Here is a 56,226-nt window from a genome sequence, read left to right on the forward strand (position 1 = left end):
CGCCCGCCACCACGATCTTCGCGCTGGTGGTTGAACGGGCCGCGCCGCCGCTAGAGCTTGCGAAGTCCACTGAGCACCCTTTCGAGCAGTGTCACGTCCGGCGTGCCGCCGGTCTCTCCGTTGCCCGGCTGGTGGATCGCCACCATGCCGGCCTCCGCCAGGTCGGCTACGAGGATTCGGGCGACGCCGAGCGGCATCGACAGCAGCGCCGACACCTCGGCCACCGACTTGACCTCACGGCACAGGTGGCAGATCCGCTGGTGCTCGGGGAGCAGCGTCGCGAGGTGTGCCGGATCGGCCGTGGTGCTGACCAGCGCCTCGATGGCGAGCTGGTAGCGCGGCCGGGTCCGGCCGCCGGTCATCGCGTACGGACGCACCAGCGGCTGGTCGCCCTCGTGTCCGTACTCGTCGACTGAGGCGCCGTACGGATCGTGAGAGGCGGGGGGCGGGGTCATGAATCCTCCGGGCGTGACAGCAAACTTCTGCCGTCTGATGGGGCCGGTGGGGGGCCGGATGGGGCGGCCGGACGGTGAACGGTGCCAAAAGGCGGTACGGAGGGGCGTACCGCCCGGTCGTGCGGTCGTGCGGTCGGGCTTGGTCCGGGGACGGCCCGTCAGTGCAGCAGGCTGCCCTGGAGCTCCGCGCGGAGATCCGGGGTGAGGACGCTGCCGGCCCGGTCGACCAGCAGCGCCATCTCGTAGCCCACGAGGCCGATGTCGCACTCGGGGTGGGCGAGCACGGCCAGCGAGGATCCGTCGGAGACCGACATGAGGAAGAGGAAGCCGCGCTCCATCTCCACCACCGTCTGGGCGACGGGGCCCCCCTCGAAGATCCGGGACGCGCCCGCGGTCAGCGAGGTCAGTCCGGACGCGACGGCCGCCAGTTGGTCGGCGCGGTCGCGGGGGAATCCTTCGGACATGGCCAGCAGGAGTCCGTCGGCGGAGACCACCACCGTGTGGGACACCCCGGGGGTGTTGTCCACGAAGTTGGTGATCAACCAGTTCAGATTCTGCGCCGCCTGGCTCATCGCGTTCAACTAACGCTCCTGCTGGTGGTTCGGACCGGAGGGGTTGCCACCCGTGGTCGGGTTGCCCGCCTGTCGGCCCTGCTGGATGCCGCGGCGCAGATTGGTGAGCCGGCCGCGGACGTCGTCGGGTGCACGCGAGACCTGGGGGCCGGCGGTGTGCGCCTGCTCCTGGGCGGTCCCGGGTACGAGGTTGGCCTTCGGCACGCGCCGGGGAAGACCGGAGGTGGTGACGCCGCCGGCCGCGGGCTTGCGCACCCGCTCGGCCTGGCGCACCAGCTCGTCGTTGGGCGAGGTCCGCCAGGCGGCCCCGCCGTTCTGGCGGCCGTCGGCGGCCGGATCGCCCGGACGGCCCGCGGGGGCGGGCGGCTGCGCGGCGGCCGGGGGCTGCCCGGGGTGCGTCGCGTCCGGGGCCTGACCCTGCCGCTGGGCCTGCTCCTGCTGCTGGAACCAGTTGGTCTCCAGCGTGTCGTAGAGCGGGGTGCGGCCGTCGCCCGAGCCACCGGCCGGCGGCAGGGCCTCCGGCCGTCGCGGCTGCTGGAGCTGCGGCTGACGCGGCTCCAGCGGCTGCTCGCCGACCGGACGCGGGGCGCCGAAGTCACCGGCGGGCCGCTGCTGCGGGGCCGGGGGCTGCTGCGGGGCCCGCTGCTGCGCCTGCGGCACGTAGGGCTGCTGGCCGAACTGCTGCTGACCGCCCTGCTGGCCACCCTGCTGGTACGGCTGCGGCGCCTGCGGCTGCTGGGCCCGCTGGGGCAGTCCCTGCTGCTGGGGTGCCGGAGTGCCGAAGTCGGGGTACGGGAACTGGCCGGTGGCGGCGGGGTCCTGGGGCGCGTCCGGGCGGCCGAACTGCCCGGTGGCGGCCGGGTCCTGCGGAGCACCGAAGTCCGGACGCGGGAACTGGCCCGTGGAGCCGGGGCCCTGCGGAGCACCGAGGTCGGGGCGCGGGAACTGGCCCGTGGAGCCGGGGCCCTGCGGGGCGCCGAAGTCCGGGCGCGGGAACTGCGCGGTCTCCGCCGGATCCTGGACACCCTGGTACGGCTGCGGGACCTGCGGCTCCTGGGCCCGCTGCGGGAGCCCCTGCCGCTGGGGCGCCTGGGCACCGAAGTCGGGGTACGGGAACTGGCCGGTGGCGGCGGGGTCCTGGGGCGCGTCCGGGCGGCCGAACTGGCCGGTGGCGGCCGGGTTCTGCGGGGCGCCGAAGTCCGGGCGCGGGAACTGGCCGGTGGAGCCGGGACCCTGCGGAGCACCGAAGAGACCCGTGGTCTCGGGCTCCTCGTGGCCGCGCGGGGCGTCCAGCGGGCTCGTCTCCTGCTGCGGGCGGACCGGCTGCCGCGCCGGGTCGTCGCCCCAGCTCGCGGCCTGCGGGCGCGGCTGCTGCGGGTTGCCGCCGGGCAGCTCGGCGCGCGGGTACCCGTATCCGCCGGGCTGGTTCTCCTGCGGCTGCTGGGGGACGGCCGGTGCCTGGTGGGCACGGTTCTGGTTCCCCTGGTTGCCCCATACGTCGGTACGGGACGGGATGGCGCTCGCGGCGCCGCCGATGAGGCCGCCGCCGGGGCGCATCGTGTCGACACCCGGGGGGGGTGCCTGCGGACCCTGGGGGACCTGCGGCAGCTGACCGGTCTGGTCGAGCTGGGCGTTCTGCGGCTGCGGGGCGTGCTGCGGGCCGCCGGGGAGCGGGGAGCCGTCGCGGGCGGGCAGCGCGGGGCGGGGAGCGCCCGTACCGACCTGGCCGCGCGCCGCGGCGGCGCCCGAGGCGAGCCGGCCGGCCGCGGAGGACGCGCCGCCCTGGCCGGGCCGCGCGCCGCCGGGGCCGCCGGGACCCGCGGGGAGACGGCCGCCGGGGGCGGTGCCGGGCGGCATCGCGCCCTGGCCGCCGGGCTTCGGCATCGGCTTCTTGTTGCCCTGGGCCACGTCCACCGGGAGCATGACGAGCGCGGTGGTGCCGCCCGAGTCGGACGGGCGCAGCTGGATGCGGATGCCGTGTCGCAGGGACAGGCGGCCGACCACGAACAGACCCATGCGGCGGGAGACGGAGACGTCCACGGTGGGCGGCGAGGCGAGCCGCTCGTTGATGGCCGCCAGGTCCTCGGGCGAGAGGCCGATGCCGGTGTCGTGGATCTCGACGAGCACCCGGCCGTCGGGCAGCGCGTGACCGGTGACCCGGACCTTGGTCTGCGGGGAGGAGAACGAGGTCGCGTTCTCAAGCAGCTCGGCGAGCAGGTGCACGAGGTCGTTGACGACCCGGCCGGCGACCTCGGTCGCGGGGACCGAGGACAGCTCGATGCGCTCGTACTGCTCCACCTCGGAGGCGGCGGCGCGCAGGACGTCGACCAGCGGGACCGGGCGGGTCCAGCGGCGGCCCGGCTCCTCACCGGCGAGGACGAGGAGGTTCTCGCCGTTCCGGCGCATACGGGTGGCGAGGTGGTCGAGCTTGAAGAGCGAGGACAGCTGGTCCGGGTCGGCCTCGCGGGACTCCAGTTCGGAGATGAGCGAGAGCTGGCGCTGGATGAGGCCCTGGGAACGGCGCGAGAGGTTGGTGAACATCGCGTTGACGTTGCCCCGGAGGAGGGCCTGCTCGGCGGCGAGACGGACGGCCTCGCGGTGCACGTCGTCGAAGGCCGCGGCCACCTGGCCGATCTCGTCCCGGGAGTGCACGCCGACGGACTCGACGGAGGTGTCGACGTCCTGCGGGTCGGACTCCGAGAGCTGCTTGACCAGCTCGGGCAGACGTTCCTGGGCGACCTTGGTGGCGGTGTCCTGGAGGCGGCGCAGCGACCGGATCATGGACCGGGCCACGACGAAGGCGCCGATGAGCGAGACGCCGAGGACGAGGAGGATCAGCGCACCGTTGACGATGGCCTCGCGCTGCGACTCCTGCCGCAGCTCACGGGCCATGGTCTCCATGTCGCCGAGCAGACCGCGCTCGATGCGGTTCATGGCGGCGATCTTGGTGCCGTACTCGTCGGTGAAGTTCAGATGGCCGCGCTGGGAATTCTTCGCCTTGATGGCGTCGTCGGTCCTCAGGACGCGCTCGGCGTACTTCTCGGCGGCGAGGATCGAGGGGTTGCCGCTGTTCAGGGAGGCGGTCAGCTCGTTGGCATCGCCGCCGGTGGACTCGTAGATCGCCTGGAACGACTTGAGCTCGACGCCCTCGGAGTTGAGCGCGGCCTCGCCGTAGAGGCGGTCTCCCTGCTGGAGGTCTCCGGCGGTCTTGTCGCTCGGGGGGAGGGCACCGGCGATGATCGCCTGCTGGATGGAGGCGTACTCCTTGGCGGACGAGAAGGCGGCGAGCGCCCGGGTCCGCTTGATCATGTCGGGGTTGCTGGTCGCCTGCGCCATGTCCTGCGACAGGCTGAGCAGCGAGCGGACGAGACGGCTGTACGCCTCGACCGTCACCGAGTGCGAGACGCCCTTGGCGTAGGCGTTGCCGCGGATCGTGTTGAGCTGGATGACCTGCGAGGCGATCTGGCTGACGTTCTGGCGGATGCTGCGCAGCGCCTCGTCGCCCTCGGTGGCCGGGATGTCCTCGGTCGCCTCGAGGAACGCCTTGTACTCGCGGTCGGTCTTCCGGCGGTTGTTGGCGACCTGGTAGTCGCTGACGGGGCGGCTGTTGGCCAGCGGTCCGGCGGAGAGGTCGCGCTCGGCCTGGAGGGCCTGGGCGAGGTCGGTCGCCTCACGGGTCAGCTTGGTGAGCAGCTGCATGTGGTCGAGCTGCTCCATGTCCTTGAGCGACTCGTTGATGCGGATGCCGCCCAGGGTGGTCGCGGCGACCACGGGGAGGGTGAGCAGGGCGACCAGACGCGTGGAGATGCGCCAGTTGCGCAGGGCTATTCGCGAGCCGACCTCGTTCTCGGCGCGGGGCTTGACGGGCGCCTCGGCGGACTCGGCGGGGGCGGCACCGGCGTGGGGGCGCCTGCCCGCGTCACCGGCGTCGCCGGACGGGCCCTTGCCCTGCTTCGGGGTGCGCGGGGCCGAGGGACCGCGGTCGGTCCCGGCGCGCGGTTCCTGCTCCGCCGGAGCATCCGCGCGGCCCTGACGGGCCTGGGCAGACCCCGAGCCATCCCTCTTGAAACGTCCCTGCACTAGCGTCGCAACCTCTTGACCAGGCGTCCTTCCGGATGAACGGAGAGGACGGTGTCGGCTTCGTCGGGGCGTGTGTGACGCCCCAGGTGGTCATCGGTGACCGGCGCAGCTCCCCCTTTCCCGCCACTCGGCCGGCGCTGCGGTGCGCCCCGTGCGCGCCGGCTTCGAAACCCGCGGCGGTGCGTGGAATTGCAGCACAGTGCAGGATCTCCAACAAGGGCCGAGTGCCGTGCCGGGAGGGGAATGACAACCCGTGCCCGGTGGGTCACCCCATGTAGACGATGATCGCGGAGGATTCGGACTTTTCCACTCCAATGAGTGGGCATACCCCTGTGTCCCAGTCGCCATGATCAGGAGCGGAATGGAGTATTCAGTGGCGGAATGTACCTTTCAGAGGTGACAAACTGCTGCCCGTAATGCCTGAAATGCTCACCCATGGGTGAGCAAACTCACACTCTTCCCGACGTCTTGGCCATGCTCTTCCGGGGAATCCCGTGCTTAGCCTGACGCTTTACACCCCTTCGCGCCCTTCCGCGGCGCCCGTACCGGAACAGGGTCAGACCACCCCGATGAAGACGACGAAGACGACGACGCCCGGCTCCACGGCCAACCCCCGCCGCTCCACCCTCGTCCACCTCGTGGACGCCGCGGAGCTCGGCCGGGGCGCCCGGCCGGAGTACACGGCCGCGCTGCCCGCCCGTACGGCCAACCCGCGCCGCACCGTCCTCATGCAGGCCCCCGCGCCGTTCGAGCCGCAGCCCTACGCCACGCTGGCCCGCTGACCCCGTAGCGCGTCCCCGCCTCCTGTGACGCGCGTCATGGGAGGCGCTGATATCGCAGGTCGAGCGCCCCCGCGCCGCGTTAGCCTGGAGCGTCAGACTCCAGCAAGCACCAAGTGAGGGGCGACAGCACTCGTGCGCATCGCCAGATTCTCCATCGACGGCAATGTGGCCTTCGGCGCCGTCGAGGGCGAGGGAACCGTCGAGTCCGGCGGCCTGGTCCTCGACATCATCAAGGGCATCCCGTACACCGACTTCGAGCTCAGCGGCACCAAGGTCCCGCTCAGCAAGGTCCGGCTCCTGCCGCCCGTGCTCCCCAACAAGGTCGTGGGCATCGGCCGCAACTACGCGGCGCACGCCGCCGAGCTCGGCAACGAGGTCCCCGACGTCCCCGTCGCCTTCTTCAAGCCCACCACCTCGGTGATCGGCCCCGGCGACGCCATCGAGTACCCCTCCTTCTCGCGGGAGCTGCACTACGAGGCCGAGCTGGCCGTGGTGATCGGCCGCATGTGCCGCGAGGTGCCCCGCGAGCGCGTCCAGGACGTGATCTTCGGCTACACCTGCGCCAACGACGTCACCGCCCGTGACGTCCAGAAGCGCGAGAACCAGTGGGCCCGCGCCAAGGGCTTCGACACCTCCTGCCCCCTCGGCCCCTGGGTCGAGACCGGTCTGAGCGTGGCCGCCGCGGGCGACCTGACCCTCCAGGCCACGGTCAACGGGGAGCAGCGCCAGCTGGGTCGGACGAGCGACATGATCCGCTCCATCGAGGACCTGGTCGTCCACATCACCGAGGCCATGACGCTGCTCCCCGGCGACGTCATCCTCACCGGCACCCCCGCCGGGGTCGGCCCCCTCGCCCCCGGCGACGAGGTCGCCGTCACCATCGAAGGCATCGGCACTCTCACCAATAAGGTGATCAAGCGTGGCTAACGCGATCCGCGTCCGTTTCTGTCCCTCGCCGACCGGCAACCCCCACGTGGGTCTGGTCCGCACCGCTCTCTTCAACTGGGCCTTCGCCCGGCACAACGAGGGCACCATGGTCTTCCGCATCGAGGACACCGACGCGGCGCGCGACTCGGAGGAGTCGTACGAGCAGCTGCTCGACTCGCTGCGCTGGCTCGGCCTCGACTGGGACGAGGGCCCGGAGGTCGGCGGCCCGCACGCGCCCTACCGGCAGTCGCAGCGGACGGACATCTACAAGGACGTCGCCGACCGGCTGCTCGCCGGCGGGTACGCGTACCCCTGCTACTGCACCACCGAGGAGCTCGACGAGCGCCGCGCCGCCGCCCGCGCCGCCGGCCGCCCCTCCGGCTACGACGGCCACTGCCGCGACCTCACCGCCGAGCAGAAGGCCGCCTACGAGGCCGAGGGCCGCGCCGCGATCGTCCGCTTCCGGATGCCCGACGAGCCGATCACCTTCACCGACCTGGTCCGCGGCGAGCTGACCTTCACCCCGGAGAACGTGCCGGACTACGGCATCCTCCGGGCCAACGGCGCCCCGCTGTACACCCTGGTCAACCCGGTCGACGACGCCCTGATGGAGATCACCCACGTCCTGCGCGGCGAGGACCTGCTCTCCTCCACCCCCCGCCAGGTCGCCCTCTACAAGGCGCTGATCGAGCTCGGCGTCGCCAAGGAGATCCCCTCCTTCGGCCACCTGCCGTACGTGATGGGCGAGGGCAACAAGAAGCTCTCCAAGCGCGACCCTGAGGCCTCCCTCAACCTCTACCGGGAGCGCGGTTTCCTCCCCGAGGGCCTGCTGAACTACCTCTCGCTCCTCGGCTGGTCCTTCTCGGCCGACCGGGACATCTTCACGGTCCCCGAGATGGTGGCGAAGTTCGACATCGCCGACGTCAACGCCAACCCGGCGCGCTTCGACCTCAAGAAGGCCGAGTCGATCAACGCCGACCACATCCGGATGCTGGACCCGAAGGCCTTCGCCGAGGCCTGCGAGCCCTGGCTGGTGGCCCCGCGCGCCCCCTGGGCGCCCGAGGACTTCGACCGGGCCGCCTGGGACGCCATCGCGCCGCACGCCCAGACCCGGGTGACCGTCCTCTCGGACATCACGGCCAACGTGGACTTCCTCTTCCTGCCCGAGCCGGTCCTGGACCAGCCCTCGTGGGACAAGGCGATGAAGGGCGAGCCCGTGGCCCTGCTCACCACCGCCCGGGAGAAGCTCGCCGCCGCCGACTGGAGCGACCCGGAGTCCCTGAAGAACGCGGTCCTGGCCGCGGGCGAGGCCCACGGCCTCAAGCTCGGCAAGGCCCAGGCCCCGGTCCGTGTCGCCGTCACCGGCCGCACGGTCGGCCTGCCGCTCTTCGAGTCCCTGGAGATCCTCGGCGAGGAGAAGACCCTGGCCCGCATCGACGCGGCCCTGGCGAAGCTCACCGCCTGACCCCCACCGCGCGGTACGGTCGGCGCATGACCATCCGCGCGGTGCTGTGGGACGTCGACGACACGATCTTCGACTACGCGCGCGCCGACCACGCCGGCATGGACGCGCACCTGACGGCCGAGGGCCTGGTGGACGGATTCGACTCCGTCGACCGGGCCCTCGGCCGTTGGCGGGAGCTGACCACGCTCCACTGGCGCCGCTTCGAGGCGGGCGGGATCGACTTCGAGGACCAGCGCAGGGACCGCGTCCGCGACTTCCTCGCGGCGCCGGAGCTCACCGCCGCCGAGGCCGACGACTGGTTCGGGCGCTACCTCGTCCACTACGAGGCGGCCTGGGAGCTCTTCCCCGACACCGTGCCCGTCCTGGACCTCCTGGCCGATGACTATCGTCACGGGATCCTGTCCAACTCCAGCCTCCGCAACCAGGACCGCAAGCTGCGGGTCCTCGGTGTGCGGGACCGCTTCGAGGCCCTGCTGTGCGCCGCCGAACTGGGGGTGGCCAAACCGGCCCCGGAGGCCTTCCACGCGGCCTGCGAGGCCCTTGACCTGTGTCCGGGGGAGGTGGCGTACGTGGGGGACCAGCCCGACATCGACGCCAGGGGCGCGGTGGAGGCGGGGCTGGTGGGCATCTGGCTGGACCGGGCCGACACCGGCGGACGACCCGAGCTGAACCGGATCACCAGCCTCCGTCAGCTCCCTGACCTGCTCCGCGGGGATACCCGTTTTGGAGCACCGTCCACCTTCGGGTAATGTTCTTCCTGCGCCGAGGGGAACAAGCCGAAAGGCAAGAACCCGGAAAGCGCAAGCCGAGCAAGATCCCCCTGGTGGGGAGGTTGTCCCGGTGGCCTATGGTGTAATTGGCAGCACGACGGTTTCTGGTTCCGTTAGTCTTGGTTCGAGTCCAGGTAGGCCAGCTCGCAGAGCTCATCTGCATCGTGGAAATCAGATCCACAAAGGCCCCCGTTGTGTAGCGGCCTAGCACGCCGCCCTCTCAAGGCGGTAGCGCCGGTTCGAATCCGGTCGGGGGTACAGATCCATCCTGCGGAACACTTGGGTAGCTCCCGGTGAAAACGTGGTGACATCACTCGGCTTCGGCCGAGTGGGATCGCTAGGGCCCCCGTTGTGTAGCGGCCTAGCACGCCGCCCTCTCAAGGCGGTAGCGCCGGTTCGAATCCGGTCGGGGGTACGGTTTAACCGCCATGGCCTATGGTGTAATTGGCAACACTACGGTTTCTGGTACCGTCATTCTTGGTTCGAGTCCAGGTAGGCCAGCTCGCAGAGCTCATCTGCAATCGTGGATCACATCCACAAAGGCCCCCGTTGTGTAGCGGCCTAGCACGCCGCCCTCTCAAGGCGGTAGCGCCGGTTCGAATCCGGTCGGGGGTACGAGACGAGGAAGCCCTTCCCTTCGGGGGAGGGCTTCCTCGCTGTTCCCGGCCGTACGCACGCACAAGTCCGGCCCACCGCTGCGGCGTTGGAGCGGTGGGCCGGGACCGTACGAGAAGGTGCGGGGGTGTCAGCCGGTGCGGCGGAGCGCCTCGGAGAGCCGGGCGGCGGCGTCGATGACCGCCTGGGCGTGCATACGGCCCGGGTGGCGGGTCAGGCGCTCGATCGGGCCGGAGACCGACACGGCGGCCACCACGCGGTTCGACGGACCGCGCACGGGCGCCGAGACGGACGCGACGCCCGGCTCCCGCTCGCCGATCGACTGGGCCCAGCCCCGGCGCCGTACGCCCGACAGGGCCGTCGCCGTGAAGCGGGCGCCCTGGAGACCGCGGTGCAGTCGCTCGGGCTCCTCCCAGGCCATCAGGATCTGCGCGGACGAACCCGCCTTCATCGTCAGCGTCGAGCCGACCGGGACGGTGTCCCGCAGACCCGAGAGCCGCTCGGCCGCCGCCACGCAGATCCGCATGTCACCCTGGCGACGGTAGAGCTGCGCGCTCTCGCCGGTGACGTCCCGCAGATGCGTCAGGACCGGGCCCGCCGTCGCGAGGAGGCGGTCCTCGCCCGCCGCCGCGGCCAGCTCCGAGAGGCGGGGCCCGAGAATGAACCGGCCCTGCATGTCGCGCGCCACCATGCGGTGGTGTTCCAGTGCCACGGCGAGACGATGTGCCGTGGGTCGTGCGAGTCCCGTCGCCGCGACCAGTCCTGCGAGGGTGGCCGGACCGGACTCCAGGGCGCCCAGGACAAGGGCTGCCTTGTCGAGAACGCCTACGCCGCTAGAGTTGTCCATGCAACGATATTCGCGTCTCACTCTGTGAAACGCAAGTTCAATTTTCCCGGGAACTTGTCACTCTGGTGGGGCGGCCGCACAACGGCCCGCGGAACGGGTCTCTAGTTGTGCCGACGCTGACGTCGGCCGGAGGGAAAGCGATGGGTAGGACACTCGCGGAGAAGGTCTGGGACGACCACGTCGTCCGGCGCGCCGAGGGCGAGCCCGACCTCCTCTACATCGATCTGCACCTGCTGCACGAGGTGACCAGCCCCCAGGCCTTCGACGGTCTGCGCCAGAACGGCCGGCAGGTGCGGCGCCTCGATCTCACCATCGCCACCGAGGACCACAACACCCCCACCCTCGACATCGACAAGCCGATCGCCGACCCGGTCTCCCGCGCCCAGTTGGAGACCCTGCGCAAGAACTGCGCCGAGTTCGGCGTCCGGCTGCACCCGCTGGGCGACGTTGAGCAGGGCGTCGTCCACGTCGTGGGACCGCAGCTGGGCCTGACCCAGCCCGGCACCACCGTGGTCTGCGGCGACTCGCACACCTCCACGCACGGCGCCTTCGGCGCGCTGGCGTTCGGCATCGGCACCAGCCAGGTCGAGCACGTCCTCGCCACCCAGACCCTCCCGCTGGCCCGTCCCCGGACCATGGCCATCACGGTCGACGGCGAGCTGCCCGAGGACGTCACCGCCAAGGACCTCATCCTGGCGATCATCGCCAAGATCGGCACCGGCGGCGGCCAGGGCTACATCCTGGAGTACCGGGGCTCCGCCATCGAGAAGCTCTCGATGGAGGCCCGGATGACCATCTGCAACATGTCGATCGAGGCCGGTGCCCGCGCGGGCATGATCGCCCCCGACGAGACCACCTTCGCCTATCTGAAGGGCCGCGCCCACGCCCCCGAGGGCGAGGACTGGGACGCCGCCGTCTCGTACTGGGAGACCCTGCGCTCCGACGAGGACGCCGTCTTCGACGCCGAGGTCGTCATCGACGGCCCCTCGCTGGCCCCGTTCGTCACCTGGGGCACCAACCCCGGCCAGGGCGCGCCGCTTTCGGCGAACGTCCCCGACCCGGCTTCGTACGAAGACGCTTCGGAGCGCCTCGCCGCCGAAAAGGCCCTGGAGTACATGGGGTTGACCGCCGGGCAGCCGCTGCGGGACATCAGGGTCGACACCGTCTTCGTAGGCTCCTGCACCAACGGCCGCATCGAGGACCTGCGCAACGCGGCGAACCTGCTCGAAGGCCGCAAGGTCGCCGACGGCGTCCGGATGCTGGTCGTCCCCGGCTCCGTCCGGGTCGCCCTCCAGGCCGTCGAGGAGGGCCTGGACAAGGTCTTCAAGGAGGCCGGGGCCGAATGGCGGCACGCGGGCTGCTCCATGTGCCTGGGCATGAACCCCGACCAGCTGGCACCGGGTGAGCGTTCCGCGTCCACCTCCAACCGCAACTTCGAGGGCCGGCAGGGCAAGGGCGGTCGCACCCACCTGGTCTCCCCCCAGGTCGCCGCCGCCACCGCCGTCCTGGGCCATCTGGCCTCCCCGGCCGATCTGTCCGACGTCGCTACGCCCGCGGGGGTCTGAGGAACCATGGAAGCTTTCACCACGCACACCGGCCGGGCCGTCCCGCTGCGCCGCGGCAACGTCGACACCGACCAGATCATCCCGGCGCACTGGCTGAAGAAGGTCACCCGCGACGGCTTCGAGGACGGTCTCTTCGAGGCCTGGCGCAAGGACCCGGAGTTCGTCCTCAACCGCCCCGAGCGGCAGGGCGCCACGGTCCTGGTCGCGGGCCCCGACTTCGGCACCGGCTCCTCCCGCGAGCACGCCGTCTGGGCGCTCCAGAACTACGGCTTCCAGACCGTGGTCTCCGCCCGCTTCGCGGACATCTTCCGGGGCAACTCGCTGAAGAACGGACTGCTGACCGTGGTCCTGCCGCAGGAGACGGTGGACGCCCTCTGGGAGCTGACCGAGGCCGACCCGACGGCCGAGATCACCGTCGACCTGGAGCGCCGCAAGGTTCTGGCGACCGGGATCGACGCCGACTTCGAGCTCGACGAGAACGCCCGCTGGCGGCTCCTCAACGGGCTCGACGACATCAGCCTCACCCTTCAGAACGAAGCCGACATCGCGGCCTTCGAGGCGGTCAGGCCGTCCCACAAGCCCCGTACAATTACGGCCTGAGCAGCGCTTTTCCAAGACTGCGCCCCCCACCGTCCGGTGGGGGGCGCAGTCGCTTGTTGAGACCCTGTCGGGCGACAACTCGCCCTAGATGGCACAATCGGTGCATGGAACGCGACAGCCAACTCGAGCTCTATGGGGCAGTCGCCGCCCGATTGAAGGAAGCGCACACAAGAGTGCGCTCACTGCAAGTCCCGGAGGGCGTAAGGATGGCGCTGTCCCGGAAGCTGCTGGTCGTGACGGCCGCGGCGAAGCACGATCTCAAGGACGCGGCAACGCGTCTGGACCGGTTGATGAAGGACCTCGACGAGGGCCGATTCCCAGAGGACGACTGACACCGAGAACTCCGCAACGGGACTTCCGCGTTGCGGCACTAGGGTGATTAGACCGTTTCGTGTTTGATTTGCGGTATATACATGCCTAACGTGCGAAAAAGCTTGAACACTTTCGTTCTGGCAATGTCTCCGAAGGGGAAGACGTGAACAAGGCGCAGCTCGTAGAAGCGATTGCCGACAAGATGGGCGGTCGCCAGCAGGCCGCCGAAGCCGTCGACCACGTGCTGGACGCCATCGTGCGTGCCGTGGTCGGGGGGGACCGGGTCTCGGTCACGGGCTTCGGCTCGTTCGAGAAGGTCGACCGCCCGGCCCGCTACGCCCGCAACCCGCAGACGGGTGAGCGGGTCCGGGTCAAGAAGACCTCCGTCCCGCGCTTCCGCGCAGGTCAGGGCTTCAAGGACCTGGTCAGCGGCTCGAAGAAGCTCCCCAAGGGCGGCGAGGTCTCCGTCAAGAAGGCCCCCAAGGGCAGCCTGACCGGTGGCGCCTCCGCGACCGTGAAGAAGGCCGCCGCCAAGAAGGCCACCACCGCCAAGAAGGCCGCCGCGAAGAAGGCGACCCCGGCGAAGAAGACCACGACGGCCGCCGCGAAGAAGGCGACGCCCGCGAAGAAGGCCACGACCGCCGCCGCCAAGAAGGCGACCCCGGCGAAGAAGACCGCCACGACCGCCGCCAAGAAGGCGACGACCAAGGCCGCGGCGAAGAAGGCCACCACGGCCGCCGCGAAGAAGGTCACCAAGGCCGCGGCGAAGAAGACCGCGCCGGCCGCGAAGAAGGCCACGGCGACGAAGGCGCCCGCCAAGAAGACGACGGCGCGCAAGACGACCGCCAAGAAGGCCGCCGCCAAGAAGTAGGACCCACGGTGGACACCCGCCGGGCCGGGCTCCCTCAGGGGGAGCCCGGCCCGCGGCGCGTCCGGCGGGCCCCCGGAAGGGCGTCGGCGGGCCCCGAGACACAGGCCCGAGAAGGCCCGAGAAGGTCCGGGAAGGACCTCGGCAGGCCCCGATAAGGCCCCCGTGGGGCCTCAGAAGGTCTGCAGTGTCACCAGGGTGATCGTCGGGACGCCCCCCGAAGGCCCCGGCGCGGTCTCGATCCGCACCCGCTGCCCCGGCCGCAGCAGCCGCAGCCCGCCCGCCTCGAAGGCCGCCGCCCCGAACTCCACGGGGGTGCCGTCGTCGAGCAGCACACTGCCGCTGCGGGTCTCGGGGTCGTACGTGAACGCGGTCGCCTGCATGGGCCGCAGCCTATCCGGCCGCGGGCAGCCACCGGGCGGTCGTCCGGGGACCGAGCCCCAGCGCCTCCGCCGCCGCCAGATCCTCGCCGGTGTCCACGTCCCGGCGTACGGAATCCACTCCGGCCAGCCTGATTTCCCGCGCTCCCGAAGACAAATGCCGAAGCCTCGACGCGCCCCCGAATGCGGGTTCCAATTCCACTCCCGGACCTGCCGAGAGGAATGTCGTACCTATTTCGGCGGCATCCGCGAGAAAAGCCCGCGGAAAATCCCGGGCCGCGTCCAGGACCCGGGCCAGTTCCCCGGGGCGCAGCGCGGGCAGGTCCGCGTTGAGCGCCGCCACCCGCGCGCACGGCCGCCGGGACCGCACCGCCCGCACCCCGTGCGCGAGCGCCGCGTTGAGCCCCGCCGCCGGAAGGTCCGGCACGATCCGCGCGCCCAGCGCCGCCAGCGCGTCCGCCGCCGCCGGATCGTCCGTGACGACCGCCACATCCCGCACCCGCGAACAGGCGAGGACCGCGCCCACCGTGTCCTCCGCGAAGGCCAGCGCGAGCCGGGGGCGCAGCCGCGCCCCGGCCGCCGCGGCCAGACGGCTCTTCGCCCGTGAGAGCGGCTTCAGGGGCACGACCAGGGACCAGCCGTCGGCCGCGTCCGGGTGCGTCGGGTGCGTCGCGTTCATCGGATTCATTCTGTCCCGCCCACCCGGTCCGCCCCAGGGTCCGGGGCGTACGGTGTCACTCGACACAGCGGGAGCGGGAGGCGACACTTGACCCCCTGCCAGCCCGTCCCGGAGAAAGGTGTTCGCGTGCCCCGCCGCAGAATCGGCTTCTGGTACCGCCTCGCGGCGGTCATCGCCAAACCCCCCCTGGTGGTTCTGTTCAACCGGGACTGGCGCGGAACGGAGCACATTCCGGCCGACGGCGGATTCATCACCGCCGTCAACCACAACTCCTATCTGGACCCGCTGTCGTACGCGCACTACCAGTACAACACCGGCCGCGTCCCCCGCCTCCTCGCCAAGGCCGGCCTCTTCAAGACGCCCTTCGTCGGCATGATGCTGCGCGGCACCGGCCAGATCCCGGTCTACCGGGAGACGACCAACGCCCTCGACGCGTTCCGCGCCGCCGTCGACGCCGTCGAGCGCGGCGAGTGCGTCGCCTTCTACCCCGAGGGCACCCTGACCCGCGACCCCGACATGTGGCCCATGGCGGGCAAGACCGGTGCCGCCCGTGTCGCGCTGGTCACCCGGGCCCCCGTCATCCCGGTGGCCCAGTGGGGCGCGAACCTCGCGATGCCGCCGTACGCCGAGGAGAACAAGTTCCGGCTGTTCCCCCGCAAGACGCTGATCGTGCAGGCCGGTCCGCCCGTGGACCTCTCGCGCTTCGACGGCCTGGAGCCCACGCCCGAGGTGCTCCGCGAGGCCACCGAGACCATCATGGCCGCCATCACCGCCCTCCTGGAGGAGGTCAGGGGCGAGAAGGCGCCCGCCGAGCCGTACGACCACCGCAGGGCGCGACTCGAACAGCGGCGCAGGGCCGCGGGGGAGGGCACGAAGTGACCAAGGCAGCTGTCTTCGGCAACGGATCCTGGGGCACGGCTTTCGCCATGGTGCTCGCCGACGCGGGGTGCGAGGTGAGCCTCTGGGGCCGCCGCGCCGAACTCGCGAAGGAGATCAACGCCACCCGGACCAACCCCGACTACCTGCCGGGCGTCGAGCTCCCCCGGCGGATCACGGCCACCGCCGACGCGGCGGAGGCCGCCTCGGGCGCGGACTTCACCGTCCTCGTCGTCCCCTCCCAGACCCTCCGCGGCAACCTCGCCGCCTGGGCCCCGCTGCTGGCCCCCGACACCGTCCTGGTCTCCCTGATGAAGGGCGTCGAACTCGGCACCGCCAAGCGGATGAGCGAGGTCGTCATCGAGGTCGCGGACGTGCCCGCCGAGCGGGTCGCCGTCCTCACCGGACCCAACCTGGCCATGGAGATCGCGACCCGGCAGCCCGCCGCCGCCGTGGTGGCCTGCGTCGACGAGTCGGTCGCCCAGCGGCTCCAGGCCGCCTGCATGACCCCGTACTTCCGCCCGTACACCAACACCGACGTCGTCGGCTGCGAGCTAGGCGGCGCGGTGAAGAACGTCATCGGCCTCGCCGTCGGCATCGCCAACGGCATGGGCCTCGGCGACAACTCCAAGGCCACGCTCATCACCCGGGGCCTCGCCGAGACCACCCGGCTGGGCCTCGCCATGGGCGCCGACCCGCTGACCTTCTCCGGTCTCGCGGGTCTCGGCGACCTCGTCGCCACCTGTTCCTCGCCGCTCTCCCGGAACAACACCTTCGGCACCAACCTCGGCCGGGGGATGACCCTCCAGGAGACCATCGCGGCCACCAGGCAGACCGCCGAGGGCGTCAAGTCCTGCGAGTCGGTGCTCGATCTGGGCCGCCGCCACGGCGTCGACATGCCCATCACCGAGACCGTCGTCTCCATCGTCCACGACGGGAAGCCGCCGGTCGTCGCCCTCAAGGAACTGATGTCCCGCAGCGCCAAGCCCGAGCGCCGCTGACCGTTCCCGACCGCGCGGGACGGCGCTGCGCCGTACGCGCGCGGCGGCAGCGGGGCGCTCAGGAGTTCGGGAACCGCAAGGTACTCTCAACGCGATATGAGCGAGAACACCCAGAGCCCCCGCAAGCCGCGCGTGGCCGTCGTCTTCGGCGGTCGCAGCTCCGAGCACGCCATCTCCGTCGTCACGGCGGGCGCCGTCCTGAGCGCCATCGACCGGGACAAGTACGACGTGCTGCCCATCGGCATCACGACGGAAGGGCGCTGGGCGCTCACCGCCGACGCCCCGGAGCGCATGGCCATCGCCGACCGCGCCCTGCCGAGCGTCGCCGATCTGGCCGAGTCCGAGAAGGGCGACGTCGTCCTCTCCGCCGACCCCGCCAACCGCGAGGTCGTCCTCACCGAGCCGGGCTGCGTGCCCAAGGTTCTTGGCGAGGTGGACGTGGTCTTCCCGGTGCTGCACGGCCCCTACGGCGAGGACGGCACCCTCCAGGGCCTCCTGGAGCTCTCCGGTGTCCCCTACGTCGGCGCGGGCGTCCTCGCCTCCGCCGTCGGCCAGGACAAGGAGTACATGAAGCGGGTCTTCGTCTCCTTCGGCCTGCCCGTCGGCCCGTACGAGGTCATCCGGCCGCGCGAGTGGGAGCAGAACCCGGCCGCGGCCCGCAAGAAGATCGTCGAGTTCGCCGCCGAGCACGGCTGGCCGCTCTTCGTGAAGCCCGCCCGCGGCGGCTCCTCCATGGGCATCACCAAGGTCGACGACCTCTCCGGTCTCGACGAGGCCGTCGAGGAGGCCCGCCGCCACGACCCGAAGATCCTCGTCGAGTCGCTGCTGCGCGGCCGGGAGATCGAGTGCGGCGTCCTGGAGTTCGAGGACGGCCCGCGCGCCAGCGTGCCCGCCGAGATCCCGCCGGTCACCGACCACGACTTCTACGACTTCGAGGCGAAGTACATCGACTCGGCCTCCGGCATCGTGCCCGCCCCGCTGGGGGACGAGGCCACCGCCGAGGTCCAGCGCCTCGCCGTCGCCGCCTACGAGGCGGTGTCCTGCGAGGGCCTGGTCCGCGCCGACTTCTTCCTCACCGAGGACGGCGACTTCGTCATCAACGAGATCAACACCATGCCGGGCTTCACGCCCATCTCCATGTACCCGCGCATGTGGCAGGAGAGCGGCGTGAGCTACCCCGAGCTGGTCGACCGGCTCGTCCAGGCGGCACTGACCCGCTCCACGGGACTGCGCTGACGGGTTCTCCCCCGGAAGACCGTGCCGACGGCCCTCACAGGCTCGACGGCACGGTCTTCCGCACGGCCGGGGCCAGGTCCGCGAGCGGCGTCGCGTCGTGCGCGAAGCGCTCGGCGAAGCTCACCTCCACGTACGTCACGCGGTACGTCGAGGTGAAACGCGGCCCGCTCCCCTCGGGGTCCTCCAGCATCCAGTTCACACCGTCGGCCTCCACGGCCCGCGCCTTCGGATCGCTCATCTTTTCGGGCCGGGGGACCCCGCAGCGCAGTACGATCGCACCGTCGCCCCAACCGGCGGTCAGCTCGGAGCCCGGCTCCGGGTCACTCCGTCCGAGTCCCGCGACGGTGTCCGGCAGCTCCTTCGCCAGGGCCCGGCAGACGGCGGCCTCGGCCGCCGGAGGGCTGGGCACCACGACGGAAGCCGAGGCGTCCGACGGGGAACAGCCGGTGACGGCCGACAGCAGCACGACTGCCGTGACGGTGGCGGGCAGGCCGAAGGGCCGGTGGGAAGACATCACCGGCCAAGCGTAGACGGGGGCTACAGATGAACGACCGGGCAGGTGAGGGTGCGCGTGATGCCGTCCACTTGCTGGACCTTCGCGACCACCATGCGGCCCAGATCGTCGACCGTGTCCGCCTGCGCGCGCACGATCACGTCGTACGGCCCGGTCACGTCTTCCGCCTGGATCACCCCCGGAATCTTGGAGATGGTGTCGGCGACGGACGACGCCTTGCCCACCTCGGTCTGGATGAGGATGTACGCCTGAACCACGGAACCTCCAGGGCGACCACGAGGATCTTGTGGGAGAAAGGGACGCCACGGTACCGCGTCGCCACGGGCCACGGGGAGACCCGCGCCACCCGAGGCGCCCGCCCGGTGGCGTACGCAGGACAGAAGTTGACGCTCTACTTGACGGTACCCAGCACGGTGACGGCCCGCGACCCGCGGCGCGCACGGACGCGCCACCACCCGCAGGACGGCACGAAGACACGAGGTGAGGCGCGGTGAAGGGCACAGTCGGAGAGCTCGGCGAGTTCGGGCTCATCAAGGAGCTCACGTCCCGGCTCACGTCCACCCCGGCGGTACGGATCGGACCCGGTGACGACGCGGCGGTCGTCTCCGCCCCCGACCGGCGCGTGGTGGCCAGCACGGACATCCTCCTCGAAGGGCGCCACTTCCGCCGCGACTGGTCGACGGCGTACGACGTCGGCCGCAAGGCCGCCGCGCAGAACCTCGCCGACATCGCGGCCATGGGCGCGGTCCCCACCGCGCTCCTCCTCGGCCTCGTCGTCCCCGCGGAACTCCCCGTGACCTGGGCCACCGAACTCATGGACGGCCTGCGCGACGAATGCCAGGTCGCGGGCGCCGCCGTCGTCGGCGGCGACGTGGTGCGCGGCGACACGATCATGGTGTCCATCACCGCCCTCGGCGACCTCCGCAACCACGACCCGGTCACCCGGGGCGGCGCCCAGCCCGGCGACGTCGTCGCCTACACCGGCTGGCTCGGCTGGTCCGCCGCCGGATACGCCGTCCTCTCCCGGGGCTTCCGCTCCCCCCGCGCCTTCGTCGAGGCCCACCGCAGGCCCGAGCCCCCGTACCACGCGGGCCCCGCCGCCGCCGGACTCGGCGCCACCGCCATGTGCGACGTCAGCGACGGCCTCATCGCCGACCTCGGCCACATCGCCGAGGCCAGCAAGGTCCGCATCGACCTGCGCTCCGGCCTCATCGACATCCCCACCCAGATGAACGACATCGGCCAGGCCGTCGGCGTCGACCCCATGCAGTGGGTGCTCACCGGGGGAGAGGACCACGCCATCGTGGCCACCTTCCCGCCCGACGTGAAGCTCCCCGCCCGCTGGAAGGTCATCGGCGAGGTCCTCCACCCCTCCGCGCTGCCGCAGGTCACCGTCGACGGCGCGCCCTGGCACAGCGCGGGCGGCTGGGACCACTTCGGGGAGACGGAGTGAGCGACGCGCCGCCGCTGGTGCTGACCGTCGCGGGCTCCGACTCCGGCGGCGGCGCGGGCGTCCAGGCCGACCTCAAGACGATGCTGGCGCTCGGCGTCCACGGCATGAGCGTGGTCACCGCCGTCACCGCCCAGAACTCCCGGGGCGTCCAGGGCGTCTGGGAACTCCCCGTGGACGCCGTCCGCGCCCAGTACCGCTCCGTCGTCGACGACATCGGCGTCCAGGCCGTCAAGACCGGGATGCTGGCCTCGGCCGAACTCGTCGAGACCGTCGCCGCGCTCCTCGCGGACACCCCGGCACCGGTCGTGGTGGACCCCGTCGGCGTCTCCAAGCACGGCGACCCGCTGCTGGCCGGGAGCGCCCTCGCGTCCGTCCGCACGAAGCTGCTGCCCCGGGCCACCGTCGCCACCCCCAACCTGGACGAGGTGACACAGCTCACCGGTGTGCGCGTCGTCCACGAGGCCGATCTGCGGATCGCGGCCGAGGCGGTCCTCTCGTACGGACCGGAGTGGGCGCTGATCAAGGGCGGGCACCTGCCCACCGGCCGGGACGCCGTCGACCTGCTCACCGACGGCACCGAGGAGCACTGGCTGCGCGCCCCGCGCCTCGACAACCGGCACACCCACGGGACCGGCTGCACCCTCGCCTCGGCCATCGCCGCCGGGCTCGCCCGGGGCCTCGCCGTCCCGGAGGCCGTACGACGGGCCAAGGAGTACGTGACGGGGGCCATAGGCGCCGGGTTCGCCCTGGGGGCGGGGATCGGCCCGGTCGACCACGGCTGGCGCTTCAGGCACTGAGGAACGGACGGCCCCTCGGCACCGGGGGCGGTCCGCCCACCCGTCTCCGGTCACCCGTCCCCGGGTACGGCAAAAGGCCGGTTCACCTAGGTGAACCGGCCTTTCAAGGCAACCGCAGGGGCTGCGCTACGACAGAACGTCGCAATTAGCGCGAGACCTTGCCGGCCTTGATGCACGAGGTGCAGACGTTGAGCCGCTTCGGCGTCCGACCGACCACGGCACGCACGCGCTGGATGTTCGGGTTCCAGCGACGGGACGTACGGCGGTGCGAGTGCGAAATGTTGTTGCCGAAGCCCGGCCCCTTGCCGCAGACGTCGCAGTTGGCAGCCACGGGTCACTCCAAAGACTTCAGAATTACAGTGAAATCCGGCGCACCGGAATCAGGAGTCTGAAGTGGCTTGCCGGGGAACGGCCCGGTGTGGACCGGGCAACCGAAGCAGCATACAACGCCTGCCTCGGTGCAACGAAACTACCATGGTCTGCGAGGACCTCGCCCCGGGCCCCGGTCCCCGGAGGGACACCCCGGGTCTACCCTGCGGTGAGCTCACCGCCCAAGGAGGACCCCCGTTGCCGCGAGCCCTTCAGCCCTCCGAGGAGCTCACCGAGCTCGACGCAGCGGCGCTCAGGACCTGGTCCGCGCGGACGCTGGACGCCCTCGGCAGGGAGCGCGAGGAGATCGACGCGATCAACGTCTACCCCGTCGCGGACGGGGACACCGGCACCAACCTCTACCTCACGGCGGAAGCCGCCCACCAGGCCGTCGAAGCCGTCTTCGCGGCCTCCGTGCCCGACACCGCCGAGACCGTACGGGCCATGGCCCACGGCGCCCTGCTCGGCGCCCGGGGCAACTCCGGCACCATCCTCTCCCAGCTCCTGCGCGGCATGGCCGGGGTCCTCGCCGAGGGAGGTGACGGGGATCACCTCGCCCGCGCCCTCGCCGAGGCCGCCGCGGCGGCCCGGCAGGCCGTCGCCCGCCCGGTGGACGGCACCATCCTCACCGTCGCCGCCGCGGCGGCCGTCGCCTGCGCGGGCGGCGGCCCCCTCGCCCAGGTGGCCAGGGCCGCCCACGAGGGCGCCGGAACCGCCCTCGCCGCCACCTCCGGCCAGCTCGACGTCCTCGCCCGCGCCGGAGTCGTCGACGCGGGCGGCCGGGGACTCGTCGCCGTCCTCGGCGCCCTCGTGGAGACCGTCACGGGCGGCACCCCGCAGCCGCCCGCGACGGACACCGGCGCCGTACGGGCCGCCCAGGACACCGGAGCCGTACGGCCCTCCGGCAGCGCCCCGGCGCCCGGCGTCCTTCCCGCACCGGACGGGAAGTGCCCGCCCGAGCACGGTCCCGACGACTCCGCCGGTCCCGCCTACGAGGTCATCTACCTCCTGGAGGCCGACGACGACGCCGTCGCCCTGCTGCGCGCCCGGCTCGACGCCCTGGGCGACTCCCTCGTCGTCGTCGGCGGCGACGGCCTGTGGAACGTCCACGTCCACGTCGACGACCCCGGAGCCGCCGTCGAGGCGGGCGTCGAGGCGGGCCGCCCCCACCGCATCCGCATCAGCCACTTCGCCGCCGACGCCGCCACCGCCCCCGGCCGCACCGAACGCGCCCAGCGCGCGGTCGTCGCCGTCGTCCCCGGCGAGGGCCTCGCCGGACTCTGCGCCGAGGCGGGCGCCACCACCGTGCGGACCCGGCCCGGCGAACCTCCCGAGGCCGACGAGCTCCTCGACGCCATCCGCCGCGCCCACGCCCGCGAGGTCGTCCTCCTGCCCAACGACACCGATCTGCGCGGGACCGCCGCCGAGGCCGCCGGACGCGCCAGGACCGAAGGCATCCGCGTCGCCCTCATCCCCACCCGGGCCGCCGTCCAGGGCATCGCCGCCCTCGCCGTCCACGAACCCGACCGGCGCTTCGACGAGGACGTCGTCGCCATGACCGCCGCCGCCGGAGCCACCCGCTACGCCGAACTCGCCGTCGCCGAACACCGCTCCTTCACCTCGGCCGGCGTCTGCCAGGCGGGCGACGTCCTCGGGCTCATCGACGGCGACGTCGCCGTCATCGGCAAGGACCTCACCGAGACCGCCCGCACCGTCCTCGACCGGATGCTCTCCGCGGGCGGCGAACTCGTCACCCTCGTCGTCGCCGACGACACCCCGCCCGGCCTCGCCCCCGACCTCGAACACCACGTCAGACGCGGCTATCTGGCCGTCGACACCACCACCTACCACGCGGGCGCCGGAGCGCCCCCGCTGCTCATCGGCGTGGAGTGAGACACGCCGTGTCGGACGCGCCTGTCGGTGCCGTGGTGTGCAATGGAACGCGTGCCCGCGTTCGACGAACCACTCAAGAAGTCCCTCGGCCCCGCCACCGCCAAGGTCATGGCCGAGGCCCTCGGCCTGCACACGGTCGGTGACCTGCTCCACCACTACCCCCGCCGGTACGCCGAGCGGGGCGAGCTGACCACGCTCTCCGACCTGCCGCTCGACGAGCACGTCACCGTGGTCGCCCAGGTCGCCGACGCCCGGGTGCTCACCTTCAACGGCTCCAAGGGGCGCGGCCAGCGCCTCGAAGTGACCATCACCGACGGCAGCGGTCGCCTCCAGCTGGTCTTCTTCGGCAAGGGCGTGCACAAACCGCACCAGGACCTGCTGCCCGGCACCCGCGCGATGTTCTCCGGCAAGGTGTCGCTCTTCAACCGGCGCCTCCAGCTCGCCCACCCCGCGTACGAACTCCTGCGCGGCGACGGAGAACAGTCCGTGGACGTCTGGGCGGGTGCCCTCATCCCGATCTACCCGGCCACCACCAAACTGGAGTCCTGGAAGATCGCCAAGGCCGTCGACGCCGTCCTGCCGAGCGCCGCCGACGCCGTCGATCCGCTCCCCGCCGCCCTGCGCGAGGGCCGTGGGCTCGCCGAACTCCCCGACGCCCTGCGGCTCGTCCACCGCCCCCGTACCAAGGCCGACATCGCGGCCGCCCGCGACCGGCTCAAGTGGGACGAGGCCTTCGTCCTCCAGGTCGCCCTGGCCCGCCGCCGCCACGCCGACACCCAACTGCCCGCCGTCGCCCGCCGCCCCGCCCCCGACGGCATCCTCGACGCCTTCGACGCCAAGCTCCCCTTCACCCTCACCGACGGCCAGACGAAGGTCTCCCGCGAGATCTTCGACGACCTCGCCACCGAGCACCCCATGCACCGCCTCCTCCAGGGCGAGGTCGGCTCGGGGAAGACGATGGTCGCGCTGCGCGCCATGCTCGCCGTCGTCGACTCCGGGGGACAGGCCGCCCTGCTCGCCCCCACCGAGGTCCTCGCCCAGCAGCACCACCGCTCGATCACCGAGATGATGGGCGAGCTGGCCGAGAAGGGCATGTTCGGCGGCGCCGAGCGGGCCACCAAGGTCGTGCTGCTCACCGGCTCGATGGGCACCGCCGCCCGCCGCCAGGCCCTCCTCGACCTGGTCACCGGCGAGGCGGGCCTCGTCATCGGCACCCACGCCCTCATCGAGGACAAGGTCCTGTTCCACGACCTGGGCCTGGTCGTCGTCGACGAACAGCACCGCTTCGGCGTCGAGCAGCGCGACGCCCTCCGGGGCAAGGGCAAGCAGCCCCCGCACCTCCTGGTGATGACCGCCACCCCCATTCCCCGGACGGTCGCCATGACGGTCTTCGGCGACCTGGAGACCTCCGTCCTGGACCAGCTGCCCGCCGGACGCTCCCCGATCGCCAGCCATGTCGTCCCCGCCGCCGACAAGCCCCACTTCCTCACCCGCGCCTGGGAGCGGGTCCGCGAGGAGGTCGCCAAGGGGCACCAGGCGTACGTGGTGTGTCCCCGCATCGGCGACGAGGAGGACCAGAAGAAGAAGGCGGGGCCCGCCGGGGACGACGCCGAGAAGCGGCCCCCGCTCGCCGTCCTCGACATGGCGGAGAAGCTCGGTGCCGGTCCCCTCGCCGGGCTCCGGATCGCCGTCCTGCACGGCCGGATGCACCCCGACGACAAGGACGACGTGATGCGCCGCTTCGCCGCGGGCCGACTGGACGTCCTCGTCGCCACCACCGTCATCGAGGTCGGCGTCAACGTGCCCAACGCCACCGCCATGGTGATCATGGACGCGGACCGGTTCGGCGTCTCCCAGCTCCACCAGCTGCGCGGCCGGGTCGGCCGGGGCTCTGCCCCCGGCCTCTGCCTCCTGGTCACCGAGATGCCCGAGGCGAGCCCGGCCCGGCAGCGGCTCGGCGCCGTGGCCTCCACCCTCGACGGCTTCGAGCTGTCCCGGATCGACCTGGAGCAGCGCCGGGAGGGCGACGTCCTGGGCCAGGCCCAGTCCGGCGTCCGCTCCTCGCTGCGGGTCCTCACCGTCATCGACGACGAGGAGGTCATCGCCGCCGCCCGCGAGGAGGCCACCGCGCTGGTCCTCGCCGACCCCGACCTCGCCGCCCACCCGGCGCTGCGGACCGCGCTCGACGCCCTGCTCGACAAGGACCGGGAGGAGTACCTGGAGAAGGGCTGACCACGGCGGGCGGCCATAAGCTGGGGCACAAGCACCCGCTCGGGGAAGACCCGGGGCGCAAGCACCCGCTCATGGAAGACGAGGACACGATGACCCGCGTGATCGCCGGTACGGCCGGCGGGCGGCGCCTGGCCGTACCGCCGGGCAACGGCACCCGCCCCACCTCCGACCGGGCGCGCGAGGGACTCTTCTCCACCTGGGAGGCGTTCCTCGGGAGCCTCGCCGGAGCCAGGGTCGCCGATCTGTACGCGGGCTCCGGAGCCGTCGGCCTCGAAGCGCTCTCCCGGGGCGCCGCCCACGCCCTGCTCGTCGAGGCGGAGCCGCGCGCGGCGAAGACGATCCGGGAGAACGTGCGGTCGCTGGGGCTGCCCGGCGCCGAGGCCCGCAGCGGCAGGGCCGAGCAGATCGTGGCGGGACCGGCCCCGGCCGAGCCGTACGACCTGGTCTTCCTCGATCCGCCGTACGCGGTCTCCGACGAGGAGCTGCGGGAGATTCTCCTCACACTCCGCTCGGGGGGCTGGCTCACGGACGACGCCCTCGTCACCGTGGAGCGCAGCACCAGGGGCGGGGAATTCGGCTGGCCGGACGGCTTCGAGCCGATGCGGGCCCGTCGCTACGGCGAGGGAACGTTTTGGTACGGTCGCGCCGCCTCTACGTGCGAAGACGCACGATGACCGGACCGGAGAGCGAGGGACCCACGTTGCGCCGCGCCGTCTGTCCGGGGTCATTCGACCCCATCACCAACGGACACCTCGACATCATCGCCCGAGCCTCCAAGCTCTACGACGTCGTCCACGTCGCGGTGATGATCAATCAGTCGAAGAAGGGCCTGTTCACGGTCGACGAGCGGATCGAGCTGATCCGCGAGGTGACCGCCGACTTCGGCAACGTCGAGGTGGAGTCCTTCCACGGACTCCTCGTCGACTTCTGCAAGCAGCGGGACATCCCCGCCATCGTGAAGGGCCTGCGGGCCGTCAGCGACTTCGACTACGAGCTGCAGATGGCGCAGATGAACAACGGCCTCACGGGCGTGGAGACCCTGTTCGTCCCCACCAACCCCACGTACAGCTTCCTCTCCTCCTCGCTGGTCAAGGAGGTCGCCGCCTGGGGCGGTGACGTCTCCCACCTGGTCCCGCCGACGGTCCTGGGGCACCTCACCGAGCGCCTGACGCGGAAGTGACGCGCGGCCACCCCCGCTGACGTTCCGTCACCTGGTGTCGGGCGGGCGCCGACTGCCCTTACAGTCGTCCCGTCCGTCTCCATCCAGCTGTAGAGAGTGGCGAGCACCAGGTGGACGTGCAGAAGAAGCTCGACGAGATCGTCGCGACCGTGCAGGGCGCCCGCTCCATGCCGATGTCGGCATCCTGCGTGGTCAACCGGGCCGAGCTGCTCGCCCTGCTCGAAGAGGTCAGGGAGGCCCTGCCCGGCTCCCTCGCCCAGGCCCAGGAGCTGATCGGGGGCCGCGAGCAGCTGGTCGAGCAGGCCCGCCAGGAGGCCGACCGGATCATCGAGGCGGCCCACGCCGAGCGGGGCTCGATCGTCTCCGACACCCAGGTCGCCCGGCTGTCGCAGGGGGAGGCCGACCGCATCCTCTCCGAGGCCCGCCGCGAGGCCGAGGAGGTCCGCGCCGAGGCCGACGACTACGTCGACTCCAAGCTCGCCAACTTCGAGGTCGTCCTCAACAAGACGATCGGCTCGGTCGACCGGGGCCGCGAGAAGCTCCTCGGCCGGGGGCCGGGCCTCGACCAGGACGGTTACGCGGACGAGGACGCCCCGGAGTACAGCTCCGACCCGCAGACCCTGATCCACCGGGCCGACGCGTACGTGGACGCCAAGCTCGGCGCCTTCGAGGCGGTCCTCAGCACGACCCTGGAGGCCGTCGGCCGGGGCCGTCAGAAGCTGCACGGCCGGATCGCCAGCGACGACCTCGGCGAGCACATGGCCGCACAGGACGGACTCGGCGGCTCCGCGCCCACCAGCGACGCCGACTACCTGGCCGGACTCGCGGAGCTCGCGGACCCCGAGCCGGGCCGCGTCCCGTCCCCGGCGCAGGACCGGCAGCGGGTCCCGGAGCCCGACCCGTACGCCTACCAGCAGATGCCGCAGCAGCAGGTCCCGCAGGCCGATCCGTACGGATACCCGCAGCAGGTCCCGCAGGCCGACCCCTACGCCTACCAGCAGCCGCAGCAGGCCGACCCGTACGGCTACCCCCAGCAGGACCCCTACGCCTACCAGCCGCCCGTCCAGCAGCAGCCCCAGCAGCCCCAGCAGAACGCGGGGCTCGAGGAGACCAGCTTCTTCGACACCGGCATGATCGATCTGGAGCAGCTGCGCCGGTACGAGCAGGGGCACTGACCGGCCGGAAAGGGGCATCGGGGGGCGCAAGCCCCCGATTGGGCCCTGGGCGAAGCGTCCAGTATCCTGGCTCTTCGGTCGCGCGTATTCCGCGATCCTCGCTGCCCACGTTCGGCAGCCCCCCCTCGACGCAGCACGATCCGAAAGCAGGAAGAGCCCTGAGCACGCGCCTCGACCACCGCAACCCCCTCGTGTTCGACACGCACGAGCTGGGGCGGCGTCCTGGCGCCCTCCAGCGGCTCTCGCGTTCGATCGAGGCCCCCCGGGACCTCGGCGTCGAGGGAGTGATCGGAGTGCCCGAGGGCTCTTCGGTCGACATCGATCTCCGTCTTGAGTCGGTCATGGAAGGGGTGCTTGTCACAGGCACCGCCCGTGCATCGGCCGAGGGGGAGTGCGTAAGGTGTCTGGAGCCCGTCGAGCTCGATCTCGACGTGGACTTCCAGGAGATGTTCTCGTACCCCGACTCCGACGACCGGGGCCGCTCGAAGGCGGTCGCGGACGACGAAGCCGAGGAAGACGAGAGCATGACCCCCCTCGAGGACGGCATGTTCGACCTCGAACCCGTGCTGCGTGATGCGGTGGTGCTCGCACTGCCGATGCAGCCGGTGTGCCGGGATGACTGTGCGGGTCTGTGTTCCCAGTGCGGAGCCAGCCTGAACGAGAACCCGGACCACCACCATGACGCCGTCGACATCCGTTGGGCGGCACTGCAGGGACTCGCCGGTTCGCTCGGAACCGATGAGAAGGACAACATGAGCGGCAATGCCTCTGACGGGGACGTCCGAAGCGCCGCCGAGAAGCAGGAGAAGTAGCCGTGGCTGTTCCGAAGCGGAAGATGTCGCGCAGCAACACGCGCCACCGCCGGTCGCAGTGGAAGGCTGCGGTCCCCACCCTGGTTTCGTGTGAGCGTTGCCAGGAGCCGAAGCTCCAGCACATCGCGTGCCCGAGCTGCGGCACCTACAACAAGCGCCAGGTCCTCTCGGTCTGATTGGGCTGGTGAGAGGCGCAATGTCTGAGTCCCGCAAGACGGACGACAAGACGGACCATGCCTCGTCCCACACGCTTCTGGAAGGGCGGCTCGGCTATCGGCTCGAGTCCGCCCTTCTGGTGCGTGCGCTGACCCACCGTTCCTTCGCGTACGAGAACGGCGGTCTGCCCACCAACGAGCGGCTGGAGTTCCTCGGGGACTCCGTGCTCGGTCTGGTGGTCACGGACACGCTGTACCGCACCCACCCCGACCTGCCGGAAGGCCAGCTGGCCAAACTGCGGGCCGCGGTGGTCAACTCGCGTGCGCTGGCGGACGTGGGGCGCGAACTGGAACTCGGCTCCTTCATCCGGCTCGGCCGGGGCGAAGAGGGCACGGGTGGCCGGGACAAGGCGTCCATCCTCGCCGACACCCTCGAAGCGGTGATCGGCGCGGTCTATCTCGACCAGGGCCTCGAAGCGGCGGGTGAGCTGGTGCACCGGCTCTTCGACCCGCTGATCGAGAAGTCCTCGAACCTCGGTGCGGGCCTGGACTGGAAGACCAGTCTCCAGGAGCTCACCGCGGCCGAGGGTCTGGGTGTCCCGGAGTACCTCGTCTCCGAAGAGGGTCCGGACCACGAGAAGACCTTTACTGCTGCCGCCCGCGTCGGTGGTGTCTCGTACGGCACCGGCACCGGCCGCAGCAAGAAGGAAGCGGAACAGCAGGCGGCGGAGTCCGCGTGGCGCGAGATCCACGCGGCGGCCGACGAGCGCGCGGCGGCGGCGAAGGCCGCGGCCGAGGCGGGACCGGCGGAGGGCACCACCCCCTCTCCGGCCCCCCACCGGGCATCGGCCTGACGGCCGGTACCCCCGCTTCCCAGGAACCCCGCCCCAGGGCGGGGTTCCGGCGTTTCCACCGGGCCTTCCGGGTGATCCCCCGGCGGTACCCTGGGAGTCCGATCCGAAGACGTCCGGAGGAGTCCCGTGCCCGAGCTGCCCGAGGTCGAGGTCGTCCGGCGCGGACTGGAGCGCTGGGTCGCCGGGCGGACCGTGACCGAGGTCGAGGTCCTGCACCCCAGGGCCGTACGGCGGCACCTCGCGGGCGGTCCGGACTTCGCCGCCCGGCTGACGGGGCAGCGGTTCGAGGCGGCCCGGCGGCGCGGCAAGTACCTCTGGCTGCCGCTCGCCGACTCCGGCACCGCCGTCCTCGGCCACCTCGGCATGAGCGGTCAGCTGCTCGTCCAGCCGGAGGACTCCGCCGACGAGAGGCACCTGCGGGTCCGGGTCCGCTTCGACGACTCCGAGGGCACCGAGCTGCGCTTCGTCGACCAGCGGACCTTCGGCGGTCTGTCGCTGCACGACCAGACGCCCGACGGGCTTCCGGACGTCATCGGGCACATCGCCCGCGACCCGCTGGACCCGGAGTTCGACGACGACGCCTTCCAGGGCGCGCTGCGGCTGCGGCGCACCACCGTCAAGCGGGCGCTCCTCGACCAGTCCCTGATCAGCGGCGTCGGCAACATCTACGCCGACGAGGCGCTCTGGCGGTCCCGGCTGCACTACGACCGTCCGACGGCCACCCTGACCCGTCCGCGCTCGGCCGAACTGCTCGGACACGTCCGGGACGTGATGAACGCCGCCCTCGACGCCGGTGGCACCAGCTTCGACAGCCTCTATGTGAACGTCAACGGGGAGTCCGGCTACTTCGACCGCTCGCTCGACGCGTACGGACGCGAGGACGAGCCCTGCCACCGCTGCGGTACGCCGATGCGCCGCCGTCCCTGGATGAACCGCTCCAGCTACTTCTGCCCCCGCTGCCAGCGCCCGCCCCGCCCGACGACGGGCTGACGGGCCGGCCGGCAGACGGGCCGGCTGATGGGGCGGCCAGCTGATGGGGCGGCCGACTGATGGGCGGGGGCGCTTGATCGGCGGCCCCCGCCCTTCTCGGCTTCCGAGCCGCCTTCCGGGCGCCCGAGGCTTCATCGGGCTCGGAGCTTCATCGGCTCCGAGGCTTCCTCGGCTCCGAGCCCTCATCGACCCCGAGTCCTCGTCGGCTCCGAGGCTTCATCCGCTCCGGGCCCTCATCGGGCCGTCGAGCCTTTCTCGGCTCCTGAGGCGTGCCTGAGACCCCGGGACGCGCATCGGCCTCTCGGGCACTTCTCGCCCCCGGGGGCCTCGCGGCCCGCTGCCGGGGCTCAGACCACGGCCGTCGCGCGCTCCGTGTCGTAGCTCTCCCTGGCCGCCTCGACCTGGGGCATCCGGCCCTCCACCAGCTCGATCAGACCGATCAGGCGTTCCGCGATCTCGCGGCCGAGCGGGGTGAGCCGGTAGTCGACCCGGGGCGGGTTCGTCGGCTGCGCCTCCCGGTGGACGAGTCCGTCGCGCTCCAGGGCCTGGAGGGTCTGCGACAGCATCTTCTCGCTCACGCCGTCGACCCGGCGCCGCAGTTCGTTGAAGCGGAACGTCCCGTCGTGCAGGGCGCCCAGCGTCAGGCTTCCCCAGCGGCCCGTCACGTGTTCCAGGGCTCCGCGCGAGGGGCACGCCCGCGCGAACACGTCGTAGGCGAGGTCGTCAGTCATGCGCACCACCGTACTCCCGTGCAGCGCTCACTGCCATGACTGCGCTCTCCTTTAGCTTGCGCTTTCGAAAAGTTAGTGCTTTGCTTTCGGGCATCACCTCCACCGACCTCCGATTCCGAGGAGCACCCCTGTGACCACCCCCGTCGTCTCCGTCGCCTACCACTCCGGCTACGGGCACACCGCCGTCCTGGCCGAGGCGGTCCGTGCCGGTGCCGCCGACACGGGCGCCACCGTCCACCTGATCGACGTCGGCACCCTCACCGACGCCGAGTGGGAGCTGCTCGACGCCTCCGACGCGATCGTCTTCGGCTCCCCGACCTACATGGGCACCGCCTCCGGCGCCTTCCACCGCTTCGCGGAGGACTCCTCGAAGCGCTGGTTCACCGGCGCCTGGCAGGACAAGCTCGCCGCCGGGTTCACCAACTCCGGCTCCAAGAGCGGCGACAAGCTGCACACCCTCCAGTTCTTCCAGATCCTCGCCGGTCAGCACGGCATGACCTGGGTCAACCTGGGCCTCAAGCCCGGCTGGAACCGCAGCGACGCCTCCGAGAACGACCTCAACCGGCTCGGTTTCTTCACCGGAGCCGCCGCCCAGACCGACTCCGACCGGGGCCCGGAGGCCGTCCACAAGGCGGACATCGCCACCGCCGAACACCTCGGCCGCCGGGTCGCGGACACCGCCGCGACCTTCGCGCTGGGCCGCGCCGCCGCCTGATCCCCGCCGGGGGCCGTGCCGGGTCCCGGCGCCCGGCACGACCGGGCGGCCCGGTGTCGGAGGGCCCGGTGTCGGAGGGCCCGCCCAGCATCCGGGCACGGGCATGACCGGTGCGTACTTCCGTATGACGGCCGCCGGGCCGGGGCGCGGGCGCTGGAGGACCCGGACGGTGCCCTCGCGCACATCGAGGAGGTCCTGGAGGCCGAGGCGGACGCCGGTCGCCCGCCGTCCGGGGCCGGTACTTCTCCACGTACAAGTCCTGGCCCCCGCTGGACCCTGGGAGGACCGGGAGGCGCTCGAATGGGGCCGGTACTGGTTCGACGGCCTCGGGCTGTACTTCAGGGCCGCGGCCCGGGACGGCGAGGCCGTCGTCCTCTGGGTGCGCTGACCGAGGAGGGCCCGAGCCCGGTCCTCCGTACGCCCCTGACGGCCGCGAGTCCCCGTGGGCCGTACCGCCCCCGCACGCCCTACGGCCCCGGTCTCCGCGCGGTCGTCCGGTGGGGGTGGCTCAGTAGCCGAAGTCCTGGGTCCACCAGGGGCCGCCGTCGCCGAACTGGACGCCGACGCCCAGGGTCGTGAAGTCGCAGTTCAGGATGTTGGCGCGGTGGCCGTCGCTGTTCATCCACGACTCCATCACCGCCGCCGCGTCCACCTGGCCGCGCGCGATGTTCTCGCCGCCCATGCCCGTGACGCCCGCCCGCTCCGCGCGGGTCCACGGGGTGTCGCCGTCCGGGTCCGTGTGGTCGAAGAAGCCGCGCGCCGCCATGTCCGCGCTGAACGCCCCGGCCAGCGACGCCAGCCGGGCGTTCGCGCTCACCGGGGAGCAGCCCACCTGGGCCCGCTCGACGTTGACGAGCCGCAGGACCTCCGCCTCGGCGGCGGCGCTCCGGTCGGCGGTCGAAGGGGCCGGGGGCCGCTCCCCGGCCGGTGCCCCGGTGGTGGGGACCGGCTTCGGCGCGGGCGCCTTCGTGACCGGCGCGGCCGTGGTCCGGGGCGCGGCGGGCTCCGTCGGCGCCTGGGCCTTCGGCGGGGTCGTCGACAGGGTGGGCTTCGTGGTGGGGGTGGCGGACGGCGAGGCGGTCTTCGTGGTGCCCGCGCCCGCGTCCGTGCGGGCAGCCGCCGCGGTGGCCGTGTCGCCCGCCGGGGTCCGGGTCGCCCCGCCCTGGGTGGTCAGCTCGGGCGCCTGCCGGGACTCGGCGGGGCGCTCGCCGCCGGACGCGCCGCCGAGCGTGAAGGTCTCCCCGCCGGGCAGCAGGCCCGAGGCGACGGCGGCGGCACCGAGCGCGACGGCGGCGGAGGCGCCGAGCAGACCGGTGCGCACGGGGCGCCGCCTGCGACGGGCACCCCGGTGCCGGGGCTCCGCACCGGCCGCGTGGTCCTCCACCGCGGGTGCGGCTCCGGCACGACGGTGGCGTCCCATCTGCTCTGCCTTCCTGCTGGTCCTGTGGGCCTTTGCTTGGCTTTGCTGTCGGGTACCGCCCCGGCCCGTCGATCGAACGGCGCGCGCCCGAACGGGTGAGGCGTGTTCGGTCGGGACTGTAGTCCATGCGCCGCCGGGGCGATGTGCTCATCTGGTGATCCGCCCGCTAGCGTGCAGTCATGAGCGACGACGTACGGATGACCGCCTGGGTACGCGGCCGGGTACAGGGAGTGGGCTTCCGATGGTTCACCAGGGCAAACGCACTGGAGATCGGCGACCTCCTGGGCTTCGCCCTGAACCTCGACGACGGCCGGGTCCAAGTGGTGGCCGAGGGGCCGCGTGAGAATTGCCACCGTCTGCTCGCCTGGCTCCACTCCGACGACACGCCCGGCCGCGTGGACGGTGTCACTGAGATCTGGGCCACGCCGCGCGGTGGATACGAGGGCTTCGCCATCCGCTGACGGGTCCGCGCCGCGACTCCGTCCGGTGACCGCGAGAGACCCCGGGCGGACGGTCGGTAACAGGGGTGCGGAGGGGGAAACCTCCTGGTGGTTGCCAAGGAGCGCCCACCGTGGAAGGCTGCCGGGTAAGGATGATCGCGACGCCCCGAGGCACCGAGTCCGAGAGCCCCCGACGCCCCTCGCGTCGGCCCGCACTCCTCGGTCGCCCCTTGGAACGGGGTGTGATCGTGTTGACCGTCAAACTTTTTGGTGAGACTCTGGAAGCCCCGCGCACCTTAGCTGTTTGGCAGTGGAACCGGCACGACAAGCAGTACTGCCGAGCACCGCGGGTGCGAATCCCTCACGACCCACACCGCTTCGGTCGGTCACTCATTGTGGAGGACCATCCATCATGGCAAAGGCGCTTCTCGGTTACGTCGGCGGCTCCGACCCGCGACTCCTCGCCGAGATGCGACGGCTTCAGCAGCGCGTCCAGGACCTCGAATCCGAGCTGGTAAGGATTCAGTCCGAGAACGACTCGCTCGCAGCTGCCGCCGCTCACCACCAGGGAGAGTCGCTGCTGAACAGCATCGATCTCGACGTACCCCAGGCGGAGCCTGCGCTCACCTGACAACCCAGCCCCCAGGGGCCAGGTGGGAAACACTCACGCCCGGCACAGCCGGAATCGGCAGAGCTGGACACACAAGGGGCGCCTCGGCGTCCCTTCACTCTTTCCCCCACCTCTTCACCCGTCGTTTCCCCCGCGTCCCACCCCTTCTCACCCGAGGATCTGCCCTGCACCTTCGCGGGTGAAACGCGAAGGCCCCGGTAGAGTCGCCGGAGTGCATCTCAAGGCCCTGACCCTCCGCGGATTCAAGTCGTTCGCCTCGGCCACCACCCTGCGTTTCGAGCCGGGCATCACCTGTGTTGTGGGACCCAACGGATCGGGCAAGTCCAACGTCGTGGACGCCCTGTCCTGGGTGATGGGCCAGCAGGGCGCCAAATCGCTGCGCGGCGGCAAGATGGACGACGTCATCTTCGCCGGAACCACCGGCCGCCCCCCGCTGGGCCGCGCCGAGGTCTCCCTGACCATCGACAACTCCGACGGCGCGCTGCCCATCGACTACGCCGAGGTCACCCTCACCCGCGTCATGTTCCGCGGCGGCAGCAGCGAGTACCAGATCAACGGCGACACCTGCCGTCTGCTCGACTTCCAGGACCTGCTCTCCGACTCCGGCATCGGACGCGAGATGCACGTCATCGTCGGCCAGGGACAGCTCGACTCCGTCCTCCACGCCGACCCGATGGGCCGCCGCGCCTTCATCGAGGAGGCGGCGGGCGTCCTCAAGCACCGCAAGCGCAAGGAGAAGGCGCTGCGGAAGCTCGACGCGATGCGGGCCAACCTCGCCCGGGTGCAGGACCTCGCCGACGAACTCCGCCGCCAGCTCAAGCCGCTGGGCCGGCAGGCGGCCGTCGCCCGCCGCGCCGTCGTCATCCAGGCCGACCTCCGCGACGCCCGCCTCCGTCTCCTCGCCGACGACCTCGTCCTGCTCCGCGGCGCCCTCACCGCCGAGGTCGCCGACGAGGCCGCCCTGCTCGCCCGCAAGGAGACCACCGAAGGCGAACTGGCCGCCGCCCTCGCCCACGAGGCACGCCTGGAGGCGGAGGCCCGGGACCTCGTCCCCCGTCTGGAGAGCGCCCAGCAGAACTGGTACGCCCTCTCCCAGCTGGCCGAACGCGTCCGGGGCACCGTCTCGCTCGCCGACGCGCGCGTGAAGAGCGCCACCACCGCCCCCGCCGAGGAACGCCGTGGCCGCGACCCCGAGGACCTGGAGCGCGAGGCCGTCCGGGTCCGAGAACAGGAGGCCGGACTCGCGGCAGCCCTGGAAGCGGCGGAGAGCGCCCTGGAGGAGACCGTCGTCCACCGGGCCGGGCTCGAAGAGGCCCTGGCCGCCGAGGACCGCCGCCTCAAGGACCTCGCCCGCGCCCTCGCCGACCGGCGCGAGGGACTCGCCCGGCTGCACGGCCAGGCCGACGCGGCCCGCTCGCGCGCGGCCGCCGCGCGCGCCGAGATCGACCGGCTCGCCGCCGCCCGGGACGAGGCGGCGGAGCGGGCCGTCACCTCCCAGGAGGAGTACGAGCTGCTCAGGGCCGAGGTCGGGGAACTCGACGCGGCCCAGGCCGGACAGCAGGAGCGGTACGGGGCCGCCCGTCGCGAACTCACCGAGGCCGAGGCCGAACTGAGCGGCGCCCGGGAGGCCGCGGCCACCGCCGAACGCCGCCGCGCCGCCACCCTGGCCCGGCACGACGCCCTCTCCCTCGGACTGCGCCGCAAGGACGGCACCGGCACCCTGCTCTCCGCCGGACTCGACGGCCTCCTCGGCCCCGTCGCCGAACTCCTCACCGTCACCCCGGGGTACGAGGTCCCCGTCGCCGCCGCCCTCGGCGCCGCCGCCGACGCGGTCGCCGCCACCGGCCCCCGCGCCGCCGCCGAAGCGCTCCGCCTGCTCCGCAAGCAGGACGCCGGACGGGCCTCCCTGCTCCTGGCCGGAGCCCCCGGCCCGGAGCCCGTCCCGGTCCCCGAGGGCCGCCCGCGCGCCGCCGAGCTGGTGCGCGGCCCCGAGGAACTCCTCGGCGCCGTCCGGAGCCTGCTCGCCGGGGTGGTGGTCGTCGCCGACCTCGACGAGGCCGCCGACCTGGTCAGGACCCGGCCCGCGCTCACCGCCGTCACCGCCGAGGGCGACCTGCTCGGGGCGCACCTCGCGCAGGGCGGCTCGGCGGGCGCGCCCAGCCTCCTCGAAGTCCGGGCGGCGGTGGCCGAGGCCGCCGCCGAGCTCGACGAACTGGCCGTACGCTGCGAGGAGTCGGCCACCGCCCGGCGCGAGGCCGAGGAGCGGCGCCGTACCGCCGCCGCGCTCACCGAGGAACTCGACGCCCTGCGCCGTACCGCCGACCGGGAGAAGTCCGACGTCGCCCAGCGGCTCGGACGGCTCGCGGGACAGGCCAGGGGAGCGGCCGGGGAGGCCGAGCGGACGGCGGCGCACGCCGCCCGCGCCCAGGAGGCCCTGGAGCGGGCCACCGCCGAGGCCGAGGAACTGGCCGAGCGGCTGCTCGTCGCCGAGGAGGCGGCCGACGCCGGGGACGACGGGGCCGGGGAACCCGCCACCGGCGTCCGTGACCGGCTCGCCGCCGACGGCTCGTACGCCCGCCAGAACGAGATGGAGGCCCGGCTCCAGGTCCGTACGCACGAGGAGCGGGTCAAGGCGCTCGCCGGCCGGGCCGACTCGCTCGACCGGGCCGCGCGGGCCGAACGGGAGGCACGCGCGCGTGCCGAGCGGCGCCGGGACCGGCTGCGCCACGAGGAGCGGGTCGCGGGCGCCGTCGCGTCCGGCGCCCGGCAGCTCCTCGCCCACGCCGAGGTCTCGCTCGGCCGCGCCGAGCGGGAGCGGGTGGCGGCCCAGGCGGCGCGGGCCGAGCGCGAGGAGGGCCTCGCCGCCGCCCGCGCCCGCGCCCGGGACCTCAAGTCCGCGCTCGACGGGCTGACCGACTCCGTGCACCGGGGCGAGGTCCTGGGGGCGGAGAAGCGGCTGCGGATCGAGCAGCTGGAGGCGAAGGCCCTGGAGGAGTTCGGGGTGGAGGCGGCCGACCTGGTCGCCGAGTACGGCCCGGACCAGCTCGTCCCGCCCCCGCCGACCCCCGAGGGTGAGGAGGCGGAGGCCGCCGGGGCGAGGCCCTTCGTCCGTTCGGAGCAGGAGAGGCGGCTGAAGGCCGCGGAACGCGCGCACCACCAGCTGGGCAAGGTCAATCCGCTGGCCCTGGAGGAGTTCGCGGCCCTGGAGGAGCGGCACCGGTTCCTCTCCGAGCAGCTGGAGGACCTCAAGAAGACCCGTACCGATCTGCTCCAGGTCGTGAAGGAGGTCGACCTGCGGGTCGAGCAGGTCTTCACCGAGGCGTACCGGGACACGGCCCGGGAGTTCGAGGGCGTCTTCTCGCGGCTCTTCCCGGGCGGCGAGGGCAGGCTGGTCCTCACCGACCCCGACGACATGCTCACCACGGGCGTCGACGTGGAGGCCCGCCCGCCGGGCAAGAAGGTCAAGCGGCTCTCGCTGCTCTCCGGCGGTGAGCGGTCCCTGACGGCGGTGGCGCTGCTCGTCTCCATCTTCAAGGCGCGGCCCAGCCCGTTCTACGTGATGGACGAGGTGGAGGCGGCGCTCGACGACACCAACCTCCAGCGGCTGATCGGGATCATGCGGGAGCTCCAGGAGTCCTCGCAGCTGATCGTGATCACCCACCAGAAGCGCACGATGGAGGTCGCGGACGCGCTGTACGGGGTGTCCATGCGGGGCGACGGCGTCTCGAAGGTGATCGGTCAGCGGCTCCGCTGAAGCGGTGAACGGGCCGCGGTTGAAGTGGTGGACGGCGGGAAGGTGTGCGCCACTGGAAGCCCCGGAGACCCCGGACGTCCGGCAGAGCCACCGGAGGCCCGGGACGCCCGGGGGAAGGACCGTCGCCCCGAGGAGCCCATGTGACCAGCACCGCGCAGGCGCCCCCGCCGTCGCCGGAGGGCCGGGCGGCCCATCCGGACCACCTCGGCCACGTCATCTTCATCACGGCGTCCGCCGCGATGGGCGGCTTCCTCTTCGGCTACGACAGCTCCGTCATCAACGGCGCCGTCGAGGCGATCCGCGACCGTTACGACATCGGTTCCGCCACCCTCGCGCAGGTCATCGCGATCGCCCTGATCGGCTGTGCCGTCGGCGCCGCCACCGCCGGGCGGATCGCCGACCGCATCGGCCGCATCCGCTGTATGCAGATCTCCGCGGTCCTCTTCGCGATCAGCGCGGTCGGCTCCGCGCTGCCCTTCGCCCTGTGGGATCTGGCCCTGTGGCGGATCATCGGCGGCTTCGCCATCGGCATGGCCTCGGTGATCGGCCCCGCGTACATCGCCGAGGTCGCCCCGGCCGCCTACCGGGGCCGTCTCGGCTCCTTCCAGCAGGCGGCGATCGTCATCGGCATCGCCATCTCCCAGCTGGTCAACTACGGCATCCTCCAGCTGGCCGACGGCGACCAGCGCGGCAAGATCGGCGGTCTGGAGGCCTGGCAGTGGATGCTCGGCGTGATGGTCGTGCCCGCGCTCCTCTACGGGATGCTCTCCTTCGCCATCCCCGAGTCGCCCCGCTTCCTCATCTCCGTGGGGCGGACCGAACGGGCCAAGGAGGTCCTCGCGGAGGTCGAGGGGAAGGGCGCCGACCTCGACGCGCGCGTCGCCGAGATCGACCGGGCCATGCGCCGCGAGCACAAGTCGACGTTCCGGGACCTGTTCGCCGAGGGCTCCCGCTTCCGGCTGCTGCCCATCGTCTGGGTCGGCATCGGCCTCTCGGTCTTCCAGCAGCTCGTCGGCATCAACGTGGCGTTCTACTACTCCGCGACCCTCTGGCAGTCCGTCGGCATCGACCCGTCGAGCTCGTTCTTCTACTCGTTCACCACGTCGATCGTCAACATCGTCGGCACCGTGATCGCGATGGTCCTGGTCGACCGCGTCGGCCGCAAGCCGCTCGCCCTCGTCGGCTCCACGGGCATGGCGATCGCCCTCGCCTTCGAGGCGTGGGCCTTCTCCGCCGACCTCGTGGACGGCAAGCTCCCCCACACCGAGGGCACCGTGGCCCTGGTCGCCGCCCATGTCTTCGTGCTCTTCTTCGCCCTCTCCTGGGGCGTGGTGGTCTGGGTCTTCCTCGGCGAGATGTTCCCCAACCGCATCCGTGCCGCCGCGCTCGGCGTGGCCGCCTCCGCCCAGTGGATCGCCAACTGGGCCATCACCGCCAGCTTCCCGTCCCTCGCCGACTGGAACCTCTCCGGCACGTACGTCATCTACGCGGCCTTCGCGGTGCTCTCGATCCCCTTCGTGCTGCGGTACGTCAAGGAGACCAAGGGCAAGACGCTGGAGGAGATGGGCTGACGGGCCCGCCCCCGGCACGCCGGGCCCCCGCGCCCGTTCCCGTCCGTCTGCCCGCCCGTCCGCCCGTATCCCCGTCCTCCCGTACGTCCGTCCCCCCGGCCCTACCCCGCGAGCCGGGGCAGCGCCTCCTCGCAGAACAGGCGCAGGCTCCGCCACCCCTCCTCGACCGGCATCCCGCCGCACAGCGGGTGCAGCACCAGGCTCTCCAGGCCCAGCGCCGCGCACTCCCCGGGGGTGACCACCCGGTACACCCCCTCCGCGCGCAGCTCCGCCACCGTCGTCGCCGTCGACCGCACCGCCGAACGGATGTCCTTCGACTGCCAGGAGGCGTACGTCCGCGCCTCGTGCAGGAAGTGCTCCCCGTACTCCGCCCAGGTCCGGTCGGGGTCCTCCGCCAGATGCAGCAGCGGGGTCTCCTCGGCGGGCATCATCGTCCAGCCCTCCGTGCCGTACTCCGCGCACCGCTCCCGGTAGTACGCCTCCAGCTCCGGCAGGTGCGCGCTGGGGAAGAGCGGCAGCCCCAGCCGGGCCGCCCGGCGCGCCGCCGCCCGGGACGAGCCGCCGACCAGGAGCAGCGGGTGCGGCCGGGTGAAGGGGCGCGGAGTGATCCGTACCGTACGGCCCCGGTAGCCGAAGGGCTCCCCGGTCCAGGCCGCCAGCAGGGTCTCCAGGAGCTCGTCCTGGAGCCTGCCGCGCCGCCCCCAGTCCACCCCGCGCTCCTCGTACTCCTCCGGCCGGTAGCCGATTCCGGCCACCGTCACCAGCCGTCCCCCGCTCAGCAGGTCCAGGACCGCGATGTCCTCGGCGAGCCGCAGCGGGTCGTGCAGCGGCCCGATGATCGCCGAGACGGTCACCGCGATCCGTGTGGTCGCCCCGAAGACCGCGCCCGCGAAGGCGAAGGGGGAGGGGAGCCAGTTGTTCTCGACCCCGTGGTGCTCCTCGGTCTGCACGGTGTCGACGCCGTGCCCGTCGGCGTACGCGGCCATGGCGACGGCGGCCCGGTAGCGGGCGGAGAGGGAGTCGGGGGTCGCGCGGGGATCGACGAGGTTGAACCGTACGACGCTGAACGGCATGGGGGTCCCCCTTCGCTGGTGGGCGGAGGGCAGGACGGTAGCTGACGCTGCGTCAGATGGGAACGGTTCCGGCGCTCCGGCCGCCGCCCGGCCGCTCCGGCGGGCACCGGCCCGGGGCGCTCCGCGCGGACGCGGGGGAACCGTCCCGTCCCGGGTGCTCCGCCTCCGGCGCCCGCGTGGCCGATACTGGTCGGGTTATGGAACTCATCCTTGCTGTAGTCATCGCTCTGGTCGTCGCGGTCGCCGTGACGAGCGGGCTCGTGATCAGCGGCCGCAAGAAGAAGCAGCTGCCGCCCGCCGAGCCGCCGTCCACCACGCCGACCATCACCGCTCCGCCCGCCGAACCGCACGTCGGCGAGGAGGCGGAGACGCCGCGGGAGGAACCACGCCGGACGGTCGAGGAGGTCCCGCTCCCCGCCGAGGAGGCCGCCGAGGCCCCCGCGGCCGTCGAGGACCCCGTCGTCGCGGAACCGGCGGCCCCCGAGATCGAGGTCCCCGAGCCCACCGAGGGCCGTCTCGTACGGCTCCGGGCCCGCCTCGCCCGCTCCCAGAACTCGCTCGGCAAGGGGCTGCTGACGCTCCTGTCCCGCGAGCACCTCGACGAGGACACCTGGGAGGAGATCGAGGAGACCCTCCTCACCGCCGATGTGGGTGTCGCCCCGACCCAGGAGCTCGTCGACCGGCTGCGCGAGCGGGTCAAGGTGCTCGGCACCCGCACCCCCGAGGAACTGCGCGGACTGCTCCGCGAGGAGCTGATCACCCTCCTCGACCCCGACCTCGACCGCACGGTGCGGACCGACAGCCCGGCGGACGTGCCCGGCGTGGTCATGGTCGTCGGCGTCAACGGCACCGGCAAGACCACCACCACCGGCAAGCTGGCCCGGGTCCTCGTCGCCGACGGCAAGTCCGTCGTCCTCGGCGCGGCCGACACCTTCCGCGCCGCCGCCGCCGACCAGCTCCAGACCTGGGGCGAGCGCGTCGGCGCCCGCACCGTCCGGGGCCCCGAGGGCGGCGACCCCGCCTCGATCGCCTTCGACGCGGTCAAGGAGGGCATCGCGGAGGGCGCCGACGTCGTCCTCATCGACACCGCGGGGCGCCTCCACACCAAGACCGGCCTCATGGACGAGCTGGGCAAGGTCAAGCGGGTCGTCGAGAAGCACGGTCCGCTCGACGAGATCCTCCTCGTCCTCGACGCGACCACCGGCCAGAACGGTCTGATCCAGGCCCGTGTCTTCGCCGAGGTCGTCGACATCACCGGCATCGTCCTGACCAAGCTGGACGGCACCGCCAAGGGCGGCATCGTCGTCGCCGTCCAGCGCGAGCTGGGCGTCCCGGTGAAGCTGATCGGCCTGGGCGAGGGCCCGGACGATCTGGCCCCCTTCGAGCCGGGCGCCTTCGTCGACGCCCTGATCGGCGACTGACCGCGCCTCCCGCGCGTAGGAAGGGGCCCCCGTCACTCCGGTGACGGGGGCCCCTTCGCGTACGACGGGTCAGTCGTGGGTCCGGTGGCAGATGTACGCCAGGGTGCCGAGCAGCAGCCGTGCCTGCGGCGGCGCCCCCGCGGTGTCCAGCGTCGGCGGGCGCAGCCAGCGCACCGGACCGAGACCGCCGAGGTCCGACGGGGGAGCGGTGATGTGGCTGCCGGGCCCCAGGCACCGCAGGTCCAGATCGGCGTCGTCCCAGCCCATCCGGTACAGCAGCTGCGGCAGCTCGGCCGCCGCCCCCGGGGCGACGAAGAACCGGGCCCGGCCGGTCGGCGTCACGCACACCGGCCCCAGCGGCAGCCCCATCCGCTCCAGACGCACCAGCGCCCGGCGGCCCGCCGCCTCCGCGACCTCGATCACGTCGAAGCTGCGGCCCACCGGGAGCAGCATGGCCGCCCCCGGGTGCTCCGACCAGGCCTTGGCCGCGTCGTCGAGACCCGCGCCCGCCGGGACGGGCCGCGCGAAGGTGAGGGGGTGCGCGCCCGGAGCCGTACACGACGCCTCGCCGCAGGAACACCGGCCGGAGACGGCCCGCGCGCCGGGCACCACGTCCCAGCCCCACAGTCCCGTGTACTCCGCCACCGCGGTGCACTCCGTGGTGCGTACGCGGCGGCGTGCGCCGGACCGCATCTCACGAATGCCGATCGTGAAACCCATGTCCCCTCCAACGGGTAGAGCGCGCCGGTGGTTACGACCCGGAGCGCCGCCATCACCCTTCGTGACGGTCCGTGACCGAACCCGGCGCGTTGTCGTGTGCGGGGTGGTGCGGACCGGTGCGCGCGCCTCTCTGCGCATCCGTCCGCCGTCTCCGGTTCGTCGCATGTCAAGTGAATCGCGTTCCACGGGCGGCGAGTTCATTCGAAGGGGTGGCGAATGGTGGCGTTTCTTGAATCGCCCTCGTGGGGAGGTGATCGTGGGGTTACTTTCGGTACGCGACCCTCTGGAGCACATGCGCGCGCGGGTATGCCGGAGGCAACCCGGTTTCCAGTTCGAGGGAGTGCGAACGCCGGACGGGTGCCGTGCGACACGGCATTCTGGTAAGGGTTCGCACGACAGGCAATCAGGTGATGGGGGGCGTTCCAGTGGGCGGCAACGGCGGCGCGGACGGTTCGACTGCCGGGAAGCGCCCGAACGAGCAACTCGGTTCGTGGTTCGTCCGCAGCGGCTGGTCCAAGGGCGAACTCGCGCGGCAGGTGAACCGCAGGGCGCGCCAGATGGGCGCGCACCACATCTCCACCGACACCTCCCGCGTCCGCCGCTGGCTCGACGGCGAACAGCCCCGCGAACCCATCCCGCGCATCCTCTCCGAGCTGTTCTCCGAGCGCTTCGGCTCCGTCGTCGCCGTCGAGGACCTGGGCCTGCGCGCCGCCCACCAGTCGCCCTCCGTCTCCGGCGTCGACCTGCCCTGGGCCGGTCCCCAGACCGTCTCCCTGCTCAGCGACTTCTCCCGCAGCGACCTGATGCTCGCCCGCCGGGGCTTCCTCGGCTCCTCCCTCTCGCTCGCCGCGGGACCCGCCCTCATCGAACCGATGCAGCGCTGGCTCGTCCCCACCCCCGGCGCCGACACCGAGCGCCCCGACCCGGGCACCGACGCCCGCCGCCCCAACCGGCTCTCCGAGATCGAACTCGACCTCCTGGAGTCCACCACCGCCATGTTCCGCAAGTGGGACGCCCAGTGCGGCGGCGGACTGCGCCGCAAGGCCGTCGTCGGCCAGCTCCACGAGGTCACCGACCTCCTCCAGGAACCCCAGCCCGCCGCCACCGCCAAGCGGCTCTTCACCTGCGCCGCCGAGCTCGCCGAGCTCGCCGGCTGGATGAGCTACGACGTGGGCCTCCAGCCCACCGCCCAGAAGTACTTCGTGCTCGCCCTGCACGCCGCCAAGGAAGCGGGCGACAAGCCCCTCGGCTCGTACATCCTGTCCTCGATGAGCCGCCAGATGATCCACCTCGGCCGCCCCGACGACGCCCTCGAACTCATCCACCTCGCCCAGTACGGCAGCCGGGACTGCGCCACCCCCCGCACCCAGGCCATGCTGTATGCGATGGAGGCCCGCGCCTACGCCAACATGGGCCAGCCCTCCAAGTGCAAGCGGGCCGTCCGGATGGCCGAGGACACCTTCGCCGACGTGGGCCTCGACGGCGAGCCCGAGCCCGACTGGATCCGCTTCTTCTCCGAGGCCGAACTCAACGGCGAGAACTCCCACTCCTACCGCGACCTCGCCTATGTCGCCGGACGCTCCCCGACCTACGCCTCCCTCGCCGAACCCGTCATGGAGCGGGCCGTCGAACTCTTCGGGAAGGACACCGACCACCAGCGGTCCTACGCCCTCAACCTCATCGGCATGGCCACCGTCCACCTCCTCAAGCGGGAACCGGAACAGTCCGTCGTCCTCGCCGAGAAGGCCCTCGGCGTCGCCCGCAGCATCCGCTCCGAACGCGTCAACACCAGGCTCCGCAAGACCGTCGACCACGCCGCCCGCAACTACAGCGACATCGCCGAGGTCGTCCAGCTCACCGACCGGCTCACCCAGCTCCTCCCGGAGTCCGCCGAAGCCGTCTGAGCCCACCGGCCACCCCAGACCCCGGCCGCGCCGGACGTCCCGTACCGCCCGACCCGGCTCCCCCGCCGCGAGGTCACCCGGACGCCGACGCGGCCGGTCCGCGTCCCCGCCCGACGCTCCGGCCCCGGCCCGCCCGGCCCCCCGCCCCGGCCCGGCCGACGGCCCCACCGCGCCGGTCCGCTCGTCGTACCCCTCCGCCTGCGCCCCCCGCGCGTTCACCGCCGCGTAACACTCCCCGCCCCTTCGTCACGGCTCCGAAACACCCTGCGGCATCGACGGAAACCGCGCTGCGCCAACCTCTGGCGCATAACCGGCCACCGCGCACGGCCGGGCCGCCCCCCACCGGCCCGCGCCGCCCCGGCCGCACCGACGACGAGGAGACGCCGATGGCACCAGCCGTCACGACCCTGGCAGCAGAAGCCCCGGGGCTGTCCGCCGCCAACACCGGGTTCATGCTCATCTGCTCCGCCCTGGTCATGCTGATGACCCCGGCACTCGCCTTCTTCTACGGAGGCATGGTCCGCGTCAAATCCACCCTCAACATGCTGATGATGAGCTTCATCAGCCTGGGGATCGTCACGATCCTCTGGGTCCTCTTCGGCTTCAGCGTCGCCTTCGGCACCGACATCGGCTCCCTCGTCGGCTGGTCCTCCGACTACGTGGGGCTCAGCGGCATCGGCATCACCGAACTCTGGGACGGCTACACCATCCCGGTGTACGTCTTCGCCGTCTTCCAGCTGATGTTCGCGGTCATCACCCCCGCCCTCATCAGCGGCGCCCTCGCCGACCGCGTCAAGTTCACCGCCTGGGCCCTCTTCGTCACCCTCTGGGCCACGATCGTGTACTTCCCCGTCGCCCACTGGGTCTGGGGCGCGGGCGGCTGGCTCTTCGAGATGGGCGTCATCGACTTCGCGGGCGGCACCGCCGTCCACATCAACGCGGGCGCCGCCGCCCTCGGCGTCATCCTCGTCATCGGCAAGCGCGTCGGCTTCAAGAAGGACCCGATGCGCCCGCACAGCCTCCCCCTCGTCATGCTCGGCGCCGGTCTCCTCTGGTTCGGCTGGTTCGGCTTCAACGCGGGCTCCTGGCTCGGCAACGACGACGGCGTCGGCGCCGTCATGTTCGTCAACACCCAGGTCGCCACCGCCGCCGCCATGCTCGCCTGGCTCGCCTACGAGAAGATCCGCCACGGCGCCTTCACCACCCTCGGCGCCGCCTCCGGCGCCGTCGCGGGCCTCGTCGCCATCACCCCGGCCGGCGGCTCCGTCAGCCCCCTCGGCGCGATCGCCGTCGGCGCCGTCGCCGGACTCGCCTGCGCCCTGGCCGTCGGCCTCAAGTACCGGTTCGGCTACGACGACTCCCTCGACGTCGTCGGCGTCCACCTCGTCGGCGGTGTCATCGGCTCCCTCCTCGTCGGCCTCTTCGCCACCGGCGGCGTCCAGTCCGACGCCAAGGGCCTCTTCTACGGCGGCGGCCTCGAACAGCTCGGCAAGCAGGCCATCGGCGTCGCCGCCGTCCTCGCCTACTCCCTGGTCGCCTCCGCGCTCCTCGCCCTGGTCATCGACAGGACGATGGGGATGCGGGTCCCCGAGGACGACGAGGTCTCCGGCATCGACCAGGTCGAGCACGCCGAGACCGCGTACGACTTCAGCGGCGCGGGCGGCGGAGCCTCCTCCCGCTCCACCACCCCCTCCGCCCCGGCCGTCACGCAGAACAAGAAGGTGGACGCATGAAGCTCATCACCGCGGTCGTGAAGCCGCACCGGCTCGACGAGATCAAGGAGGCCCTCCAGGCGTTCGGCGTCCACGGCCTCACCGTCACCGAAGCCAGCGGCTACGGCCGCCAGCGCGGCCACACCGAGGTCTACCGGGGCGCCGAGTACACCGTCGACCTCGTCCCCAAGATCCGCATCGAGGTCCTCGTCGAGGACGAGGACGCCGAACAGCTCATCGACGTCGTCGTCAAGGCCGCCAGGACCGGAAAGATCGGCGACGGCAAGGTGTGGAGCGTCCCGGTCGAGACCGCCGTACGCGTCCGCACCGGCGAACGCGGCCCGGACGCCCTGTAGGCCGTACCCGGAAAGAACCGCCCGGGGCACTGCTTTCCGGGCGGCCCCCCACTCCACCCGAAGGAGCCGCCGGATGACCACCCCCCACGCCAGCGACGACAGCGAACCCACGGCACCCGACGGCTACGCGGCGGCCCGGCTGCTCCTCCTCCACGAGAAGGAGCGGTCCGGGCCGCCGCGCCGCGCCGCCCTCGCCCGCCTCACCGACGACTGGCTGGCCGGACTCCTCGCCGCCGCCGCACCGCCCCGGGGAACCGCCCTCGTCGCCGTCGGCGGCTACGGCCGCGCCGAACTCTCCCCCCGCAGCGACCTCGACCTCCTCCTGCTCCACGACGGCAGCGCCGACCGGGCCGCCCTCGCCGCCCTCGCCGACCGCCTCTGGTACCCCGTCTGGGACCTCGGCATCGCCCTCGACCACTCCGTCCGCACCCCCGCCGAGGCCCGCGCCGCCGCCGCAGCCGACCTCAAGGTCCACCTCGGCCTCCTCGACGCCCGTACCGTCGCCGGGGACCACGGACTCGTCGCCGCCCTGCGCACCACCGTCCTCGCCGACTGGCGCAACCAGGCCCCCCGCCGCCTCCCCGAACTCGACGCCCTCTGCCGCGAACGCGCCGAACGCGCCGGAGAACTCCCGCACCTCCTCGAACCCGACCTCAAGGAGGCCCGCGGCGGCCTCCGCGACGCCCAGGCCCTCCGCGCCGTCGCCGCCTCCTGGCTCGCCGACGCCCCCCGCGAGGGCCTCGACACCGCCCGCCGCCGCCTCCTCGACGCCCGCGACGCCCTCCACCTCACCACCGGCCGCGCCACCGACCGGCTCGCCCTCCAGGAACAGGACGCCGTCGCCGGGGAACTCGGCCTCCTCGACGCCGACACCCTGCTCCGCGAGGTCTACGAGGCCGCCCGGACCATCTCGTACGCCTCCGACGTCACCTGGCGCGAGGTCCACCGCGTCCTCAAGGCCCGCTCCGCCCGGCCCCGCCTCCGGGCCCTCCTCGGCGCCCGCGCCCCCGGCAGGCCCCCCGCCGCCCGCACCCCGCTCGCCGAAGGCGTCGTCGAGATGGACGGCGAGGCCGGTCTCGCCAGGACCGCCCGCCCCGAACGCGACCCCGTCCTCACCCTGCGCGCCGCCGCCGCGGCGGCCCAGTCCGCCCTGCCCCTCTCCCCGCACGCCGTCCGCCACCTCGCCGCCCACGCCGCCCCCCTCCCCGTGCCCTGGCCCGCCGAGGCCCGCGAGGAACTCGTCACCCTCCTCGGCGCGGGCGAGGCCACCGTCCCCGTCTGGGAGGCCCTCGAAGCCGAAGGGCTCGTCACCCGCCTCCTGCCCGACTGGGAACGCGTCCGCTGCCGCCCCCAGCGCAACCCCGTCCACACCTGGACCGTCGACCGCCACCTCGTCGAGACCGCCGTCCGCGCCTCCTCCCTCACCCGCCGCGTCGGCCGCCCCGACCTCCTCCTCGTCGCCGCCCTCCTCCACGACATCGGCAAGGGCTGGCCCGGCGACCACTCCGTCGCGGGCGAGACCATCACCCGCGACCTCGCCGCCCGCATCGGCTTCGACCGCGCCGACACCACCACCCTCGCCACCCTCGTCCGCCACCACCTCCTCCTGATCGAGACCGCCACCCGGCGCGACCTCGACGACCCCGCCACCGTCCACACCGTCGCCACCGCCGTCGGCACCGTCGGCACCCTGGAACTCCTGCACGCCCTCACCGAGGCCGACGCCCTCGCCACCGGCCCCGCCGCCTGGTCCGCCTGGCGCGCCCAACTCGTCGACGACCTGGTCAAACGGGTCACCGGAGTCCTCGCGGGCGAACAGCCGCCCGACCCCGAGGCCGCCGCCCCCGGCGCCGACCAGGAACGCCTCGCCGTCGAGGCCCTGCGCACCGGCGAACCCGCCCTCACCCTCCGCACCCGTGCCGAGCGGCCCCTCGACCCCGACGCCCCGGAACCCGTCGGCGTCGAACTCCTCATCGCCGTCCCCGACCGGCCCGGCGTCCTGCCCGCCGCCGCCGGGGTCCTCGCCCTCCACCGGCTCACCGTCCGCGCCGCCGACCTGCGGGCCGTCGCCCTCCCCGGGGCGCTCGGCACCGGCACCGTCCTCCTCCTCGACTGGCGGGTCGCCGCCGAGTACGGCTCCCTGCCCGAGGCCGCCCGACTCCGCGCCGACCTCGTCCGCGCCCTCGACGGCACCCTCGACATCGCCGCCCGCCTCGCCGAACGCGAGGCGGCCCACCCCCGCCGCCGGGGCCTCGCCGCCCCGCCGCCCCGGGTCACCGTCGCCGCCGCGGGCTCCCGCCTCGCCACCGTCATCGAGGTCCGCGCCCAGGACGCCCCCGGCCTCCTCCACCGCGTCGGCCGCGCCCTGGAGGGAGCGGCGGTACGGGTCCGCAGCGCCCATGTCTCGACCCTCGGCGCCAACGCCGTGGACACCCTGTACGTGACCCGCCCGGACGGCACCCCGCTCCCCGACGAGGAGGCGATCGACCTGGCCCGCGCCCTGGAGACGGCACTGCGCTGAGGGTCCCGAGGGACCGGTCCGACCGTAGCGGGCCGCCCCGCCCCCGGGGCGGATACCCTGGGGGCGACCATCCGCCCCGACCCGAGGACCGCGACCACCGTGTTCGATACGCTTTCCGACCGCCTCAGCGCGACTTTCAAGTCCCTCCGGGGCAAGGGCCGCCTCACCGAGCAGGACATCGACAGCGCGGCCCGGGAAATCCGTATCGCCCTCCTCGAAGCCGATGTCGCCCTGCCGGTCGTCCGCGCGTTCATCTCCCGGGTCAAGGAGCGGGCCCTCGGCGCCGAGGTCTCCAAGGCGCTGAACCCCAGCCAGCAGGTCATCAAGATCGTCAACGAGGAGCTCGTCGCCATCCTCGGCGGCGAGACCCGGCGGCTGCGGTTCGCCAAGACCGCGCCCACGGTGATCATGCTCGCCGGTCTCCAGGGCGCCGGTAAGACCACCCTCGCCGGAAAGCTCGGCCTCTGGCTCAAGGGCCAGGGCCACTCCCCGCTGCTCGTCGCCTGCGACCTCCAGCGCCCCAACGCCGTCACCCAGCTCTCGGTCGTCGCCGACCGCGCGGGCGTGGCCTTCTACGGCCCCCAGCCGGGCAACGGCGTCGGCGACCCGGTCCAGGTCGCGAAGGACTCCATCGAGCACGCGCGGACCAAGATGTACGACGTCGTGGTCGTCGACACCGCCGGTCGCCTCGGCATCGACCAGGAGCTGATGCGGCAGGCCGCCGACATCCGCGACGCCGTCAGCCCCGACGAGGTCCTCTTCGTCGTCGACGCCATGATCGGCCAGGACGCGGTCAACACCGCCGAGGCCTTCCGCGACGGCGTCGGCTTCGACGGCGTGGTGCTCTCCAAGCTCGACGGCGACGCCCGCGGCGGTGCCGCGCTCTCCATCGCGCACGTCACCGGCAAGCAGATCATGTTCGCCTCCAACGGCGAGAAGCTGGACGAGTTCGACGCGTTCCACCCGGACCGCATGGCGTCCCGCATCCTCGGCATGGGCGACATGCTCTCCCTCATCGAGAAGGCGCAGCAGACCTTCGACGAGGAAGAGGCCGCCAAGATGGCCTCGAAGCTCGCCTCGAAGCAGGGCCAGGAGTTCACGCTCGACGACTTCCTGGCGCAGATGGAGCAGGTCCGCAAGATGGGCTCCATCTCGAAGCTCCTCGGGATGCTGCCCGGCATGGGCCAGATGAAGGAGCAGATCGCCAACATCGACGAGCGGGACGTCGACCGCACCGCCGCCGTCATCAAGTCGATGACCCCGGCCGAGCGCCAGGACCCGACGATCATCAACGGCTCCCGCCGCGCCCGTATCGCCAAGGGCTCCGGCGTCGAGGTCAGCGCGGTCAAGAGCCTGGTCGAGCGGTTCTTCGAGGCCCGCAAGATGATGTCCCGGATGGCGCAGGGCGGCGGTCTCCCCGGTATGCCGGGGATGCCCGGCACGGGCGGCGGGCCCGGTCGGCAGAAGAAGCAGATCAAGCAGGCCAAGGGCAAGCGCAAGAGCGGCAACCCGATGAAGCGCAAGGCGGACGAGCAGGCGGCGGCCGACCGCCGCGAGCAGGCGCAGCAGGGCGGCGCGTTCGGCCTCCCGGCGGCCGGGCAGGCTCCGCAGGACTTCGAGCTGCCGGACGAGTTCAAGAAGTTCATGCAGTGACCCGTACGGCCCGGGGGACCGGGCCGCGAGGTGATGGGGCGCGATGAGGCCGTGAGGCCCTGAGCGGGAGGGGCCCGCGACGGTACGGAACCGTCGCGGGCCCCTCTCCGCTTTCCGGGACCGCTCCGGGGCCGCTTTCTCCGGGACCCGCTTTCCCCGGGACCGGCTCCCGGACCGCTCTCCGCCCGGTACGGGACCGGCCCCCCGGCCCCTCCCCGGACCGGCCCCCCCCGGCCCCTCCCCGGACCGGCCGTGACCCCTCCGCACCGCCCCGGACCCGGCCCGGAACCACCCAGGAGCGGCCCCGGAACCCCTCCGGAACCGCCCCGGGCCCGCCGTCACCCCTCGGGACCGCCCGCCGTGCCGCCCGCCGCCCGCTCTTCGATACTGGGGCCACTGCCGCCCCGAGGAGAGCCACGTGGCCAACCCCGTACCCCCGCGCGACCGGACCGACCAGCCCTGGCGCTCGGAAGGGGCACCGCCGCCCCCGCCGCCCAAGCGCCGGATGCCGGGCGGCTGGCGCAGCCTGGTGCTCACCGCGCTCGTGGTCTATCTGCTCACCAACATCGTCCTGTCGTTCTTCAACGAGGGCGGCGGGCCGACGGTCTCGTACACCGAGTTCGACAAGCAGGTGGCCGCCGGGAACGTCTCCAAGATCTACTCCAAGGGCGACGCGATCCAGGGAGAGCTGAAGAACAAGCAGCCCGTCCCCGACGGCAAGGGCGACTACACCAAGTTCCAGACCCAGCGCCCGGCCTTCGCCGACGACGACCTCTGGGCCCAGCTGACCAAACAGAAGGTCACCGTCACCGCCGAGCCCGTCGTCCAGGAACGCAGCTTCCTCGCCAACCTCCTCATCTCCCTCGCCCCGATGCTGCTGCTCGTCGTGCTGTGGGTGTTCATCGCCCGGCGGATGAGCGCGGGCATGGGCGGCGCGGGCGGAATGCTCGGCCGCAAGACCCCGCCCAAACCGGTCGAGCTCGCGGGCGAGCAGCGCACCACCTTCGCCGACGTCGCGGGCATCGACGAGGTCGAGGGCGAGCTCAACGACGTCGTCGACTTCCTCAAGAACCCGCAGGCGTACCGGGAGATGGGCGCCAGGATGCCCCGGGGCGTCCTCCTCGCGGGACCGCCCGGAACCGGCAAGACGCTGCTCGCCCGCGCGGTCGCGGGCGAGGCGGGAGTGCCGTTCTTCTCCGCCTCCGCGTCCGAGTTCATCGAGATGATCGTCGGCGTCGGCGCCTCCCGGGTGCGCGAACTGTTCGCCGAGGCCCGCAAGGTCGCCCCCGCGATCATCTTCATCGACGAGATCGACACCATCGGCCGGGCCAGGGGCGGCGGCTCCGGCATGGGCGGCCACGACGAGCGCGAGCAGACCCTCAACCAGATCCTCACTGAGATGGACGGCTTCACCGGCTCCGAGGGCGTCATCGTCCTCGCCGCCACCAACCGGGCCGACGTCCTCGACCCGGCCCTCACCCGGCCCGGCCGCTTCGACCGGGTCGTCCACGTCAACCCGCCGGACCGGGGCGGACGCGAGGCCATCCTGAGGATCCACACCCGGGAGATCCCGCTCGCCGGGGACGTCGACCTGGAGCAGGTGGCCCGCACCACCCCCGGCATGACCGGCGCCGATCTCGCCAACCTCGCCAACGAGGCCGCGCTCCTCGCCGTGAAACGACAGCAGAAGGCCGTCACCCAGTCCGACCTGTCCGACGCCCTGGAGAAGGTCCAGCTCGGCGCGGAACGACCGCTCGTCATGCCCGACGAGGAGCGGCGCAGGACCGCGTACCACGAGAGCGGGCACGCCCTCCTCGGGATGCTCCAGCCGGGCGCCGACCCCGTCCGCAAGATCACCATCGTGCCGCGCGGCCGGGCCCTGGGCGTCACCCTCTCCACCCCGGACGCCGACAAGTACGCGTACACCGAGGAGTACCTGCGCGGCCGGATCATCGGAGCCCTCGGCGGCATGGCGGCCGAGCAGGTCGTCTACGGGGTCGTCACCACCGGCGCGGAGAGCGACCTGGAGCAGGTCACCAACATCGCCCGGGGCATGGTCGGCCGCTGGGGCATGAGCGAGACCGTCGGCCGGCTGACCGCGATCCCGGCCGACGCCCAGCAGGCGTACGGACTCTCGGCCGCCCCGGCGACCCTCGACACCGTCGACGCGGAGATGCGCCGGATCGTCGACGAATGCTACGAGAGCGCCCTGCGCCAGCTCAGGGAGAACCGGGGCCGTCTGGACGCGCTGGCCGCCGCGCTCCTGGAGAACGAGACCCTGGACGAGGCCGCCGCCTACCGCGCGGCGGGCATCCCGCGCCTGCGGAAGGAGGAGGGCGAGAACTGAACGGGGGAAGCGCACGGCGGCGGGGGACCGGGGCCGGTACGGCGGACCCGTCGGGGAGACGGCGCTCGTACGGCCCACGGGCGGGCCACCGGGCGCCGGGGGCGTACGGCCGCCGCGGACCCGCCGCGGACCGGAGGCGTACGGACACGGGAAGGCGCGCCGCGCGGGGCCGCGGGCGGGCCACCAGGGCCGTACGAGCGCCGGAGCCTCCTCGGGCCCGGCGCGCACCCGTGAGCGGGCGGAGCGCGTACGGCCGCCGGGACCGGCCCGGCTACGCCACGCGCGCCACCACGTAGCGGAAGACGTTCGCCATCCACACCGTGCCGTCCGGGCGCACGTACGGGGCCAGGGCCTCCTCGATCTCCTTCTCCACCCGTGACGGGTCCGCCACCCGGACCGCCTCGTCGAACGCGCCCGTCGACAGCAGCCCCCGCACCGCGCTGGCCCCGCTCGCGTAACCGAACGGACAGGACACCCGCCCCGAACCCGCCGGCCGCAGCCCGGCCGCCGCCGCCAGCCGGTCAGGATCGGCCCCGGCCTCCGGCGCCCGGTCCGCCAGCCGCGCCGCGACCCGCAGCACCCGCTCCGCCGCACACCGCTCGGGCGGCCCCCAGCCCGCGAGGACGACGGTCGTCCCGGGCTGCGCCGTACGGGTGAGCGCCACCAGCTCGGGAAGGAGCCCGGCGGTCGCGTGGAAGGCCGTGACCACGTCGTGGGCACCGGCCTCCGGCGCCTCCGGAGTCACCACGACGTCCTTCGGGAGCCGCGCCCTGGCCAGCTCCACGCGCGCGTGGTCCCGGTCGGCGCCGGTGACCCGGGCACCCCGGGCCACCGCCATCAGGAGCGCGAGGCCGGAACCGCAGCCGAGCCCCAGGACCCGGGACCCCGCGCCCACGCCGAGGCGCTCGTACACCGCCTCGTAGAGCGGGACGAGCATCCGTTCCTGGATCTCGGCCCAGTCGCGCGCGGGGTGGTGCGGGACGAGTGCGGATGTCATGGAGAAGCGCTCCAATCCGTATGCGGACGACTGCCCCCCGTAGTCAGGGAACTGCGCTTCCGGGGCCGCGTCCAGTGCTCGCGCCGGACCGGTTCGCCCGGTGGCGCCGCCGGGACGGGGGCGGTGCGCACGCCCGCGCGGGGAACCGGTAAGGTCCCTGCCACGCTCCCCGCCCGTCCGTCGGGCCGGATACGCGGAACCGCCCCTCAGGGGCGCGCGACCCTCCGTCACACGCGGGGGCGTATGCGCCACTACGCACCGGCTTGACGCGCCCTGCGCGACTTCTCCACAGATCTGCGCACTGGCCCTCGTCCCGACGCATCAACGGCAACTGACGGGTACGTGCAAAATATTTGGGATGCCCCGGAATGGAACCCGAGGCCGCTTCGGCTCGTTGTAAGCGACGTGAGCACGACACCACCTGTTCTCGCCGCAGAGCTGGCACAGGCGTGGGCCGACATTCAGCGGCACCACCCCGAGCTGCCCGACCTTGCCGCGCCCGAGTCCCTGATCGGAGAGTCCTCGTCCGCCTGCGGCGCCGAGCTCTCCTTCGAACGACTGCTCCACGAGGCAGTCCACGGCATCGCCGCCGCCCGGGGGGTCCGCGACACCTCCCGCGCAGGCCGGTACCACAACCGCAGATTCCTCGCGATCGCCGAGGAGATGGGCCTCGACCACCCCGAGGAGCCGCACGCCAGCAGCGGCTTCTCCCTGGTCACGCTCAACCCCGAGGCCAGGCGCCGCTACCGGCCCACCATCGAGCGGCTCCAGCGCGCCCTCAAGGCGCACACGGTCGCCACGGCGGCCGACACCAAGCGCTCCTTCCGGGGCCCGGCGGCCCGGCACGGCTCCTCCGGCGGCGGGGTGCGCGTCAAGGCCGTCTGCGACTGCGGCCGGAACGTCCGGGTGGTGCCTTCGGTGCTGGCCCAGGCGCCGATCGTCTGCGGCGGTTGCGGCAAGCCCTTCCGCATCCCGGAGGCCGTGGGCGCCGCGAGCTGACCTCGCGGTGTGTGGCACAATGGCTAGCTGTACTCGACAGTCGCACAGGACCCCTCTCTCCTCCGGCTGACGCGTCCATCGGGCATCCGAGTACCGCAACCCCACGTGGCATCTCAAAGTGCCCAACCACGTCAAGACCAGGAGACACCACTCCAGTGGCAGTCAAGATCAAGCTCAAGCGCCTCGGCAAGATTCGCCAGCCGCACTACCGCATCGTCGTCGCCGACTCCCGCACCCGTCGGGACGGTCGCGCGATCGAGGAGATCGGCCTCTACCACCCGACGTACAACCCGTCGCGTATCGAGGTCGACTCCGAGCGTGCGCAGTACTGGCTGTCCGTCGGCGCCCAGCCGACCGAGCCGGTTCTCGCCATCCTCAAGCTCACGGGCGACTGGCAGAAGCACAAGGGCCTCCCGGCCCCGGAGAAGGCCCTGCTCGTCCCGGCGACCAAGGAGGCCAGGCGCGCGTCGTTCGACGAGTTCGCGAAGGCCCTCGAGGGCGGCGACGACAAGGGTGAGGCCATCACCCCGAAGGCCAAGAAGGCCGACAAGAAGGCGGACGAGGCCGAGGCCGCGTCCACCGAGTCGACCGAGGCCTGATCATGCTCGAGGAAGCTCTCGAGCACCTCGTGAAAGGCATCGTCGACAATCCCGACGATGTGCAGGTCGCCTCGCGCGACCTGCGTCGCGGTCGCGTGCTGGAGGTCCGGGTCCACCCGGACGACCTCGGCAAGGTGATCGGCCGCAACGGCCGCACCGCGCGTGCGCTGCGTACGGTCGTGGGCGCCATCGGCGGCCGCGGCATCCG

51 protein-coding genes, 5 tRNA genes and 1 pseudogene (1 of these 57 only partly in view) are annotated in these 56,226 nt (G+C 72.5%); 42 read left to right on the forward strand and 15 right to left on the reverse strand.

Features of this window, described 5'->3' with window-relative positions; all coding sequences use genetic code 11:
- The 4 genes and pseudogenes from ACFXGN_RS23995 to ACFXGN_RS24010 form a co-directional block, all read right to left on the reverse strand.
- Positions 1 to 70, reverse strand: a pseudogene (locus ACFXGN_RS23995) (ATP-binding protein); the annotation flags it as partial.
- Positions 51 to 455 (reverse strand): DUF742 domain-containing protein, encoded by a 405-nt coding sequence (locus ACFXGN_RS24000; RefSeq protein ID WP_017235980.1) that lies wholly within the window; start codon positions 453 to 455, stop codon positions 51 to 53. The pseudogene ACFXGN_RS23995 and the gene ACFXGN_RS24000, both read right to left, overlap by 20 nt.
- Before the next feature lie 158 nt (positions 456 to 613).
- Positions 614 to 1,027 carry a roadblock/LC7 domain-containing protein gene (locus ACFXGN_RS24005; protein WP_030496942.1) on the reverse strand — a complete coding sequence of 138 codons (414 nt, stop codon included), beginning with the start codon at positions 1,025 to 1,027 and terminating at the stop codon, positions 614 to 616.
- Between the two features lie 9 nt (positions 1,028 to 1,036).
- Positions 1,037 to 5,107: a nitrate- and nitrite sensing domain-containing protein gene (locus tag ACFXGN_RS24010; RefSeq protein WP_384862732.1), complete on the reverse strand. Its 4,071-nt coding sequence runs from the start codon at positions 5,105 to 5,107 to the stop codon at positions 1,037 to 1,039.
- 569 nt (positions 5,108 to 5,676) lie between these two features.
- Between ACFXGN_RS24010 and ACFXGN_RS24015 the strand changes: the two genes are divergently transcribed.
- The 9 genes from ACFXGN_RS24015 (at position 5,677) to ACFXGN_RS24055 (ending at position 9,666) form a co-directional block, all read left to right on the forward strand.
- Positions 5,677 to 5,889 carry a hypothetical protein gene (locus ACFXGN_RS24015; RefSeq protein WP_384862734.1) on the forward strand — a complete coding sequence of 71 codons (213 nt, stop codon included), beginning with the start codon at positions 5,677 to 5,679 and terminating at the stop codon, positions 5,887 to 5,889.
- Between the two features lie 132 nt (positions 5,890 to 6,021).
- Positions 6,022 to 6,816, forward strand: a complete 795-nt coding sequence (locus ACFXGN_RS24020) for a fumarylacetoacetate hydrolase family protein (RefSeq protein ID WP_384862737.1) — start codon at positions 6,022 to 6,024, stop codon at positions 6,814 to 6,816.
- Complete coding sequence (gene gltX / locus ACFXGN_RS24025) at positions 6,809 to 8,281, forward strand: glutamate--tRNA ligase (RefSeq protein WP_384862739.1); 1,473 nt, start codon at positions 6,809 to 6,811, stop codon at positions 8,279 to 8,281. The genes ACFXGN_RS24020 and gltX overlap by 8 nt, the downstream gene beginning before the upstream one ends.
- A 26-nt stretch (positions 8,282 to 8,307) precedes the next feature.
- Positions 8,308 to 9,030, forward strand: coding sequence for an HAD family hydrolase (locus ACFXGN_RS24030; protein WP_384862742.1), 723 nt, complete (start codon positions 8,308 to 8,310; stop codon positions 9,028 to 9,030).
- A gap of 92 nt (positions 9,031 to 9,122) precedes the next feature.
- A tRNA-Gln gene (locus ACFXGN_RS24035) sits at positions 9,123 to 9,194 on the forward strand.
- Between the two features lie 42 nt (positions 9,195 to 9,236).
- Positions 9,237 to 9,309: transfer RNA gene (locus ACFXGN_RS24040), tRNA-Glu, on the forward strand.
- 84 nt (positions 9,310 to 9,393) lie between these two features.
- Positions 9,394 to 9,466, forward strand: a tRNA-Glu gene (locus tag ACFXGN_RS24045).
- Positions 9,467 to 9,480: 14 nt separating this feature from the next.
- Positions 9,481 to 9,552, forward strand: a tRNA-Gln gene (locus ACFXGN_RS24050).
- 41 nt (positions 9,553 to 9,593) lie between these two features.
- Positions 9,594 to 9,666 (forward strand) — tRNA-Glu (locus tag ACFXGN_RS24055).
- Between the two features lie 130 nt (positions 9,667 to 9,796).
- Here the strand turns inward: ACFXGN_RS24055 and ndgR are convergent.
- Positions 9,797 to 10,513, reverse strand: a complete 717-nt coding sequence (gene ndgR / locus ACFXGN_RS24060; RefSeq protein WP_317875038.1) for an IclR family transcriptional regulator NdgR — start codon at positions 10,511 to 10,513, stop codon at positions 9,797 to 9,799.
- Between the two features lie 140 nt (positions 10,514 to 10,653).
- Between ndgR and leuC the strand changes: the two genes are divergently transcribed.
- The 4 genes from leuC to ACFXGN_RS24080 all read left to right on the forward strand — a co-directional run bounded on the left by leuC (position 10,654) and on the right by ACFXGN_RS24080 (position 13,861).
- Positions 10,654 to 12,078 (forward strand): 3-isopropylmalate dehydratase large subunit, encoded by a 1,425-nt coding sequence (leuC, locus tag ACFXGN_RS24065; RefSeq protein ID WP_384862744.1) that lies wholly within the window; start codon positions 10,654 to 10,656, stop codon positions 12,076 to 12,078.
- 6 nt (positions 12,079 to 12,084) lie between these two features.
- Positions 12,085 to 12,678 carry a 3-isopropylmalate dehydratase small subunit gene (gene leuD, locus ACFXGN_RS24070; RefSeq protein ID WP_384862747.1) on the forward strand — a complete coding sequence of 198 codons (594 nt, stop codon included), beginning with the start codon at positions 12,085 to 12,087 and terminating at the stop codon, positions 12,676 to 12,678.
- A 104-nt stretch (positions 12,679 to 12,782) separates the two neighbouring features.
- Positions 12,783 to 13,010, forward strand: a complete 228-nt coding sequence (locus ACFXGN_RS24075) for a hypothetical protein (protein ID WP_351787330.1) — start codon at positions 12,783 to 12,785, stop codon at positions 13,008 to 13,010.
- Between the two features lie 143 nt (positions 13,011 to 13,153).
- Positions 13,154 to 13,861: an HU family DNA-binding protein gene (locus tag ACFXGN_RS24080; RefSeq protein ID WP_351787327.1), complete on the forward strand. Its 708-nt coding sequence runs from the start codon at positions 13,154 to 13,156 to the stop codon at positions 13,859 to 13,861.
- A gap of 170 nt (positions 13,862 to 14,031) precedes the next feature.
- On the opposite strand, the gene ACFXGN_RS24085 is transcribed toward ACFXGN_RS24080, so the two are convergent.
- Entirely contained in the window at positions 14,032 to 14,241 is a 210-nt protein-coding gene (locus ACFXGN_RS24085) for a hypothetical protein (protein ID WP_384862750.1), read from the reverse strand.
- 10 nt (positions 14,242 to 14,251) lie between these two features.
- Complete coding sequence (cofC, locus tag ACFXGN_RS24090) at positions 14,252 to 14,917, reverse strand: 2-phospho-L-lactate guanylyltransferase (protein WP_384862753.1); 666 nt, start codon at positions 14,915 to 14,917, stop codon at positions 14,252 to 14,254.
- A 126-nt stretch (positions 14,918 to 15,043) separates the two neighbouring features.
- Between cofC and ACFXGN_RS24095 the strand changes: the two genes are divergently transcribed.
- From ACFXGN_RS24095 to ACFXGN_RS24105, 3 genes are all read left to right on the forward strand, one after another.
- The gene (locus ACFXGN_RS24095) at positions 15,044 to 15,796 is read left to right on the forward strand and encodes a lysophospholipid acyltransferase family protein (protein ID WP_384862755.1); all 753 of its coding nucleotides are present in this window, start codon (positions 15,044 to 15,046) and stop codon (positions 15,794 to 15,796) included.
- A complete protein-coding gene (locus ACFXGN_RS24100; protein ID WP_384862756.1) occupies positions 15,793 to 16,794 on the forward strand; it encodes an NAD(P)H-dependent glycerol-3-phosphate dehydrogenase in 1,002 nt (333 codons plus the stop codon). The genes ACFXGN_RS24095 and ACFXGN_RS24100 overlap by 4 nt, the downstream gene beginning before the upstream one ends.
- Positions 16,795 to 16,890: 96 nt before the next feature.
- Entirely contained in the window at positions 16,891 to 18,030 is a 1,140-nt protein-coding gene (locus ACFXGN_RS24105) for a D-alanine--D-alanine ligase family protein (RefSeq protein ID WP_384862759.1), read from the forward strand.
- Between the two features lie 34 nt (positions 18,031 to 18,064).
- On the opposite strand, the gene ACFXGN_RS24110 is transcribed toward ACFXGN_RS24105, so the two are convergent.
- Together ACFXGN_RS24110 and ACFXGN_RS24115 are read right to left on the reverse strand one after the other, a co-directional pair.
- The gene (locus ACFXGN_RS24110; protein WP_384863025.1) at positions 18,065 to 18,544 is read right to left on the reverse strand and encodes a DUF3515 domain-containing protein; all 480 of its coding nucleotides are present in this window, start codon (positions 18,542 to 18,544) and stop codon (positions 18,065 to 18,067) included.
- Positions 18,545 to 18,567: 23 nt separating this feature from the next.
- Positions 18,568 to 18,801, reverse strand: a complete 234-nt coding sequence (locus tag ACFXGN_RS24115; RefSeq protein WP_189949729.1) for an Lrp/AsnC family transcriptional regulator — start codon at positions 18,799 to 18,801, stop codon at positions 18,568 to 18,570.
- Between the two features lie 233 nt (positions 18,802 to 19,034).
- Here ACFXGN_RS24115 and ACFXGN_RS24120 point away from each other — a divergent pair, with 233 nt between their 5' ends.
- Positions 19,035 to 19,997 (forward strand): thiamine-phosphate kinase, encoded by a 963-nt coding sequence (locus tag ACFXGN_RS24120; RefSeq protein ID WP_384862761.1) that lies wholly within the window; start codon positions 19,035 to 19,037, stop codon positions 19,995 to 19,997.
- A complete protein-coding gene (gene thiD / locus ACFXGN_RS24125; RefSeq protein WP_384862764.1) occupies positions 19,994 to 20,794 on the forward strand; it encodes a bifunctional hydroxymethylpyrimidine kinase/phosphomethylpyrimidine kinase in 801 nt (266 codons plus the stop codon). Before ACFXGN_RS24120 ends, thiD begins: the two co-directional genes overlap by 4 nt.
- Before the next feature lie 145 nt (positions 20,795 to 20,939).
- Here thiD and rpmB read toward each other — a convergent pair whose 3' ends face one another.
- Complete coding sequence (gene rpmB, locus ACFXGN_RS24130; RefSeq protein ID WP_003957616.1) at positions 20,940 to 21,125, reverse strand: 50S ribosomal protein L28; 186 nt, start codon at positions 21,123 to 21,125, stop codon at positions 20,940 to 20,942.
- 236 nt (positions 21,126 to 21,361) lie between these two features.
- Between rpmB and ACFXGN_RS24135 the strand changes: the two genes are divergently transcribed.
- From ACFXGN_RS24135 to mutM, 9 genes are all read left to right on the forward strand, one after another.
- The gene (locus ACFXGN_RS24135; protein ID WP_384862766.1) at positions 21,362 to 23,056 is read left to right on the forward strand and encodes a DAK2 domain-containing protein; all 1,695 of its coding nucleotides are present in this window, start codon (positions 21,362 to 21,364) and stop codon (positions 23,054 to 23,056) included.
- Positions 23,057 to 23,098: 42 nt separating this feature from the next.
- Positions 23,099 to 25,288 (forward strand): ATP-dependent DNA helicase RecG, encoded by a 2,190-nt coding sequence (recG, locus tag ACFXGN_RS24140; protein ID WP_384862769.1) that lies wholly within the window; start codon positions 23,099 to 23,101, stop codon positions 25,286 to 25,288.
- An 89-nt stretch (positions 25,289 to 25,377) separates the two neighbouring features.
- Positions 25,378 to 25,962, forward strand: a complete 585-nt coding sequence (gene rsmD, locus ACFXGN_RS24145) for a 16S rRNA (guanine(966)-N(2))-methyltransferase RsmD (RefSeq protein ID WP_384863028.1) — start codon at positions 25,378 to 25,380, stop codon at positions 25,960 to 25,962.
- Positions 25,963 to 25,988: 26 nt separating this feature from the next.
- Positions 25,989 to 26,468, forward strand: coding sequence for a pantetheine-phosphate adenylyltransferase (gene coaD, locus ACFXGN_RS24150; protein WP_351787367.1), 480 nt, complete (start codon positions 25,989 to 25,991; stop codon positions 26,466 to 26,468).
- Positions 26,469 to 26,578: 110 nt separating this feature from the next.
- Complete coding sequence (locus ACFXGN_RS24155) at positions 26,579 to 27,643, forward strand: cell division initiation protein (protein WP_384862771.1); 1,065 nt, start codon at positions 26,579 to 26,581, stop codon at positions 27,641 to 27,643.
- A gap of 191 nt (positions 27,644 to 27,834) precedes the next feature.
- Positions 27,835 to 28,455, forward strand: a complete 621-nt coding sequence (locus ACFXGN_RS24160) for a YceD family protein (RefSeq protein ID WP_384862774.1) — start codon at positions 27,835 to 27,837, stop codon at positions 28,453 to 28,455.
- 2 nt (positions 28,456 to 28,457) lie between these two features.
- Positions 28,458 to 28,631, forward strand: a complete 174-nt coding sequence (gene rpmF, locus ACFXGN_RS24165) for a 50S ribosomal protein L32 (RefSeq protein ID WP_015036448.1) — start codon at positions 28,458 to 28,460, stop codon at positions 28,629 to 28,631.
- 20 nt (positions 28,632 to 28,651) lie between these two features.
- A complete protein-coding gene (rnc, locus tag ACFXGN_RS24170) occupies positions 28,652 to 29,464 on the forward strand; it encodes a ribonuclease III (protein ID WP_384862778.1) in 813 nt (270 codons plus the stop codon).
- A gap of 126 nt (positions 29,465 to 29,590) precedes the next feature.
- Positions 29,591 to 30,454, forward strand: a complete 864-nt coding sequence (gene mutM / locus ACFXGN_RS24175) for a bifunctional DNA-formamidopyrimidine glycosylase/DNA-(apurinic or apyrimidinic site) lyase (RefSeq protein WP_384862780.1) — start codon at positions 29,591 to 29,593, stop codon at positions 30,452 to 30,454.
- Between the two features lie 347 nt (positions 30,455 to 30,801).
- On the opposite strand, the gene ACFXGN_RS24180 is transcribed toward mutM, so the two are convergent.
- A complete protein-coding gene (locus ACFXGN_RS24180) occupies positions 30,802 to 31,185 on the reverse strand; it encodes a winged helix-turn-helix transcriptional regulator (RefSeq protein ID WP_384862783.1) in 384 nt (127 codons plus the stop codon).
- 130 nt (positions 31,186 to 31,315) lie between these two features.
- On the opposite strand from ACFXGN_RS24180, the gene ACFXGN_RS24185 reads away from it, so the two are divergent.
- Positions 31,316 to 31,900: a flavodoxin family protein gene (locus tag ACFXGN_RS24185; RefSeq protein ID WP_384862784.1), complete on the forward strand. Its 585-nt coding sequence runs from the start codon at positions 31,316 to 31,318 to the stop codon at positions 31,898 to 31,900.
- A 508-nt stretch (positions 31,901 to 32,408) separates the two neighbouring features.
- On the opposite strand, the gene ACFXGN_RS24190 is transcribed toward ACFXGN_RS24185, so the two are convergent.
- Entirely contained in the window at positions 32,409 to 33,320 is a 912-nt protein-coding gene (locus ACFXGN_RS24190; RefSeq protein ID WP_384862786.1) for a CAP domain-containing protein, read from the reverse strand.
- A gap of 179 nt (positions 33,321 to 33,499) precedes the next feature.
- Here ACFXGN_RS24190 and ACFXGN_RS24195 point away from each other — a divergent pair, with 179 nt between their 5' ends.
- The 4 genes from ACFXGN_RS24195 (at position 33,500) to ACFXGN_RS24210 (ending at position 39,716) form a co-directional block, all read left to right on the forward strand.
- On the forward strand, positions 33,500 to 33,781 hold the full coding sequence (locus ACFXGN_RS24195; protein ID WP_384862789.1) for an acylphosphatase: 282 nt from the start codon (positions 33,500 to 33,502) through the stop codon (positions 33,779 to 33,781).
- Between the two features lie 391 nt (positions 33,782 to 34,172).
- A complete protein-coding gene (locus ACFXGN_RS24200; RefSeq protein ID WP_030206333.1) occupies positions 34,173 to 34,391 on the forward strand; it encodes a hypothetical protein in 219 nt (72 codons plus the stop codon).
- A gap of 211 nt (positions 34,392 to 34,602) precedes the next feature.
- The gene (smc, locus tag ACFXGN_RS24205) at positions 34,603 to 38,145 is read left to right on the forward strand and encodes a chromosome segregation protein SMC (RefSeq protein WP_384862792.1); all 3,543 of its coding nucleotides are present in this window, start codon (positions 34,603 to 34,605) and stop codon (positions 38,143 to 38,145) included.
- A 140-nt stretch (positions 38,146 to 38,285) separates the two neighbouring features.
- Positions 38,286 to 39,716, forward strand: coding sequence for a sugar porter family MFS transporter (locus tag ACFXGN_RS24210; RefSeq protein WP_384862794.1), 1,431 nt, complete (start codon positions 38,286 to 38,288; stop codon positions 39,714 to 39,716).
- Positions 39,717 to 39,817: 101 nt separating this feature from the next.
- On the opposite strand, the gene ACFXGN_RS24215 is transcribed toward ACFXGN_RS24210, so the two are convergent.
- Positions 39,818 to 40,789 (reverse strand): LLM class flavin-dependent oxidoreductase, encoded by a 972-nt coding sequence (locus ACFXGN_RS24215; protein WP_384862797.1) that lies wholly within the window; start codon positions 40,787 to 40,789, stop codon positions 39,818 to 39,820.
- Positions 40,790 to 40,986: 197 nt separating this feature from the next.
- On the opposite strand from ACFXGN_RS24215, the gene ftsY reads away from it, so the two are divergent.
- Entirely contained in the window at positions 40,987 to 42,210 is a 1,224-nt protein-coding gene (ftsY, locus tag ACFXGN_RS24220; protein ID WP_384862800.1) for a signal recognition particle-docking protein FtsY, read from the forward strand.
- A gap of 69 nt (positions 42,211 to 42,279) precedes the next feature.
- On the opposite strand, the gene ACFXGN_RS24225 is transcribed toward ftsY, so the two are convergent.
- Complete coding sequence (locus tag ACFXGN_RS24225; RefSeq protein WP_384862803.1) at positions 42,280 to 42,930, reverse strand: bifunctional DNA primase/polymerase; 651 nt, start codon at positions 42,928 to 42,930, stop codon at positions 42,280 to 42,282.
- A gap of 410 nt (positions 42,931 to 43,340) precedes the next feature.
- Between ACFXGN_RS24225 and ACFXGN_RS24230 the strand changes: the two genes are divergently transcribed.
- The 6 genes from ACFXGN_RS24230 (at position 43,341) to ftsH (ending at position 53,423) form a co-directional block, all read left to right on the forward strand.
- Positions 43,341 to 44,834: a hypothetical protein gene (locus tag ACFXGN_RS24230; protein WP_384862806.1), complete on the forward strand. Its 1,494-nt coding sequence runs from the start codon at positions 43,341 to 43,343 to the stop codon at positions 44,832 to 44,834.
- A 386-nt stretch (positions 44,835 to 45,220) separates the two neighbouring features.
- Entirely contained in the window at positions 45,221 to 46,567 is a 1,347-nt protein-coding gene (locus ACFXGN_RS24235) for an ammonium transporter (protein ID WP_384862809.1), read from the forward strand.
- On the forward strand, positions 46,564 to 46,902 hold the full coding sequence (locus ACFXGN_RS24240) for a P-II family nitrogen regulator (RefSeq protein WP_015036464.1): 339 nt from the start codon (positions 46,564 to 46,566) through the stop codon (positions 46,900 to 46,902). The genes ACFXGN_RS24235 and ACFXGN_RS24240 overlap by 4 nt, the downstream gene beginning before the upstream one ends.
- 73 nt (positions 46,903 to 46,975) lie before the next feature.
- Positions 46,976 to 49,423, forward strand: a complete 2,448-nt coding sequence (locus ACFXGN_RS24245) for a [protein-PII] uridylyltransferase (protein WP_384862811.1) — start codon at positions 46,976 to 46,978, stop codon at positions 49,421 to 49,423.
- Between the two features lie 99 nt (positions 49,424 to 49,522).
- The gene (gene ffh, locus ACFXGN_RS24250; protein WP_384862814.1) at positions 49,523 to 51,076 is read left to right on the forward strand and encodes a signal recognition particle protein; all 1,554 of its coding nucleotides are present in this window, start codon (positions 49,523 to 49,525) and stop codon (positions 51,074 to 51,076) included.
- A gap of 418 nt (positions 51,077 to 51,494) precedes the next feature.
- Positions 51,495 to 53,423 carry an ATP-dependent zinc metalloprotease FtsH gene (ftsH, locus tag ACFXGN_RS24255; protein ID WP_384862816.1) on the forward strand — a complete coding sequence of 643 codons (1,929 nt, stop codon included), beginning with the start codon at positions 51,495 to 51,497 and terminating at the stop codon, positions 53,421 to 53,423.
- A gap of 271 nt (positions 53,424 to 53,694) precedes the next feature.
- Here ftsH and ACFXGN_RS24260 read toward each other — a convergent pair whose 3' ends face one another.
- Positions 53,695 to 54,420 carry a class I SAM-dependent methyltransferase gene (locus tag ACFXGN_RS24260; RefSeq protein WP_384862818.1) on the reverse strand — a complete coding sequence of 242 codons (726 nt, stop codon included), beginning with the start codon at positions 54,418 to 54,420 and terminating at the stop codon, positions 53,695 to 53,697.
- A 405-nt stretch (positions 54,421 to 54,825) separates the two neighbouring features.
- Between ACFXGN_RS24260 and ACFXGN_RS24265 the strand changes: the two genes are divergently transcribed.
- The 3 genes from ACFXGN_RS24265 to ACFXGN_RS24275 all read left to right on the forward strand — a co-directional run.
- Positions 54,826 to 55,419, forward strand: coding sequence for a hypothetical protein (locus ACFXGN_RS24265; RefSeq protein ID WP_351787236.1), 594 nt, complete (start codon positions 54,826 to 54,828; stop codon positions 55,417 to 55,419).
- A gap of 155 nt (positions 55,420 to 55,574) precedes the next feature.
- Positions 55,575 to 56,018 carry a 30S ribosomal protein S16 gene (rpsP, locus tag ACFXGN_RS24270; protein WP_351787233.1) on the forward strand — a complete coding sequence of 148 codons (444 nt, stop codon included), beginning with the start codon at positions 55,575 to 55,577 and terminating at the stop codon, positions 56,016 to 56,018.
- Positions 56,019 to 56,020: 2 nt separating this feature from the next.
- On the forward strand, positions 56,021 to 56,226 hold the 5' portion of the coding sequence (locus ACFXGN_RS24275; RefSeq protein ID WP_014153811.1) for an RNA-binding protein. It continues 34 nt past the right edge of the window; 206 of the gene's 240 nt are visible here — the first part of the coding sequence; the start codon lies at positions 56,021 to 56,023; the stop codon falls past the right edge of the window.

This window comes from Streptomyces sp. NPDC059247 (assembly GCF_042754005.1).
Lineage (GTDB): Bacteria > Actinomycetota > Actinomycetes > Streptomycetales > Streptomycetaceae > Streptomyces.

What these genes read in the sequence shown, in the direction of transcription:
- ACFXGN_RS24195 (WP_384862789.1), top strand. Translation starts at nt 33,500, where the DNA reads ATGAGCGACGACGTACGGATGACCGCCTGGGTACGCGGCCGGGTACAG.
- rnc (WP_384862778.1), top strand. Translation starts at nt 28,652, where the DNA reads ATGTCTGAGTCCCGCAAGACGGACGACAAGACGGACCATGCCTCGTCC.
- ftsY (WP_384862800.1), top strand. Translation starts at nt 40,987, where the DNA reads ATGGAACTCATCCTTGCTGTAGTCATCGCTCTGGTCGTCGCGGTCGCC.
- ACFXGN_RS24030 (WP_384862742.1), top strand. Translation starts at nt 8,308, where the DNA reads ATGACCATCCGCGCGGTGCTGTGGGACGTCGACGACACGATCTTCGAC.
- ACFXGN_RS24015 (WP_384862734.1), top strand. Translation starts at nt 5,677, where the DNA reads ATGAAGACGACGAAGACGACGACGCCCGGCTCCACGGCCAACCCCCGC.
- leuD (WP_384862747.1), top strand. Translation starts at nt 12,085, where the DNA reads ATGGAAGCTTTCACCACGCACACCGGCCGGGCCGTCCCGCTGCGCCGC.
- ACFXGN_RS24110 (WP_384863025.1), bottom strand. Translation starts at nt 18,544, where the DNA reads ATGTCTTCCCACCGGCCCTTCGGCCTGCCCGCCACCGTCACGGCAGTC.
- leuC (WP_384862744.1), top strand. Translation starts at nt 10,654, where the DNA reads ATGGGTAGGACACTCGCGGAGAAGGTCTGGGACGACCACGTCGTCCGG.
- ACFXGN_RS24260 (WP_384862818.1), bottom strand. Translation starts at nt 54,420, where the DNA reads ATGACATCCGCACTCGTCCCGCACCACCCCGCGCGCGACTGGGCCGAG.
- ACFXGN_RS24245 (WP_384862811.1), top strand. Translation starts at nt 46,976, where the DNA reads ATGACCACCCCCCACGCCAGCGACGACAGCGAACCCACGGCACCCGAC.
- ACFXGN_RS24085 (WP_384862750.1), bottom strand. Translation starts at nt 14,241, where the DNA reads ATGCAGGCGACCGCGTTCACGTACGACCCCGAGACCCGCAGCGGCAGT.
- ndgR (WP_317875038.1), bottom strand. Translation starts at nt 10,513, where the DNA reads ATGGACAACTCTAGCGGCGTAGGCGTTCTCGACAAGGCAGCCCTTGTC.
- ACFXGN_RS24180 (WP_384862783.1), bottom strand. Translation starts at nt 31,185, where the DNA reads ATGACTGACGACCTCGCCTACGACGTGTTCGCGCGGGCGTGCCCCTCG.
- ACFXGN_RS24200 (WP_030206333.1), top strand. Translation starts at nt 34,173, where the DNA reads ATGGCAAAGGCGCTTCTCGGTTACGTCGGCGGCTCCGACCCGCGACTC.
- recG (WP_384862769.1), top strand. Translation starts at nt 23,099, where the DNA reads ATGGAACGCGTGCCCGCGTTCGACGAACCACTCAAGAAGTCCCTCGGC.
- ACFXGN_RS24230 (WP_384862806.1), top strand. Translation starts at nt 43,341, where the DNA reads ATGGGGGGCGTTCCAGTGGGCGGCAACGGCGGCGCGGACGGTTCGACT.
- ACFXGN_RS24235 (WP_384862809.1), top strand. Translation starts at nt 45,221, where the DNA reads ATGGCACCAGCCGTCACGACCCTGGCAGCAGAAGCCCCGGGGCTGTCC.
- ACFXGN_RS24225 (WP_384862803.1), bottom strand. Translation starts at nt 42,930, where the DNA reads ATGGGTTTCACGATCGGCATTCGTGAGATGCGGTCCGGCGCACGCCGC.
- cofC (WP_384862753.1), bottom strand. Translation starts at nt 14,917, where the DNA reads ATGAACGCGACGCACCCGACGCACCCGGACGCGGCCGACGGCTGGTCC.
- ACFXGN_RS24075 (WP_351787330.1), top strand. Translation starts at nt 12,783, where the DNA reads ATGGAACGCGACAGCCAACTCGAGCTCTATGGGGCAGTCGCCGCCCGA.
- ACFXGN_RS24215 (WP_384862797.1), bottom strand. Translation starts at nt 40,789, where the DNA reads ATGCCGTTCAGCGTCGTACGGTTCAACCTCGTCGATCCCCGCGCGACC.
- ACFXGN_RS24240 (WP_015036464.1), top strand. Translation starts at nt 46,564, where the DNA reads ATGAAGCTCATCACCGCGGTCGTGAAGCCGCACCGGCTCGACGAGATC.
- ACFXGN_RS24190 (WP_384862786.1), bottom strand. Translation starts at nt 33,320, where the DNA reads ATGGGACGCCACCGTCGTGCCGGAGCCGCACCCGCGGTGGAGGACCAC.
- ACFXGN_RS24005 (WP_030496942.1), bottom strand. Translation starts at nt 1,027, where the DNA reads ATGAGCCAGGCGGCGCAGAATCTGAACTGGTTGATCACCAACTTCGTG.
- rsmD (WP_384863028.1), top strand. Translation starts at nt 25,378, where the DNA reads ATGACCCGCGTGATCGCCGGTACGGCCGGCGGGCGGCGCCTGGCCGTA.
- ACFXGN_RS24000 (WP_017235980.1), bottom strand. Translation starts at nt 455, where the DNA reads ATGACCCCGCCCCCCGCCTCTCACGATCCGTACGGCGCCTCAGTCGAC.
- ACFXGN_RS24105 (WP_384862759.1), top strand. Translation starts at nt 16,891, where the DNA reads ATGAGCGAGAACACCCAGAGCCCCCGCAAGCCGCGCGTGGCCGTCGTC.